Raw genomic sequence first — 52,725 nt, 5'->3', positions numbered from 1 at the left:
ACGAATGACCTCGGGACTGGTCTTGAAGTACTTGAATGGCGATTGTGTAATCATACGCGAAGGCTATGAGAGCACCCCGCCCGCCTCAAGCCAAGTTCTTCTGACAAGGCCCACTGAAGGTCGATTAAAGCACGCACCGAGACAGATATGTGTAGATGTGGTAATGCTTTAGCATCGTCCTAATACCCTCGAAATCAAATTGATTGGTCGGCAAGCAATTATGGCGCATTTGTTCAAAGTTATTCTTGGAATTGTCATCTGCGCAGTGGCATTGATCATTCTTTTCTTCTGGCTGTGGGCCGTACCCAGTGTCGAGAACCATCCGATCGCGACCGATGCTGAAACCATCTCGCGGGGGGAATATTTGACCGCTGCCGGCGATTGCACGTCTTGCCACACCACCGAGGGCGGAGCTGCGTTCGCGGGCGGGCTTAAGATTGATACCCCATTTGGTGGCATTTATTCCGCCAACATTACCCCGTCTGATGAGGGCATCAAAGGCATGAGCTCGGCCGAGTTTTACCAAATCCTCGCTTATGGCTCTTACAGGACTTTTCAGCCGCTCTATCCAGCAATGCCGTATCCATCATACCACTTGGTGACACGCCAAGATTCCGATGCGATGCTTGCGTATCTGATGACCCAGACGCCGGTCGACAAAAGCGTTCCAAAAAACGAATTACGCTTTCCCTTCAATATTCGACAGCTTGTGCTTTTTTGGAATGTACTCTTTGCGAAGCGGGGGACTTACGAACCGGATACGTCCCGAGGTGCGGTTTGGAACCGCGGCGCCTATCTGGTCGAAGGTCTGGGCCATTGCGGTGCCTGCCACACGCCACACAACGCCTTTGGCGCTGCTGAGCATAGCCGTGCGTTGGCCGGGGCACCGCTTGCAGATTATGAAGCGCCCGATATTCGGCCTGAGGCCCTGAAACAACGTGGCTGGACTGCTGAATATCTGACCGAATTCTTTAAAACAGGAAAAGGGCCCAAAGGAACCGCATTCAAAGAAATGTATCTGGTGGTGAAGAATTCATTGTCGCAGTTGACCGATGAAGATCGGATCGCCATGGCAACCTATCTTCTGGATCTGCCATCAGCCCCAAGGGTTAATGACAACGTCGTTTTGGCCGCCGTGGCTGGCGAGACTACAGCTTCGTTTCCCGAGGGGCGGGCATTGTATTTGAACAATTGTTCGATGTGCCATGGCCCGCGCGGCAAGGGGGTGAAAGATGGGGCGCCGCCATTGGCAGGCAACTCTACGCTTGCGCAGATTGGGGGCCGCAACATGCTTTACGCAATCGTTAACGGTTTTCCTGATCCCAGGTCCGTACCTAATTCTAGCCCGATGCCCGCCTTCAAGGACCGTATGACACCGACGCAGATCGCAGAGTTGGCCAATTTCCTACGGCACACTTTTGCGGCTGGAACACCAGACCTGCCCAAATTTACCGAGGCCGACATTGAGGCAATTCTGAAATAGGTGGCACCGCGCCAGATCGGAAAAAGTGGAATTTGACATGTGTGATGATCAAGACAAGCAGGCCAATAGCTACACCAACGTCACACGGCGCAGCGTGCTGACGGGCGGTGTCGGTGTGGCCACTGGCACGGCGGTCACATTGGTTGCCGGTCTCGGGGCTGAGGGCGCCGCGGCTGGTCCCTTGCAACGCCCCTGGGCGACCGAGCTGGGCGATCCGGTCGGTACAAATCCCTATGGTCACCCATCATCGTTCGAAAAAACAGTGATCCGTCGCCCCACCCCAACCGAGTTTTCGCCAAAGGGCTATGTTCCGCCAATGAACGAATCCTCCTGGACCGGAACACCGCTACAGGATCTGCGTGGGATCATCACTCCCAACGGGCTGTTTTATGAACGATCTCACGGTGGCTATGCGGACATGGACCCAGCAAAGCACAAAGTGGTCATTCACGGGCTTGTCGACCGCAACCTAGAACTCAGCATGGAGGATCTGCGCCGCTTTCCCACTGTCACCGCGTTCAGATTTCTTGAATGTTCCGGCAACAGCGATCTGATCTGGGGCAAAGCAACCTATGGCGGGCAGGAAACTTCACCATATTTGACTGCACAAGATATTCACGGTCTCCTCAGCTGTGCAGAATGGACCGGCGTTCGGCTGTCTGACCTTATGCTTGAGGCGGGGGCCGATATTGAAAGGGCCAAGTGGCTAATCGTCGAAGGCGCAGATTCCGGAGCATTAGCGCGTAGCCTTCCGATGGCGCGGGCGTTGGACGATTGCATCCTCGCTATTGCACAAAATGGCGAAATGCTGCGCCCGGAGCAAGGTTATCCGGTGAGGCTGCTCGTGCCGGGTTGCGAAGGCAATCTGAACATCAAATGGGTGCAGCGGATAGAGGTAACCGATCGGCCCCTTTTTGCAACGTTTGAAACAGGTCAATACACCGATCTGCTGAAGTCCGGTAAGGCGCGGATTTCTTCGCTGGTGATGGAAGCCAAGTCGATCATCACCTTCCCGTCGGGTGGTCAATCCCTGCCGGAAAAAGGGTTCTACCAAATCCGGGGCATCGCTTGGTCTGGGCGCGGTAAGATTTCACATGTGGATGTGTCACTTGATGGTGGGCGCAACTGGACCCAAGCGCAGCTGACAGAGCCGGTGATGTCAAAATGCCTGACCGAATTCACCATGCCCTGGAGATGGGACGGCAGCGAAACGCTGTTAATGAGCCGTGCCACTGACGAAACCGGCTATACGCAGCCTTTCGTTCAGCAACTCGTCGAAGCGCGCGGCAAGTTCTCATCCTACCACAATAATGGCATCCAGACGTGGCGGGTCGAAAGCAATGGCGAGGTATACAATGCGCAGGGGTAACCTGATTTTCTGTACCATTCTGCTGACAATGGCCTCTGGCCTGGTAGTAGCACAGACCGCAGACTGCAATGATCGCCCCCTGTGTCTTGGCCAAACAATCTCGGAGGCAGATCTAACGGTTTGGTCCCTTAACGTTTTCCCCGACGGAACCGGCCTTCCCGATGGAACGGGCAATGCTGAAGAGGGTCAGCAAATTTATAGGGATAAATGCGCGGCCTGCCACGGCGAAAAAGGCGTTGGTGTGAAGGTTCTGCTGGATCGCGGTGCATTTCCCACCCTTGTCGGTTCGACGCCACCCTTGACCGACACAGAACAACAGCCTGCGCAAACTGTGGGCAGCTATTGGCCGTATGCCACGACCTTCTTTGATTACGTCCGCCGTGCCATGCCCTTTGCAACGGCCCATTCACTAAGCAATGACGAAGTCTATGCCGTCACCGCGCATATCCTGGTGTTGAACGATATCCTACCTACAGGAGCCGACCTGGACCGAGACAGTCTGATGCAGGTGACAATGCCTAACGTCGATGGTTTCATTTGTGATGCCCGTCCAGACGTGTTTGCGCCCCGCTGCATGTCGAATTGTTCGCTACCCGGCGATGCTGGTATTTTGGTCGGATCGGGAGAGAATTATGGCAAACCAGTTCCTCTAACGGATTGCATGGTTCGATAGTGAATGCTGGTGGTGTTTTCGCAGGCGCGCAATACACGAAGCATATGGCCGGGATGGCGTTGCTTTGGGGTTATTAGAGCTTGGTACACTTAAATTTGAGCGTGTAGACTCGCGTATTCACTGGTGACAAATTTTGAGCCCCCGTGAAGCCCAGGCTCAAAATGGCATCAATTTAACAGGCCCCAAACTTTGGATTCGAAGACCTTATCCGGTGCTGTCAGACGAATTCGAACCAGTCTCAGTTTCCCGCGGATACCCGCCTCAACCCAAGTTCTTCTGACAGCACCAGGAACGACGGTACTCAATTTCTACCGAGATACGAGATTGAAATGGCTTAGAAATGTACTTCGAAAAGGAGTGCCATAGGCACAGAAGGAAACTTACCGGAGTAAAAAAACGTGACTTTGGTATGTCGTGATCGGCGAATTAATTCTGTGCTGGCGGGAGAGGTTTTTGAGCAACGTGGAACCAGCCCTTTGATCGGGGGTGCCAAGACGCCATTCAGCCCCTACCCACCTCGAGCATATTTTTTCCAGTAAGGTCTGAAGGTAAATCAATAAAGGCCAGCAACCTTTGCCCTCAGCTTTATGAGCGACGCTACAGTATCGATCGTAGGTGTTGCGATCCCAGTTAGACGCCCTAATTCCTGGACCGAAGTGACCAAGGCATCAATTTCCATAGGTCGATGCAACTCCAAGTCCTGCCACATCGAGGTCTTGTGCGCACCTACAGCTGCTCCGCCATCAATTCGTTTCTCAACATCAATCGGAAACCTAACCCCCAGTTTTTCAGCGATTTCCTGAGCCTCTAGCATCATTCCACGCGCCACAGATCGTGTACCCTTATCGGTACACAAGACATCAAGTGTTGAGTGGGTAAGAGCGGAAATCGGGTTGAACGACAAGTTGCCCCATAGCTTAAGCCAAATCTCGTCGCGAATTCTTGGTCTAACAGGCGCACGCAGCCCGGCGGTGGACAATGCGACCGAAAGGTTGGCGGCACGATCTGATTTAGAGCCATCGGGCTCGCCTAGTGAAAAACGATTGCCTTCGACATGCTTGATCGAACCCGGAGCAATAACTTCTGCGGCTGGGTAGACAACACATCCAAGCACTCGATCCGGTCCAAAACCGTTCCATTGCGCGTCTCCCGGGTCTACAGATGCCAACCGCGTCCCCTCGAAGGGGCCGCCCTGCTTGTGGAAGTACCACCAAGGCACCCCGTTCACTCCGCTCACTATAGTCGTTTCGTCCCCAATCAACGGCTGCATTGAGTCCACGACTACTGGAACAGAATGCGCCTTAAGTGTGATGAAGACATAGTCTTGTGGGCCGAGATCAGTAGCATTGTCCGAGGCTCGTATTGTCACGTTGATCGGGTCCCGCCCATCCTCAAAAAGGGTCAGCCCTTTTTCTTGCATTGCGGCCAGGTGGGATCCACGCGCGACAACACTAACGTCGACGTCAGTCTGCGCAAGCTTCGCGGCCACGTAACCTCCGATAGCTCCGGCACCAAAGATACAAATTTTCATGTGTCTAAGCCTTTGCCAGTCCCAATTTAGCGGCCAGCCCGATCCTTTGTATCTTACCAGTCGCGCCTTTTGGAATCTCTTCGAGAATAACCACTGAAGTCGGCACCTTGAACTTTGCGAGCCGCGCGCCCACAAAATCCCGGACTTCCTGACCAGCAATCGCGGCTCCTTCTGAGAGCACCACCGCCGCTGCGATGTCTTCGCCCAGTTTTTCGTGGGGAACGGCAAAACAAACTGCCTGAGCGACGTCCGGATGGCTCAGAAGCACGGCGTCAACTTCAAGTGGACTGATTTTTTCTCCACCACGATTGATAAGTTCCTTAAGGCGTCCGGTCAGACGCAGGTAATTCCCTTCGTCGAACGACCCTTGGTCACCGGTGCGAAACCAGAGTTTTCCATCCGCTTCAAAGAAATTGTCTGCATTTGCCTGCGGGTTGCTCTCGTATCCCGGTGTCACGTTCAGACCGCTGATAACGATTTCTCCGACGTCACGCGAAGCGACCAATACATTTTCCGTTTCATCTGCAATTCTGACTTCGGGGCCCGCTGCTAGTCCGACGAATCCGGGCTTTTGCCTTTGTGGAGGAAGCGGGTTGCAACACATTTGATGTGTTGCCTCAGTCATACCGTAAGCTTCAATGACAGGCGCATTAAAAGTCGCTACCAACTCTTCCATTACCGGCGCAGGCAGCGACGCGGAAGAAGACCGCAAGAAACGCAATCGTGATTGCTCAACGATCGATTGGTTACGCGCAGCCCGGGCGAGAATGGCTTGGTGCATTGTTGGAACTGCAGTGTACCAAGTCGGATCGACTTCGGCGAGTTGTGAAAAAAAGCTGAGAGCATTGAAGCCCTGAGTGCAACTAATTTGAGAGCCCGCGCCCAAGGACGCAGCGACGGCCGCGATCAACCCATGGATATGAAACAGGGGCATAATGCTCAGACAGCGATCGTCCGTCGTCAGCTTCAAAGACGAAGCCACGTTTTGCGCCGACGCGTAGATATTGGCCTGCGTCAAGGGAACGATCTTAGGGCGCGACGTTGTTCCTGATGTGTGGAGTATCAGGGCGACGTCATCTTCGCCCGGCGCCGATGTATCAGCCGCTCCAATTGGGTCACACGCTAGAACGGAGAACTGCCCGGCTGGGCGAGAACTATCAGCAGAAGCCCGCAAGATGGTTACACCCAGTTCCGTCGCCGCTTGCACGGCTGGGCCGTTTTCGTTTTCGCTTACAAGAAGTGCCTTGGCTTTCAGGTCTTTCAGATAGAAGACGTATTCTTCGTAAGTGTACGCTGGGTTTAAAGGTGCCGTCGTCGCAACCTGGGCGACGGATATGAATGCAGTCGCCATCTCTGGCCCGTTGGGCAACACAATTGCCACTCTGTCGCCGCGCCCTATTCCGATCTGATGCAGATCCTCTTTGACCTTCGCGCAATGCTCGCGCAAACCAAGGTAGCTCAACCAAGACCGGCCAGGCGCGCCAATGGCATTTGCAGTGTCTGCGTGGCGTGCGATCAATTCAGCGACTAAATGGGGCATCTGTTATCCGTCTACACAAGCGTCGGTTTGTTTCGCAGAGTAAGGTTTTTGCAGCAGGTCTTAAGTTACACGAATGGTCAGACTACCCAGCTTGTCGACGGCCAAGACCATAACATCCCCACGGTTGACGGGACCAACACCAGAAGGTGTCCCTGAAAGGATAACGTCACCGGCCGCAAGCTCGAAGTAGTCGCTCAGGTAAGAGATCATCTCGGGGACTTTCCAGATCATCTGGTTCAAGTCGCCTTCTTGCCGAACTTCACCATTCACCGTCAGAGTAATCGGACCTCTGTCGAGATGCCCGACCGCTGATGCCTTGTGAATTGGTCCGCATGGCGCCGAGCGCTCAAACGCTTTCCCAATTTCCCACGGGCGGCCCATCTTTTTCATCTGCCCTTGCAGGTCGCGACGGGTCATATCAAGCGAAAGACCGTACCCGAAGACATGATCCAATGCATCGTCTACCCCAATGTTCGTACCACCGGACTTTAGCGCGACGTACATTTCTGCTTCGTGATGCACATCGGAACTGTGTGGGGGGTAAGGGAATTCCCCTGAAGGATCCAAATTGTCTGGGTTCTTTTGAAAGAAAAACGGGGGTTCCCGGTTCGGGTCATGGCCCATTTCAATTGCATGTGCTGCATAGTTTCGCCCAATGCAGTAGACACGACGGACCGGGAACGTGCCGCCCCCCGCTACGTGTATTTCATGCACCTGCGGCGCGGGAATGACATAGTCGGACATCGCTTTCCTCCTGAACGATTGATTGCCAAAGATCGGATTTCCAAGCGGTCAGACACCCTCCGATCGATGCCACGCCAGATATGATCGGACGTGGTCGCTTACCGAGTCATCGCCAAAATTAGGGCTAGTTTGCAAGAGCTCCAGGCCCCTTTCGGCCCGACCATTTCTTGAATTGGTTGGGCATTGGTGCTGCTTCAGTCGTCAGACTGGATGCTCTTTGGCAGTACACGCGAATAAACCGATTTCAGGTGCTCCACCATAGTACTGGCCGCAAGTTCACCGTCGCCCTTTGCTATGGCAGACACGATCATATCATGCTCACGAAAACTGGAATAATCCTCCGCAGGCCTCAGCGTTTCGCGTGGCTGCCCCCAAACAATAGACCTACGAACCGAGTTCAAAGTTTCAAAAAAGTATAGAAAAAGCTGGTTACGAGTAGAGCGGGCAATAGCGTAATGCAAATTGTTGTCCCATGCTTCGTACGTGCGCCAATCCTCTGCGGTACGACATTTGTCCGCGCAAAGCCTCATTTGCTCACGATCGGAACGTGTGGAATGGAGCGCTGCGAGGCGGCTAAGCTGCGGCTCGATCGTAAATCTAACGGATACAACCTGCTCAGGTTTAATTTGGTTGCCCAAATAAGTTACATCGGTGAGGTTGAGAACCGGCCTGGAACCAACAAATGTTCCCCGCCCCACATGACGCCAGATCAGCCCCTGGGCCTCAAGCTCTGCCAACGCTCTTCGCAACTGATTGCGAGTGGTCCCAAGTTTTGAACACAGCTCACGTTCAGGTGGGAGCCTGTCGTTATGCCTGTATCCGGCATTGTTAATCAGGTCGCGTACACGGTGCGCGAGTTCGGTTGGTGCACTCATATCTCCACCCAATTTGGCGATTGGTTGATTGATTGAAACGCCAAGTCGGAAAAAACTCAAGGGCAAGAGGAAAGCAAGAAACGAGTCGCCGGACAGTATCCGTGACCACGTCTTGACATAAGCACGAGGGAGGAGTGCCGAGTGCGGTTAGCAACTGTTTCCGTAGAGGGCCACGCCGTTTGCGTGGCAATACTAAACGATGGCGGCAAGTTGGACGTTTTGCGCGCAGCGCAAGTGCTTGGCGAAGCGCTGGACGCGGGTTCAATGCAGCATCTGATCGCAGGCGGAAAAGATATGCTTGGCGTTTTGAAAACCCTCGTTTCATCGGCCGAAGCGGGTAATCTAAACGACGCACTGGTCCCGGATGACGCGCCGTTTCTGGCACCAATTCCTTCCCCGCGTAAGAACGTTTTCTGTGTCGGGCGCAATTATGCTGAACACATCGCCGAGGGCGAACGTGCCCAAAACCAAAAAATTGGCGTAACAGAGCATCCGGTCTTCTTCACAAAACCGCCGACATCGATTGTGGCGCCAGAGGCAGACATTCTGATATTCCCCTCGGTCTCACAAGCCATTGACTATGAAGTTGAACTGGCAGTTGTGATTGGAAAACCGGGGCGAAACATAGCCAAGGCTGACGCATACGACCATGTATACGGCTATACGATCCTCAATGACATCACCGCACGCGACATTCAACGCCGACATGGTGGGCAGTATTTCAAAGGCAAAGGTTTAGATGGGTCTTGCCCATTGGGCCCCTTCATAGTGACCGCTGATACAATCAGCGATCCGCACGCTCTATCAATCGGATTAACAGTCAACGGCGAACAGCGCCAAAACGGATCGACGTCGGACATGATTTTCGACATTCCAACGCTGATCGCATCCCTTTCAGAAGGCATGACCTTGGAACCTGGCGACGTAATCGCAACCGGCACGCCGTCTGGCGTCGGCTACGCGATGGACCCTCCACAGTTCCTGAAAGACGGGGACATCGTGGTTTGCGAAATTTCAGAAATCGGCACGCTCAGGAATACCGTGCGTGCTGTGTAAGTGGCTCCTGCATAGCTGAATCAGCGGGTTGCCAACCATGCAAGGGAGGAAGACTACAATGATGAACAGAAGGACTTTCACAGCGTCCTTGCTTTCGGCAGTTCCAGTGGCGGGAGCATTGGGAACAAAGGGTTTTGCACAAGATTTACGAGATATCACCTTCGTGCAACCAAGCCCATCGGCAATCAACTCATTTCCTGTATTCGTCGCCATTGGTGAAGGGTATTTTGCAGATGAAGGTCTGAACGTAACCGTCGAGGCGATCAATGGCTCAGGAGCCGTGCTTCAGGCGTTGTCTGCGGGACAAGCGCACTTTGGGCGTCCCGGACCCGGCCCCCTGATTGCGGCCCGGTCGCGGGATGTGGACGCCGTCCATATTTACAACGTTGCGGCACGCAGCAACTTCGGCATCGCCGTGCCAGAAGACTCCGACATCCAAAACGTTGAAGAGCTGCGGGGCAAAGTCATCGGAACAGGTACTGCCGATGGCGCGGAAGTGGGCTTTGCGCGCAATGTGATGACCGGGGCGGGTATGAAAGAGGGTGAAGACTTCACCTTCCTAACCGTCGGCGATGGTGGCCCGGCAACTGCGGCTTTCCTGAACGGTGAAATCGACGCGTATTCCGCATCGACAGCTGACACGGCAATTCTGAACCAGCGCGGAATGGCGGTGCGTGACATCACGCCTGCGGAGTTCGGGCGTTTCTTCGGTAACGGCATCGCCACAATGGCTGACACAATCGCCAACGACCGTGAATTGGTCGAAGCTTGGAGCCGCGCGTTCGCACGTGGTCATGCATTTGCACTGGATGATGCCAACCGTGAAGCTGTTTTGAAGCATTTGGCGGATGGTAACCCGCAGGAAGGCGAGGACAAGGAGTTCCAGTCAGCGCTGTTCGATGCCGTACGCTCAAAAACCATAGCAGCAGATCCAAGCAATGGCCTGGGGTGGTATCCCGCCGAAGTCTGGCAAGAATGGCAAGACGCACTGGTCGCAGGGGGCGAAATTCCGGGGCCACTTGATGACCTGAGCGCGGCCTGGACCAATGAATTTGCTGCAATCGGCAACGAGGCTGTCAGCAAATGAACGCTGTAGTCACACATGAGTTTTCCGGCGCGCCCTTGGGCACGCCGGTATATGAGTTGACCCACGTAAGCAAGACCTATGCACGCAATCTTGTTGTCGCTCTCGAGGACATTAATCTGACGCTTCGGAAAGGAAGCTTCACATCTGTCATTGGATCCAGTGGCTGCGGCAAGTCAACTCTGCTTAAAATCATGGCCGGTCTGATCCCGCCCACCAAAGGGCGTGTGATCCTTCAAGGGCAACCAGTGACAGGGACCCGCCGGGACATTGGTATGATGTTCCAGCAGGCGACGCTTTTCCCGTGGAAGACAGCTGTAGAAAACATCGTTTTGCCGATTGAGATCCGCGATGGAAAGGCAGCGGCCAAGCAGGCTATGGCCAAGGCCCACGAGCTTTTAGACATCGTGGGATTGCAAGGGTTCGAAAACGTATATCCGAACGAGTTGTCGGGCGGCATGGCGCAGCGCGCTTCGATCTGCCGGATGCTGATCACTGAGCCAGCTGTACTTTTGATGGACGAACCCTTCAGCGCCCTCGATGAATTGTCGCGCGACATGATGAACATGGAATTGCAGCGGATTTGCAGGGAACAGGATGCGACTGCTTTTCTTGTGACGCACTCCATTCAGGAAGCTGTTATTTTGTCTGACGAAATCGTCGTTTTGAAACCGCGCCCAGGCAGGATTGCTGAAATCGTTGAGGTCGACCTGCCACGCCCACGAACACTCGATATGATGACGACACCCAAATTCGGCGCTATCGTAGACTACATTCGCAGCCTCCTGGATAAGGGAGAAGAAATGTGAGCGAAGTTCAGAATTACTCACCTTCCGTAAAAGAAGCTGACTCCTCAGAAGACACTGTATGGGAGCAGAAAGTTCACTTTATCGACTCGGTCCCTCGCTGGCTGGCGATGACCTTTGTTTTCGTGGTCTTCGTTGGTACCTGGCAAATTGTGACAAGCCTCAAGCTGGTCTCTCCGATCATTCTGCCGACGCCGATGGAAACCCTCAAAGATATGATCTTCGTGGGGCAAAACCTTTTGACTGGCGGATACATGCTAGGGGCGCTGTGGATCACCATCAAAGAGGTCATCTATGGTTTTGCGCTGGCAATCGCGATCGGGTTTTCGCTGGGCGTTTTAGTTGGGGAAACGGCCTTTGGCGAGAAGGCCGTAATGCCCTACTTGGTGTCCATCGATACGATGCCAAAAGTCGCTTTCGCTCCTCTCTTCGTAGCTTGGCTGGGCTTCGGCATTGAATCCAAGGTCGCACTTGCGGCCTTTATCGCGACGTTTCCAATTGTGGTTGGTACCGCGGCCGGGCTTCACGCCGCCGACGAAAATGCTCGCATGCTTTTCAAGACGATGGGCGCGAGCCGGATGCAAACATTAATCAAGATGAAGCTGCCAACCGGCCTGCCGCAGATATTCACCGGCCTCAAGATCGGAGCAGTCGGAGTTATGGCGGGTGCGATCACAGGAGAATTCCTGGGCGGCGGAAAGGGATTTGGCGAGTTGATCCGTGTCGCGGCCTCTCAGCTCAATACTCCACGCGTTTTCTCGTTGATCCTGTATCTCAGCCTCGTCGGTCTGGCTGTGTTTGCAACAGTGGTTTGGACGCAGCGCAAATTGGTGTTCTGGCACAAAGAACAGGTTGGCAGAGATGACTTCTGAACCTGTGAAAATTAGCTGCCAGGCCTTGCATGAATTTGTGGCGAGCGCGCTCGGAACACGAGGTGTGCCAAAAATAGATGCGGATAAGGTGGCCTCGTTGATGGTAGAGGCTGATATCTTCGGATATGGCACGCACGGGGTCTTTCGCCTGCGCCAGTACCTTGCCAGGCTGGCAGGGGGCGGGTGCAATGCCACGCCAAACGTCACCATAGAGCATGAGACTGTTGCAACCGCTTTGATCGACGGAGATGACGGGCTTGGGCATTTAGCTATGTCGACGGCGCGAGATCTTGCAACAGAAAAGGCGAGAGAGGCCGGCATCGGATGGGTTGGTGTTCGACGCGGCAACCATGCAGGACCACTCGCGCTTTATGTGCGCCCACAAGCCGAAGCTGGCATGCTTGGCATGGCCGCGGCGGTGGGCAGTGCGAACCACGTTCCGCCCTATGGCGGAAGCGACTTACTTCTTGGAACCAATCCCATCGCTTTCTCTGCACCTGCCGATGGCCCCGACCCGTTTGTCTTTGATATGGCGACGACTGTTGCCGCGATGGGTAAGATCAAGACGCTGCTGCAACAAGGTGAGCCTATGCCCGAAGGTTGGATGGTCGGGCGCGATGGCAATCCGTTAACGGACCCTGCCCGCAAATCAGAAGGGTTTCTTTTGCCGATCGGCGGTCCAAAAGGATTCGGTCTTTCTGTAGCCATCGGGTTGATGGCCGGGGTCTTGAACGGTGCAGCCTTCGGCTCTGATGTTGTCAACTTCACCTCGGACACGACATCATCCACAAACACAGGGCAATTCGTAATGGCGCTTAATCCGGCAGCCTTTGGGATGGAAAAAGACTTTGCTTCAAACGCAGCCCGCGTCTTTTCCGAAATGCGTGCATCACCCCCCCTGCCCGATCATGAACCGGTACGGCTGCCCGGAGACGGCAAATCGGCCGCCGCTGAGGCCCGCCGAAAAGACGGTGTGAGGCTTAAACCCGCACTTTGTCGGGACCTTAACAGACTTGCCCAAGACTGTCGGCTGAAGCCCCCGTTTCCCGGTCTCAACGCTGACTAGCAGAGTATTCGAGGGAAGTTTCTAGGCGCTTTTGTCCAGAAGGTAGCGAAGCTAACACTCCTCCGCCTCCAGCGCTTTCACAAGAGCAGAAAGTTTGTTCATCATGTGAAGCTTCATGGTTTTACCAAGCCCATCTGCATCGCGAGCCTTAAGCATGTCCATCATGACTTCATGTTCGTCAATTGCCTGCGCCCAGCGCTCGTCCGACAAGTTGGCCATAAAACGCGCACGGCGAACGCGCGCGGCCAACAGTGTGTGATGGCTTTCCAAGACATCGTTCCGCGCCCCGCGTATCAGCGCCTGATGAATGTCCTGATTGGCCTTAAAATATGATTGTCGATCCCGTGACTGGTAGGCTTTCAGCATATCCCTGTGGTGTCTCTCGATCCGTTGAATTTCCGCGGTGTCCACGTGCTGGCACGCCAACTCCCCCGCCAGTTGCTCAAGCGTTGCGAGCACTGGAAACGTGTTCTCCAACTCCTCTCTCGTAACACTGGCGACGCGGGCACCGCGGTTGGCCTGAAGCACCACAAAGCCCTCTGATGCAAGAACTTTTAGGGCTTCTCGCAATGGTGTCCGTGAAACACCCAATGAGTCGCAAAGTTGTTTCTCGGGCACTTTTTCACCGGGCTTCAACACATCTTCTACAACAAGGTTGCGCAGGCGTTCGACCAGCTCTTCGTGTAGCGTAGTGCGTTTGATGCTATCCGTCAGATTCATAGCCACTTCCTAGTCATCAAGTACCATTTCCAGCAAGCGCGCGACGTGCATGGGCCGCCGCCGTGTGCCCTCAGTGATTTGGTGCCGGCATGATGTCCCGTCCGCCACAACAATTGCATCCGCCGGTGCCGCTTCTAAAGCCGGAAACAGGTCGAGCTTTGCCATCTTGATCGAGACATCGATAGTGTCGGGCGCGTATCCAAATGCCCCGGCCATACCGCAACAACTGCTTTCAATCATGTGAACCTGTGCTGCGGGAATACGCTTTAGTAAGGTGAGCATCGGGGTGACGGCATCGTGTGCCTTCTGATGGCAATGTCCATGCACATAGATCGGGCGATCTACTGATTTCAGAGGCAAGTCCGGCTGTTTGGCCAGATATTCTTCAAAGGTATGCGTGGCGTTCGATAAAGACTCCGCTTCCCGTCCCGGGCAAAGAGCCAAAAACTCGTCCCGGAACGTGAGGATAGAGGAAGGTTCAAGCCCGACTACTGGTATGCCTTGAGCAACCGCTTCTCGTGTCGCATCAATCACGCGCTGTGCCTCGTGGCGCGCTTCGTCCACGCAACCCACAGCTAAAAGAGTCCGCCCGCAATCCAGCGCCCTTCCGGTTTGGTCATCTCGCGCTACGGCAACCCGAAGCCCAGCCGCACGCAGAACCCGGACCGCGGCGCGCAGATTTTCCGGCTCGAAATACCGGTTGAACACATCTGCAAACAGAAGAACCTGCGGATCAGTGTCCTGGGCCTCAGCGTCACGGAACGGGTCAGAAGACCACACTGGCAGATCACGTCGTTCCGAAATTCCAGTCGGTTTCTCCAACAGCGCACGCAAGGGCTCAATTTTGTTCCGAGCATTCAATAACCACGCGACTTTTGCAGCTATTGGCGCATATCTCGGCAGATAAGCTATTAATTTATCAGCCAATGTCAGCCCATCTTTTTTATGCTTCGCTGAAAGCACTTCTATCTTCATTCGCGCCATGTCGACTCCAGTCGGACATTCCCGAGCGCAAGCTTTACAGGACACGCAGTACTTCATCGTGTCTCGCATTGCGTCTGAAGTTAAACCGCCCGGCAACTGCCCGCTGATGGCAAACCGCAATGTATTTGTCCGCCCACGCGTAGCATCGCGCTCGTTTCGGGTCGCGCGGAAGGAGGGGCACATAACGCCGCCCTTGAGCTTGCGGCATGCACCATTGTTGTTGCACATCTCAACGGCACCCTGAAATCCGCCTCCGGCATCTGGCCAAGCTGACCAGTCCAACGCTGTCTCAAATTCCGGCACTGAATAGTCCGGGCCGTAGCGGAATAGGCGGCGATCATCCATGGCAGGCGCGTGAACGATCTTGCCGGGGTTCATTAGCCCATCGGGATCGAACCGGTTTTTAACCTCTCCAAACGCGGAAACGATACGCTTGCCGAACATCTTGCCATGAAACTCTGATCGCACAATCCCATCGCCGTGTTCGCCTGAATGAGACCCCTTATATCTTTTGACTAGATCAAAGGTCTCTTCGGCAATCGCTCTCATTGTCCGGACGTCTTTATCCTGCCGCATGTTCAGGACAGGACGAACATGGAGACACCCGACTGAGGCATGCGCGTACCATGTCCCTTTTGTGCAGTGCCGGGTAAAAATTTCGGTCAGGCCAGCGGTATAATCGGCGAGATCAGGCAACGGGACGGCGCAATCTTCCACAAAAGAGATCGGCTTGCCGGCCTCCTTCATCGACATCATAACGTTCAACCCGGATTTTCGGTATTCGGCGATCGAGTTTTGCAGTTTGGTATCAGTAACTGATACAACCCCGCCCCAACGGTTTTCAGTCCCGCTGAAATCAAACCCGAGATCTCCCATCAGTTGCGATAGCTCGACTAGCTTTGCAGCATTGGCGTCAGCGCTACCCTCAGCAAATTCCACTAACAACAACGCTTCAGGGTTGCCTTCTACAAACGCCTCAATCGTACTGCGGAACAATGGGATATCTCTCCCCAACGCAATCATGGTGTCGTCGATCAATTCTACCGCCTGCGGCTTGAGCGTCACGAGGTGCTGTGTTGCCTCCATCGCAGCACGGAACGTCGGGAAATGACACACGCCGACAACTTTCTCGCCCGGCAAGTGAGCAAGGTTCAGTTCCAATTCAGTGAAATAGGCCAGAGTGCCTTCTGACCCCACCAGCAAATGAGACATGTTGACGTCGTTACCGACAAGCGCATCGATGTTATACCCGCCCACACGACGCTGGAGATTGGGAAACCGGGCGTCAATTTCCGCAGCCTCGCGACGCCCCAGAGCACGCATGTCCCCAACAAGATCGGCATAATCGCCAGATGCCGTCGTATCGGCGCTGAACCGTGCTTCCATACCATCGCTGAGGATTGCACTTATTGCACGGACGTTATCGCGCATGATCCCGTAGCGCAGGGATTTTCCACCAGAAGAGTTGTTGGCGGCCATTCCTCCAAGCGTGCAACGCGACGCGGTCGAGGGGTCTACGGGAAACCATAAGCCATATTGCTTTAGTGACTGGTTCAACTGATCCAGAACAACGCCGGGCTGAACACGCGCGACACGGTTCTCAACGTCCACGTCAAGAACACGATTCAAGTGCTTGGTGTTGTCTAAGACAACGCTTTGATTGACCGTTTGCCCACATTGCGATGTGCCGCCGCCGCGCGGAAGAACGGAGCATCCTTCGTCGCGCGCTACAGACATCACGGCCTGCACGTCCTCTTTGTTTCGGGGAATGACCACGGCGTCCGGCATCATCTGATAGATCGAAGCGTCAGTCGAGTATCGTGCGCGTGATGCCGGGTCAGCCATCACCTCGCCTTGGACGTCAGACATCAGTCGGCGGTGCAACGATCCATTCTCAAGCATCGGGTTCGCCTTTCCTTCCCAACTAGCCAATTAGAAGCTTCACTTCACCGTTGACTGAATAATGAATTCATAATTAACTTTTGCCAATAGGTAATTGCGCCACTGTTTCGGCGCCAGCGGAAGGATCAGTTCAGATGCGCCAGGCGGGCAAACATTTTTTGCAAATCCCAGGGCCAAGTGCCGTGCCGGAACGCATCCTGAAGGCCATAAGCATGCAGACCACCGATCACCGGGGGCCAGATTTTGCAGAAGTAGGCCACAAGGCCCTCGCTGGGATGAAAACAATTTTCAAGACAGAACAAAACGTCTTTATCTACCCTTCATCCGGTACAGGCGCGTGGGAAGCTGCGCTTGTGAACACAGTGTCGCCGGGCGGAAAAGTTCTCATGTACGAAACAGGACATTTCGCATTCATGTGGTGTAACTTGGCTGAAAAAATTGGGTTACAGCCAGAGTTGATTGAAGGGGATTGGCGTGGCGGTGCGGACCCCAATCAGATAGAAGACCGCTTGCGCGCGGACAGTCAGCACGAGATCAAGGCGGTATGCGTCGTCCACAATGAAACTTCTACCGGGTCAGTCTCGCCTATTGAGGAAGTGCGCAGGGCAATAGACGCGGCGAAACACCCTGCCCTTCTTTTGGTTGATTCAATCTCTGGCCTTGCATCGATCGATTTTAGGTTCGACGAATGGGGCGTAGATGTCTGTGTCTCCGGTTCGCAAAAAGGGATGATGCTACCGCCGGGTCTCAGCTTCAACGCTGTGAGCGATCGTGCTCTGGAACATTCAAAATCCGTGACCATGCCACGCAGCTATTGGAATTGGCAGGATATGGTCGAGCCAAACCAGAAAGGGTTCTTCCCTTATACCCCTGGCACCAATCTTATCTATGGATTGAATGAGGCCATCGATATGTTGCACGAGGAGGGGCTGGAGAACGTATTCGCTCGTCATGCCCGCCACGGAGCCGCGACTCGAGCTGCCGTGCAAGCATGGGGGCTTGAGGTATTGTGTGCCCGCCAAGGTCAGGAGTCAGGCGTACTGACCGCTGTCAAAGTGCCTGAGGGACATTCTGCTGATGCCTTTCGTGCGACGGCGCTGGAGCACTATGATATCTCACTCGGAAATGGTCTATCCAAAGTAGCCGACAAGGTATTCCGAATAGGTCACTTGGGCGATTTCAACGACCTGATGTTGATGGGCACACTCTCAGGCGTAGAAATGGGACTCGCCAAAAGCGGCGTGCCGCACACTACAGGCGGTACTCAGGCTGCATTGGAGTATCTCAAGGGTGCTGTCAGACGAATTCGAACCAGTCTCAGCTAGGCCAGTAGAGCTGCCCTTTATGCTGCACCTAGTTCGCGCCACTCGGCAAGAGCAGCGGTGCGGGTCAGCTTGAAGATGTCTCGGCTGGTGAGCGACCTTTCCTGATTGAAGTGGTTGTAGACGGAGGAATGGACGGTGGCGAATTTCTGCAAACTTCGCATCTGCCTGAAACGTTGCATCGCGCGTTCGCGTCGTCGGAAAGGAAGGTGTGAATTCTCGACGCGGTTGTTGAGCCACCTGCCCGTCTGTTGTTTTTCGAGCGCGCCCATTTCTCTGAGCGCAGCCTTGTAGGAAGCGAAGCGATCTGTGATGATCTCTTCGGCGCAACCGTGCCGCTTCATCAATTTCCTGAGGAATTTCAGTGCTGCAGCCTTGTTTCGGCGTTTTGTGACAACGGCTTCCAGCACCTCTCCTTCGTGATCAACGGCCCGCCAAAGATAATGCCGCTTGCCATTCACCTTCACGAAAACCTCATCCACGTGCCACTTCCATTTGGAGTATGCTCTCAATTGCTGAATACGCTTTCTTCGGATCTCAGCAGCAAACATTGGGCCAAACCTGTTCCACCAATACCGGACAGTTTCGTGACTCACGTCGATGCCTCGCTCGTGCAACAGATCCTCGACATTCCGAAGCGAGAGCGGGAAACGGATGTACAGCATCACGGCCAACCGGATGATCTCGGGGCTGGTTTTGAAATACTTGAAAGAAGCAGGATTGGTCATGGGCAAAAGCTACGCAACACCCCTGCCCGCCTCAAGGCAAGTTCTTCTGACAAGACCTCTGTGCCAATCCGCAATGAGCCATGTCTCTTCAATGATTGCGCATGGCGTTTTCGAATTCTGGCCTTCGCTCAAGTTCGTGGTCATTGAATGCGGGGTAGCGTGGGTTGCACCGCTGATGTGGCGATTGGATGCAGACTTCAAGGCGCTGCGCAAGGAAACGCCGTGGCTGAAGCGACTGCCATCGGAGTACATGAAATCCCATATCCGGTTCACGACCCAACCGCTGGAAGAACCCGAGAACCGTGATCATTTGTGGTCTATTCTCGATGCGATGGATGGGCGCAACACGCTCATGTTCGCGTCCGACTACCCCCATTGGGACTATGATGACATGAACCGCGTGCACATACCCGATGACTGGCGACCCAACGTTATGGGCCTGAACGCACTCGACACCTACACAAGATTGCCGCAAGAAAAGGCGACCGCATCATGAGCTACACACGTCTTTGTTCAACCGCCGAGGTGCCTGAGAACGAGGCGCTGATTGTGCCATATAAATCGCGCTCGCTCGGGGTGTTTCGCGTGAATGGTGAATTTCACGCTTTGCTCAATGTTTGTCCGCACAAAGGGGCGGCACTTTGCCGTGGTCCGATCACCGGAACGTCTGAATGTAGCGGCGACACTGGGATTACCTATGTCCGCTCCGGCGAACTCGTGCGATGCGCCTGGCACGGGTGGGAATTCGACATTCGAACTGGTGATTGCCTTGCCGATCCGAAAATCAAAGCCAAAAAAATCGAAATCCAAGTGAGAGATGGAGAGATTTTTGCTCGGGGAAGTTAGTGGCATTCCGACCTTGTCGGGCGAAAAAAGACAAGTGCCGGGAATGTCCCGCCCCCCTGCCGTTTGAAAATGTTTCACCCAACTTCTGCTTTGCGCATAAAGCCGACTTTGCAAACTCACGTTGGCCACGGCGGTGTAATATGTGCAATCGGCCTATTACCCACTTTCGACGGCAGGTGATAAGCTTGCGACATAGTATTTCAAAGCGGTCGTTCGCGGCTGGCATGCGATCCAATCCAAGCTGAGCTCGCGCGTGCCAAAGCGACGTTCAAAGGCCGCCACCTAATGCATGACCAGCGGATACTTCCTGCTTTGAAAATTTGACTGCGATGAACTTCGGCTACATTCCAGAAAGCCCAGCATTGGTATTCAATAGAAACTGGCGGAAAATTGGGCTGCTAGCCGCCCCAATGCCGCGAGCGTTTTCCCCAACCGCAGCGGCCTCAACGACCGGAGGAATCAAGCCGCGTTTGTCTTGGTTGACTAAGTAACGGCGAACCCTAGACACCAGTTCTTCCCGAACCTCAGGCGGGAACGCGCCATCGATGAAAATGGCCTCAAAGTCGATGACAGCACAGATTGAAAGAGCGGCCTTAGCTAATTCTTGCGCCGTGGTGCCAATCCACGGCTCGACATAGCGAGAAATGCTGCTCCAATCCTGCGGCTTCTCCCATAGAATCCCCGGGTCGACACCCGCTTCGATCAATCGGTCCTCGAGCAAAAACAGCGACGCCGTGTCGATCAGTTGTTGGCTTTCACCCAAAGGACCGGTCGTGCGCATGGCGCCCAATGCACCGGCATTGCCTTGGTTGCCTTCGAACACGGTGCCGTTCAATGCAACACCGCCGCCGATCATTGAGCCAATAAAAAAGTAGAAGTAGTCACGGTATTCTGCCCCACGCCCATAGAGATGCTCTGCGTGACAGGCGGCTGTCGCGTCGTTGACCACAAAAACCGGCAAATCGCTGAACTTGGCGACCTCGGAAAAGAAATTCACGTTTCTCCAAGACCGAAATTTTTTTGCAGCAAGCCCAGACAGATCGTGCCATTTCCAAAGTTCAAATGGAGTCCCGATCCCGATCCCACAAACACGATCACGAAGCCTCTGAGGCTCGTGGGACAGAAGCGTTTCCAAACCAGACTCCAAAAAACCGAAAATGACCTCTGGTAGCGGATAGTCATAAGTCGTGGAAAGTTGGCGGCGCGGCGTGCCAGTAAAGTCGATCAAGAGCAGATCGGCGCTGCGCCGCCCGATCTTCATCCCAACCGACAAGATGCCTTCCGGGTTTAATTCCATAGGGGTTGAGGGCTTTCCAACCTTACCGCGCAGTGGAGTACCACGCTTGAGAATCGCGTCCTTTTCAAGCTTGCGCAGAATGATTGATACAGTCTGAGGAGACAGGCCCGTTAATCGCGCGACGTCGGCGCCTGCGGCGGGCCCATGCCGTTGTAAAACTGTCAAAATCAGACGCTCGTTGTGATCGCGAACCCCGCTTTGACTTACCCCACCGGTCAGTGTGTTGAGCGCTTCTCTCTCCATAAGTCCGAACATAAACACCTTGTTTTCTTATGAAAAGGTACTCCGGTAAATTAATAAATAAACTTTATTTATTTATTGACAGAAAGGCTAGAATCACAGTTTCTTGAAGTAGACCTTCATTGGAGGATGAGGGCGAGTCTCGTTGGCCTGCCATGCGGGGCATCAACAATTTTCTGGGAGGACTACATGAAAAATCTATTCAAGATTGCCGCATCTGCTACCGCGCTTACGGTGGCTGCTGCATCTGCTCACGCAGCCGGAGAAACCGTTTGTCTGATCACGAAGACAGATACCAATCCATTCTTTGTAAAGATGAAGGAAGGCGCGACGGCCAAGGCCGAAGAGCTTGGCATGACCTTGAAGGCCTTTGCCGGTAAAATCGACGGCGACCATGAAACTCAAGTTCAGGCCATTGAAACTTGTATTCTCGACGGCGCAAAGGGAATTCTCCTGACGGCCTCGGACACAAGCTCGATTGTCCCCGCTGTTCAGCAGGCGCGTGACGCTGGCCTCTTGGTTATTGCTCTGGACACGCCGCTAAGCCCGATTGATTCCGCTGACGCAACCTTTGCGACAGACAACTACAAGGCTGGCCTGTTGATCGGACAATGGGCGAAGGCAACGATGGGCGACGCGGCGGCTGACGCCAAGATTGCGACGCTTGACCTGAACGTCAGTCAGCCAACCGTGGACGTTCTTCGCAATCAGGGCTTCCTCGACGGCTTCGGTGTGGACCTGGCAGACCCCAATGTCATCGGCGATGAAACTGATACGCGATTGGTCGGCAGTGACGTGACCGACGGCAACGAAGAAGGTGGGCGCCGCGCCATGGAGAACCTTCTGGCCAAGGACGCAACGATTAACGTTGTCCATACGATCAACGAACCGGCAGCGGCAGGTGCCTATGAGGCTCTGAAATCCATTGGACGTGAAAACGATGTGCTGATCGTTTCGGTCGACGGTGGCTGCCCCGGTGTACAAAATGTGCAGGCCGGAGTTATTGGAGCCACAAGCCAGCAGTATCCGCTTTTGATGGCTTCGCTTGGGGTCGAGGCCGTAAAGAAATGGGCCGACGAGGGTGTGAAGCCCGAAAACACTCCGGGAAAGGACTTCTTTGATACCGGCGTCGCGCTGATCACCGATCAACCTGTCGAAGGTGTGGACTCGATTTCAGTCGCTGAGGGCTTGGACCTTTGCTGGGGCTAAGTCCGACCAAGTGAGGCGCAACAGCGCCTCACCATTCCTTTCACCTGCAAACCGAAACTTCCTGTAAACTGGCCTCGTGGCCGCGATGCTCGCCACGGAAGGGGGAGATATGTCTGAAGCAAACCAAGGCGCCCAGGAATTTGAATCTGCTGCCAGTCGAACTGAAACAGTTGCAGAGTTCGAGGACCACCGGCGCGGTGTATTGGGGAAGTTACAGCACCTTCTCCACGTCAATCCATCCTTTGTGCCTCTTATCGTCTTAGTCGGTGCGATGTTGATATTTGGCCTTCTATTAGGCTCAAAGTTCTTCTCTCCGTTCGCAATGACTTTGATCCTTCAACAGGTCCAGATCGTCGGCATCGTGGCTGCCGCTCAAAGCCTTGTTATTCTGACGGCCGGCATTGACCTGAGCGTCGGTGCGATCATGGTTTTTTCTTCTGTCATCATGGGGCAGTTTACGTTTCGGTACGGTATTCCGGTACCAATTGCGGTCATGTGCGGCCTTGCAGTCGGAACTTTGATCGGGGCCCTCAACGGATGGCTTGTCAGCCGCGTTAAGCTCCCGCCGTTTATCGTCACGCTTGGAATGTGGCAGATCGTTCTGGCTACGAACTTCCTGTATTCCGCAAACGAAACCATTCGTAGTCAGGACATCGAAGCCAACGCCCCTTTCCTTCAATTCTTCGGAACCAAGTTCAGCATCAGTGGAGCGACCTTAACTGTTGGCGTCATTTTCATGCTCACCCTGATTTTTGTATTGGCATATGCGCTCAAACACACGGCCTGGGGACGGCATGTCTATGCGGTCGGTGACGATCCCGAGGCTGCCGAACTTTCCGGCGTGAACGTCCACAAAACCCTGATGTCCGTTTACATGCTGTCCGGTTTGATCTGTGCCTTTGCGGGCTGGGCTTTGATCGGGCGCATCGGATCGGTCTCGCCGACCTCCGGCCAATTGGCCAATATTGAGAGCATTACCGCTGTTGTGATCGGGGGTATCTCGTTGTTCGGCGGGCGAGGCTCCATTCTGGGATCGTTGTTCGGAGCTTTGATCGTCGGTGTGTTTACATTGGGTCTGAGGCTGCTGGGCGCAGATGCGCAGTGGACCTTCCTGCTCATCGGACTTCTCATCATCGCGGCGGTCGCCGTCGACCAGTGGATCAGAAAGGTATCGGGCTGATGTCAGACACAACTCCAGTCGTCCAGGGCCGCGGGATCGTGAAGCGCTATGGCCACGTCACCGCCATCGACCATTCCGACTTTGAACTGCGGCAAGGAGAAATCTTGGCGGTGATCGGGGATAACGGCGCGGGCAAATCTTCGATCGTCAAGGCGATCTGCGGCGCCACGATCCCGGATGAGGGCGAGATTCTGATCGAAGGGCAAAAGGTCAACTTCACTTCGCCGATCGACGCCCGGAACATGGGGATCGAAATCGTCTATCAGCAGCTTGCCATGTCCCCTGCCCTGTCGATTGCCGACAACATGTTCATGGGGCGCGAGATCCGCAAACAAGGGTTCATGGGCAAATACCTGCGCCAGCTCGACCGCCCCGCGATGGAGAAGTTCGCCCGTGAAAAACTGACCGAGCTTGGGCTGATGACTGTACAGTCGATCAATCAGGCGGTCGAAACTCTCTCTGGCGGCCAGCGCCAAGGCGTAGCCGTTGCGCGTGCTGCTGCATTTGCGACGAAGTTCATCATCATGGACGAACCCACGGCTGCTTTGGGGGTCAAGGAAAGCCGCAAAGTTCTTGAGCTTATCCAAGACGTGCGGGCGCGTGGTATTCCGATCATTCTGATTAGCCACAACATGCCGCATGTCTTCGAAGTCGCCGATCGCATCCACGTACATCGGTTGGGCAAACGCCTGTGCACGATCGACCCCAAGGATTACACGATGTCCGATGCGGTGGCCTTCATGACCGGCGCCAAGGAACCCCCAAAAGAGGACGCCGCGTGATTGATCAGGATGCAAAGTGCGTTTGTGACCTGATTTCCTCCCGGAGGCAGGTTGGGGTTCGGACGATTGTCGCAATCGCCGGCCCCCCTGCATCCGGAAAGTCGACTTTGGCAGAAACCGTCGTGCAATCGCTGAACGCGCAACAAAGCTCTGCGGTTCCTTTAGCCACGCTGGTGCCCATGGACGGTTATCATCTGGACAATCGCGTGCTGGAAACACGAGGCTTGTTGGCCCGCAAAGGCGCGCCGGAAACCTTCGACGCAGTTGGGTTCTGTGCTGCAATCAGAGTGCTGCAATCCGCGCAGCATGAATCCTTTCATCCTAAATTCGACCGCCAAATGGACTTGGCCATCGCCAATGCGATTGCGGTTCACCCTGAAACTCCGATTGTGGTTGTGGAAGGGAACTACCTTTTGATGAATAGCGACCCGTGGAGGACGTTGGCAGATGTTTACGCCGCAACGGTTTTTGTCAGCTCCACATTGGGGGAGCTCGAAAACCGGCTACAGCATCGCTGGATCAAGCATGGCTTTGACCCGCAAGCCGCGCTGCAACGCGCGAAAACGAACGATCTGCCAAACGCGGAACACGTCATCCGTGATAGCAGGAAAGCGGATCTCACACTGAACCAGAATTACACTGAATTCGGGATGCGCTACGCGTTCTGAATTTGCGCATTGGATTCACCCATCCGTTAAAGCAGCACCTCTAGGCGGGTTCAGGTGCAACCAAAATCACTCCATTCACGATGAGGAAACCTCATGAAGTTCTTTGTGGACACAGCAGAAGTAGACGAGATCAAAGACCTTATAGGCTTTGGATTAGTAGATGGTATCACCACCAATCCAAGCCTGATTGCCAAGTCCGACCGCAATTTCAAAGAAGTTATCGCCGAAATTTGCACCCTGACAGATACGCCCGTGTCGGCAGAAGTTGCAGCCCTGGATACTGCGGGAATGATTGCAGAGGGAGAGCATCTTGCAGCAATCGCCGACAACGTCGTTGTCAAACTGCCGTTGACACTGGATGGCCTCAGGGCCTGTGCTCATTTCAAAAAGGAAGGGATCAGCACAAACGTCACACTCTGTTTCTCAGCCAATCAGGCACTCTTGGCGGCAAAAGCGGGTGCGACCTATATATCGCCTTTCATTGGCAGATTGGACGACATCAATCTGAATGGGGTCGACCTCATTAGAGATATCCGGAGCATCTTCAACAATTATGACATTGAAACTGAAATCATTGCAGCATCCATCAGAAGCCCCAATCACATAACTGAGGCTGCATTGGCCGGATCAGACATTGCCACGATACCCCCGTCCGTCATCCGCAAGCTAGTCACGCATCCGCTGACGGACGCTGGCATTGAACAGTTTATTTTTGATTGGAAGTCTACAGGGCAATCGATTCTTTAATAAGCTTTCATTTTGATTGAAACGGGATGACCTGAACCAGACCTTGAACGGCTGAGTAGCAAGGCTATGTTTCGGGACTTAAAATTAAATGAGACGCTCCTTGATTTGACAAACAGGCCGAGTTTCGTGGGAAACTGTCAAAACTCCTCTTCAATAGCGGCATGAACACTGCGGCAACAGCAGACCGCTCCAACGTCCGCTTTGTTAAAGTGACTGGAGACTTTGGCGCGGTCGCAGCGACACGTCCGCTTCCCGCCCCGAGCGTCGGACTCAAACGTCCGCTATGGGCTGCGACCTGTCGCTTAGATGGAGGCTTGCGAGCCAGTTCGAACTTTGGGGTTCAATATAACAGTATCTATGACCAAGCTTGGTTGAAGGTGGATGTGCGAGAACCCCAAGCAAACTCAACTGTCATTAGATGACAATAGGTTCAAAGTCCGGGCTGCAATTCCGATCCGAACCTGTTGCCCCCAATCGAACTGTAGGAAGTCTTGTTCGACACCATCTGCGAATATCACACCACCTTCGTTGATCCGGGACGTCAGGAGCAGTTCATCAGACGACTGAACCAATCCGGAAGACAAACTGCATCCGCTGACTTGGCTGGGCCATGGTTCCCGCGAAAAATAGACCGCTTTTCTTTCGGTCGGGTTCAACTGATGGTGCTGGTGTGTGGCGGTCATAATTGATTTGGCCCAACCCGTCGCTCCTGTTCCAGTCGAAACGATAACACCTGACGAAGACTGGTATTCCTCGGCATCTCCATCAAAAATTATGTATCGGGCAGATTGATGGGACCGGTGACCAATGAACAATTCGTTCAGCGCAACCAGACCATCGCCGTTGCCAAGTCGCGCTTCAACCATAGTCCTTGGCTCCAGTGTGGCCAGCCCTGATGAAACCAGATCAAGCAAGTTCGAAACCTCGTCCGGCCGTCTCGTCGTAAGCACGCCCTCCGACATCTCGCTACCTGGCGTCACGCCAATCACAGGTTGGCTGGTGATGTACTTGGCCAGATTGGCGACAAGACCATCCTGCCCAACGGCCACGACAATGTCGTTGTCCGTGAACAAAAAACGATCAAGATCCGCTCGCTCAACCTGCGCAATAGACCAATCTGAAGGCACTGCACTTTTCGTTCGGGTTATGCCTTCCTGCAAAGCTGAATGAACAGCCTCTACTTTCTCAATGCTCTGATCGCGGCTACTCAAGAAGAAGCTTGCCTGCCCCCGTGTCCCGTGCTGCTCGATCAGCGTTTGGTACTCTGAAGCGCGGTGCACAACAACGACACGCGGGGACAGGCTACTCATCTCTTGCCCTTTCAATCGGCTACGACCGCCGGGGAGATAGCCGACTTCATCTGCGCCATGACACCAGACAACATGTCAGGAGTGACGGTCAGATTGTCGATGGTTTGAAGCTTGCCGGCGAACTCCTGCGCTGCCATTGCAAACAGCACGTTGGGCGGAAGGTCCGCATAAACAACCATGCGTTCCTTTTCCATATCCGCTTTGGCTTGGTCGACGGTGCGAATACGGTCCGCCTCAGCCTCGGCATCAATCTTCATTGCTGCGGCCTCGGCTTCTGCCTTGGAACGGGCGTTTTCATCTTCGCGGGCAATCAGTTGCTTGCGCTGGGTTTCCAACTCGATCCTGGTGCTGAGCTCGTTTTCGGCAATGGCTCGTTCTTTTTCGACCGCCAAAGCACGCCTACTGAACGTAGCTTCATCCGCCTGTTGCTGAAGGCTTTCAAAAGTTGGGGCCTGCAACGCTCGGGCAAGTTCGCTGCTGGGTGAGATATTGTCCACGCCAACACTCACGATCTCAACACCCATTTCGGTCATTGCACTCATCGATGCAAAGCCTTCACGCAAGGCGACCTGCACAGGACCAACACCGCTCTTCAGAATCTGCCGAATGTCGTTTTGGTTGACATAGGCGGAAATGAGACGTCTGCCCTGCCCGCCGATCAAATCATTGATCTGATCAACAGGTTGCCCAAGGAGTAGACCTGAATTGGGGTCCAAAGTGAAATCTACACGATCCCCCAAGGTCTCGGCATCTGTTACCCGCCAAACGATACTGCCTTGTACCGTAAGGTCCTGATAGTCGGCCGTTTGCGCCTTCAGCAAGAACGGCAACACGCGATCATCCATTGGAATTTCCGACAATGAGGTGCCCGCTGGTGCAAACCAGAATGACAAGCCTTTACCTGACCGCGCCCGCTGTCCCTTACGATACTGTTGAACATGGCTTGAGGCGTCAGCCCGCAGGTGTCGGATGAACGGGTATCTTGTGATCTGAGCCATAACGACAAGCTCCTTTCTTAAAGACGCGTGTAAAGTTCGGCGGGGCGAAATGCAGAGGCTTCCTCACGTCGCCCCGTCGCCTTGATCGTCTTGCGATCAAGGAGTTTCCGGCGGAACGCGGGCTTTGTCAGACCGCGCCCCAGAATTGCTTCGTAGACTTCCTGGGCCTGCCGAAGAGTGAAAAACTCGGGCAGCAGCTCCAATGCTATATTGGTATAGTCCAGCTTCCCGCGTAGTCGCTTGACGACGTCCCCGAGTATCTCTGCATGATCAAAAGCAAGACTAAAAGTGTTTCCATCATCGGATATCGCAGTAGCCACCCCCCCGGTTTCGCCATCCCAATTCGTTTGAACCGAAGCGAGCTGCAATGACTCGGATTTCAGAACAGCTTGAAAAAGATCAGAGGACGGCATCAGCGCAAAATGTGTAACGCTGACAACCCGTTCACGTGGGTCGCGATCCAAGGCGCCGTACGTAAACAACTGCTCAAGATAGGCTGATTTTAATCCAACTTTTTCGTTCAAGACCCGCTGAACCGTGTTGTCGATTTCCTCATCAACTCGGACATACCCTCCGGGCAATGCCCATTCGCCTCCGACCTTGTCAGCATCAGCACGCTTCATCATCAAGCACTTCAGTTCACCGTCTGCGACGGTGATCAGAGCCAAGTCGACGGCAAGTGATGGTTTTGTATGAGGCATGCGATTCTCCTTATATCCATAATAGTTATTACTAAATTGCATATAAGTAAATAGAATTAATTTTCCCTTCAGATATTTAGGCTTGCATAGACCTTGGGGCGATTGATTTTCAGATGTCTAGGTTTTGATAATTCGAGAACCGAGCGACTAGATGATTGATCCCCTTTGTCCGGTCGCGGCCGCTTTCTGGATCGCAGAACAGAGGGCAGAGGCTTATGCTACTTCAGCTCAGAGGGGCTACTAAGCGCCTAGCCGTTGTTGATCATACTCTAATCATTCGCTCATGCTGCAAATCACAAAACGCGCATAGCGGCCGCCCGGTGAATGGGGTGGCCGCACTCGTATCGTTTGTAAAAGGTCAGCGAGCCTATCCGCGGCTCAGGATTTCCTCTCCGAGGATTTGCATGATCTTTGGACCGGTCTCGCTGGCCCAATTGACAGCAAGCTCTGCCAGCAGCGCGCTGGTTGTGGTGAGCTCGACACCACCGCGCTCCATCTTCCGGAACGCCATCTCATCCGTCAGCGCGGTGGGGGAGCCAGAAGCATCGACCACAGCAGTCACGGCAAAGCCTTCGTCGGCGGCGCTGATTGCAGGAGGGGCAAGGCATACGTCGGTGGTGATGCCCGCCATGATGAAATGCTTGCGCCCGGTGTTTCGGCAGGCAAGGGAAACAACCTCTGTTACGCTCTCCTCCTCCAGCAATGCAGCCAGAACAGATGACCCGACCATGCCGGTTGCCCCAGTAAGCAGTACGCGCCCGAGAGCACGTGCGGTGGGTTCATCCGACATTACGGCGTCGCTCCGCTTCCGCCTTCAGGCCGCGATTAAATGCCTGATAACCCTTCAAATAAAGTTTCGCCAAACGCCCACCCATCAGGAAAGTCATGCCGCCGATGATCTCGTCCGATTGCACGAACCGGGTCTTTCCATCTCCGGCGGCCTCGACCCTGAAATGGTGGTTGTCACGGATACCGCCGGGGCCTCTTTCAGCCCAGTAGAACTCCTGGCCGTCTACCACAGTGATCGTGTGATCAATCCGCGTGAGCTTTTCTTTGTTGGGGTCCAGCTGGAAGGCAACATTGATGCTTTCACCGTCCGCGATCTGGCCCTCGATTCCCACAAGGAACGCAGCCCAGGAGCCGTAGTTGGCAGTATCGGTCAGAACCGACCAAACGGCTTCGGGCGCCGTGTTGATGATGATGTCGGTGTGGATTTTATGATGAGAGAAGCTGACTTTCTCAGTTCTACCAGTTTCCATGATCTTCCCTTTTTGAACGGTTCAAGCCTCTAGAGGCGCAGACCGGTGCGCCGTCTTAACGGTGATCCGCCCGAACCGCTCGCGCATGCGCTGTGCCCTGAAGAGGTAGACGGAAATAAGGGTGTAGTTGATGCACTCCACCACCAAGTTGCGGTAGCGATCTGGGTTTTGCAGCATGTCGAAGGTTTGGACCGCGCACATCGTGGCAAGTGCTGTGAACATCACAAGCATTGCGATGGGCGTGTAGCGCCAGCGCAAGGCGTAACCGGCAAGGAACGTGGCCCCCGACACAGTGATCAAAATCCAATGGAGGGTCTGCATGCCAATTGGGAATGTCTCGTTTTGCAGGGGCATCAGCGGGGCAAGTCCAGAGAAGTATTCCAGAAAGCCTAAGAGACCCCAACTGAGCATGATTAGGGCGGCGAGGACCAACAATGAACTGAAAATGTGTGAAAGTGCTTTTTGCATGATCTACCATCCCCGGAGACACGTCTCCCTAATGATCGATGTGACTTGGCATATTGCCAGGCGGGGCTTAGGCCCCCACCGCCGACGTCTCTAGAAAATTGCGGATGTCGTATTCGATGTCGCCTTCGTATCGCTGGGCGTAGGTGTCATAGGCGCGCGCGAGTTTTCCATAGCGGTCATCAATCCGAACCTTGTTGTAGGCATGGCTGACCGCGAAAAATTCACCGGCTTTCAGCTGATTAAGCACCCGCTTCACAAACTGGTCCGTCGGCATGCCGAAGCCTTGGCTCATCTCGGAAACCACCAAGCCGGGCATGATCAGGGCCACGTCCATGAAGTCCGGCGTCTCTTCGGCCAGAAGTTCCGTGATGGCTAAAAGGGCATGCTTGGACGAGACATAGGCATGTGAGGAAGGTACGGCCGTGAAGACACTGTTTTCGGAGCCAAGGTTGTAGATCGCGCGGGGTGTTCCACGGTCGAGCATTCTGCGCCCAAAGACCTGAATTCCATTGAGCGTTCCGAAGATGTTGATCTCATAAACACGCCGGAACACATCCAGATCCATGTCGATTAGCGGCGTGGGGTTCTGGCCAATGCCCGCATTGTTGATGAGCACATCAACCGAACCAAACTCAGCCTCGGCAAAGTCTGCCAGTGCATCAACCTGACTGCGCTCCGCAACATCACAGGCTGTTCCCGCCACTTTGATCCCCTCGGCTTTCAGTTCTGCCACTGCCTCTTGAACGCGGTCCAAACGGCGACCGCAGATTACAACCTTTGCGCCTTCCTGCCCCATCTGGAGGGCGAGTTCTTTACCGATCCCCGTCGCGGAGCCGGTGACGACAACGGTCTTGCTTTCGAAATCTTGCATGATCTTTCCTTTTGGGAGGTCTGCACTGTCGCTTCTGGAATGAATGGCGGGATCAGATTTTGAAGGATTGGCCGGTAAGCTCTTCGGACAGGGTCCATAGCCGGGTAGCAATCTCGATATTCGCTGTTATCGGATCGCGGGTGGCCACGCCGACCTCCCCGCTCATTTCCTGGGGGCCAGTGGGGCCGTAATAGTCGCCCCCTTGGACTTCCGTGGATAGTGCGGCGTACAACGTGGGTTTTGCGGCTTCTTCTGGAGAATGAAGGAACTGTTCAACTTGCGCCTTCATCTGCGCGAGCTGATCCGGGTTAACGTTATGGAACAGCCCCGACTCAGAACCGCCGGGATGGACGGACAGTGCTCTTAGCCTGCGACCGGAAGCCCGTAGACGACGGTCCAGCTCGTCCCCGAACAAAAGGTTCGCGAGTTTCGACTGACCATAAGCAATGCCGCCATCCTGGCCACAGGTCAGATCATCGAACTGAATGGTTGCGCCCTTGTGCCCGAGGCTTGAAAGCGCAACGATCCGGGATGCCGGATCGTCTGGCACGAGGTTGATCAGCAGCGCCGTCAAAAGAAAATGACCAAGGTGATTGGTCGCGAATTGCAGTTCGATCCCATCGCCATTTGTCTCAGCGGTGTAAAGCAGGATGCCCGCATTGTTGATCAGCACGTCGAGCTTCGAATAACGCGCGCGGAACGCCTCGGCAAAGCTCCTGACAGAGGCAAAATCGCCCAGGTCTAGCGGCATCACATCAAGCGAGGCTGACGGCACGCGTGCCAGCACGTCGTCCCGAGCGGTTTTTGCCTTTTCGAGATTGCGGCAGGCCATCACTACATGGAACCCGGCCTCGGCCATGCCGATTGTTGTTTCAAATCCGATGCCATTGTTGGCTCCGGTGACGATGGCAATTTTATGAGAAGTGGCGATCATGAAGGGCTCCACAAAGTTTACACTTGATGACTGATTGTAAATATTGACAGTCATCCACCTAATGTCAATATGCTCTTTATGAAAAATCGCGACGCTCACATCCTCGACGCAGCAGTCCGCCTCTTTCTTCGGTTCGGGGTTAAACGGACAAGCATGAACGACATTGCGGAAGAAGCAGGGTTATCACGACAAACGCTCTACAAGGCATTCGCCAATAAAGACGCAGTGTTACAGGCCACGATCCGCTCCATGGCGGACAAGGTTGTCGTCGACATTGAGGCCGGGCTAGCGAAGACGACGGGACTCAGTGCGCAATTGGATGTGATCTTCCAGCACACCGTGATCGAGCACTATGATGTCCTTCAATCCTCGCCGAATGCCGAAGACATCATTGCGGGCGTAACCGCTTCTTCACAGGAGGAGCTTGAAGCAGGTGCTCAGCGGAACACTGAGATTATTGCCCGAATTCTAGAGCCTTTCTCGGATGACCTTAGGGCTGCGGATCTGTCGGTGGCCCAATATGCAGACTTTATCCAACGCACTGCGACGGCGGCAAAATACACGGCGAAAAACAGAAAGCACTTGATGCAATTGCTTGAAGCACTCCGCGTCTCTGTGCTGAAGGTAGTTAACGCGAACTAGTTTAAGGAATGACCAATGCGGAATTCGATGCGCGCAGCAGCATCGGGCAAAATGGGCTCGTAGTCGACCTTCGCTACCTCTCGCATAATTGGCTGGAGGCAGCCCAAAGCGGACATCCACAATTGGGGTTTTCAGTTTCGTAGAAGCGCAACTAAACGGTCCTTTTGCTTCATTCTGAGTGGCAGTCAAACGCTCGTGGCTGCCATTCGATTCATGGATTTCGCGCCCTATGCATACATCGTGTAAGAGGCGAAGAACTTCTGAAAAGTTTGTCGGCCGCCCTGTGAATGGGGCGGCCGCACTCGTATCGTTTGTAAAGTTTAAGCGAGCCTATCCGCGGCTCAGAATTTCCTCACCAAGGATCTGCATGATTTTCTGGCCGGTCTCGCCAGCCCAATTGACAGCAAGCTCTGCCAGCAGCGCGCTGGTTGTGGTGAGCTCGACACCACCGCGCTCCATCTTCCGGAACGCCATCTCATCCGTCAGCGCGGTGGGGGAGCCGGAAGCATCGACCACAGCAGTCACGGCAAAGCCTTCGTCGGCGGCGCTGATTGCAGGAGGGGCAAGGCATACGTCGGTGGTGATGCCCGCCATGATGAAATGCTTGCGCCCGGTGTTGCGGCAGGCATCTGCAAAGGCGCCGTCATCCCAGCAGTTCACTACGCCGGGACGCTTAATCCGCGCGGCGAATGCATCTGGTGCGATCTCTTCCAGCGCGGGCATCAGCGGCCCCTGCATGTTGTCTTCCATACTGGAAGTCAGCACCAGCGGCATGCCAAGCGCGGTCGCCGTCCGCGCCAGGGCGCGGGTGTTGGCTTCTATTAGTTCGCGGTCAACGGATTTAGCCCAGTTCATTGTGCCGACCTGATGGTCTATCAGAATGATGGCTGCGTTGTCGGGGGTCACTTTTTTGGAGGTCATATTGATGTCCTTTCCTGGTTAAGAGATTTCGGAAGTGGGCAGATCGAAGATCAGGATTTCGGCTTTAGCTGAGACCGAAATCTCCAGGTTTCCGGAGCGGAGCAGTCCCAGCCCATCTCCTTTGCCAAGGGGGAGATCAGCAACAGTTGCCTCGCCTTCGATCATAAAAATGTAGAGGCTGCGTTCGGGGCTGGACGGGCTGAAACTCAGCACGCCGTGGCGGTCGAATTTGGCGTAACTGAGACGCACTTCCTGCTGAACAACGAGGGAGCCATCGGCACCGTCGGCCGACAGCACCAGCTGGAACCGATTGGTGTGGTCCGCGGTTTCCAGCTCCTTGCTTGAATAGGCCGGCGCCAACCCTTTGGCCCGCGGCTCAAGCCAGATTTGCAGCGCCCGCATCGGCATCGTCCGCGAGTTGTTCACTTCGTTGTGGAGGATGCCGGTGCCAGCGGTGATCACCTGAAGGCCCTTCGCTTTTACAGTGCCGTTGTGAACGGGCACCACCGGATCGATATGCGATACCTCTCCGTCTACCATGAAGGTAACGACCTCGACATCCTGATGCGGATGCAGGCCAAAACCCTGGGCGCCTGGGGCCAGTGTCCCGTCGTCGATTGTAATCAGCGGGCCCAACCTGCGCCGCCCTGCTTCCAGATGCGGCTTGAACGACAAATGCGCCTGCATGAAGCCGAAGTCCTTAAACTCACGGGTTGCAGCGGGGTGGTAGACGATCTCTGTCTGCATTGCTCATCTCCTGACCAGTTCGCTGGGACAAAATTTAGGGATCTCCTTCGTTCTAGAAAATGATCCTTTTGTTAACTATCGTTCGTAATAATGAACGATAGATTCTATTCCTGCGCCAAGGCCCTGGTTGCGACTGTTCGTGCCGGGTCGATGAGTGCGGCAGCGGCGGAGCTGAACACCACGAAATCAGCAATCAGCCAAAAGCTTGCACTGTTCGAAGCTGAATTGGGGTTGGTATTGCTGGACCGGTCAGGTCGGGCGGTGACCCCGACCTCAGCCGGGCGCAGAATATTTGAGATCTGCGCTGGTCCTGTTGACGCAGCGCTTGAGGCCGAGGCAGAGCTTGGCTTTGCCAGAAGCGGGAAGATTGCTGGTCGAGTTTCAGTCTCGGGGCCAAACAGCCTGCTTGGCACCGTGTTTGTCCCTCTCCTGGCCGGGCTTCAATCCCGTTATCCGAGTGTCGAATTGGAGCTTCATGCAGACGATTCCAGGTCTGATTTTGCGGCAGATGACATCGATTTGGCGTTCAGGACTGGTTCCGCCGACAAAGGGCGGTTCATCTCGGCAACCTTACCGCCAGCCCGGCGTGCACCTTACGCCAGCCCAACCCTATTGGAGCATGTGCAAGACGTTGTCCGGCCCGCTGATTTATTGTCGCTTCAATGTGTCGTACGAACTCAGGAGCCCAGCAAATGGGTGTTCAAGAACGACGACGGTCGACAAGAGGTTGTCACGCCGCCCATTGGGTTGCGGGTTAACACGATGGAGCTTGCCTATTCGGCAGTTTTGAGAGGGCATGCAGTTGCCATGCTGCCCACATTGCTGGCGCAACAGGATGAACGCGCCGGAAACCTCGTGCGCCTACTTCCTGACTGGTCTACCGAACCAGTTCCCCTGACTTTGCTTTGCCGCCCTGAACGTTTGGCCGCTCCGCAGGTCGCTGCGGTTCGGAAATTTATTTTGGAGGCATGTAAACCCGCACAGTCGTTGTAGAGAGCCAATCACGCCTGAGCTGAATGACGGTATGTGGAATCCACGTGGCTCAAATCAACAAGCCGCTAAAAATATGTTTTTGCGGAACCTCCCGGCTGACGCATTGATGCGCAGTACAGTTGTCAATTACAGTTCCGCTTCCCGGGACGATCCACTCATCCGATAGTGCCAGCTTAGCCCACATCAAACCAGTTCGTGAGCCATCTGGCATTTGGTTGATTGGCCTAGTGTCGCCGTTCGCTACCTTTTTGCATAGTGACTGAAGGCAGCCCAAACCGGACCTTTATCGTCGGGCTTCGCAAACTCCGAAATGCGGACAGACCTGCCATTAGCCGTCCAAATGTCAACGACCGCTTCCGTATTGAGCAAGTCATCAATAAAACCGACTTTTGTGGCGACGATAATCACAGCCCTCATTTCTTGACATGCGACGGTTAGCTCGCTTGTTTATCATCATTGCCTCTTAACCCAGCGTATAGGAGCTTGAAAGTTGAAACGCATTCTTATTGCTGCCGCTTGTTTTCCGCTGGCTGTATCTGCCGAACAACAGCGCTCATTGGGCGCTCATGAGCATGGTGCCGGAACTCTGGGGATTGCGGTTTCCGGCTCCGAGGTCGCTATGTCTCTGGAAGCACCGGGCGCTGATATCGTTGGGTTTGAACACGAAGCTGCCAACGCCGAAGATCGCGCTGCAGTGGCAACCGCTGTTTCAGAACTGGCACGCCCGTTGGAGTTGTTCGTCATTCCTGAAAGTGCTGGGTGCTCTGTAACGGCGGCCAATGTTTCCTTGATAGGCGACCATCTTGATGAGCATGCCGAAGACGATCATAGCACCGAGGAACACGCCGAAGAAGAAGGCGCGGAGCACACGGAATTTCGGGCCGAGTACACCCTGACCTGCGCGGCACCGCAAAAAATCGATCGTATCGAATTCGCCTATTTCGAACGTTTCCCGAACGCCCACGAACTGGATGTGCAAGTCGTAACGGACAAGGGAGCGCAGACCTACGAAGTTGAGCGGGAAGCGCCCGCGCTTGAGTTGAAGGGCATGTTCTGACCATGAAGAACGGTGCCGATGCAGAGGAACCTGCCGATTGCGCCGTTTGTCTGAAGGATGTCGCGTTCTCCTGGCCCAAATATACGTTTTCCATGTCCGTGGAAAACTTCCGTGTTGAAACAGCGGAAAAGATCCTGCTGCTGGGGGAAAGTGGCGCCGGAAAATCCACTCTTCTCAGCCTGATATGCGGCGTGATACAGCCGCAGAAAGGTACCGTTCGAATTGCAGATCATGATCTGACATCAATGAATTCGTCTCAGCGAGACCGCGTCAGGGCCGATCGGATCGGCATCATTTTTCAGATGTTCAATCTGCTGCCATATGCCAGCGCGCTGGATAATGTACTGGTCCCCCTTCGGTTCTCTCCCAAGCGGCGGCAAAGATGTGCTCATGCACGCGAGGAAGCTACGACCCTATGCTCGGCTTTGGGGCTTCCCGGGGAGCTTATTTCAAAAATGCCAGCCTCCGCCTTATCAGTGGGGCAGCAGCAGCGTGTTGCAGTGGCACGGGCAATGATCGGCCATCCTGAAATTATCATTGCGGACGAGCCGACTTCGGCCCTGGACGCCGGATCGCAGGACGAGTTTCTGAGTTTACTTTTTGCTCAGTTGTCGCAGTCCGGCAGCACCCTGATCATGGTCAGTCACGACGAAAGATTGGCGGAACGGTTTGATCGGATAGTCCGGCTGGAAGATGTGGCAGCGACCAAAAGGATGGCTGATTCATGACGCTGATTAGATTGGCCTTTCTGTCGTTGAAAAGTCGGGCTTTGACCGTCAGCTTGACGGTCTTTGCCATCGCTTTGTCCGTCGTTTTGTTCCTTGGAGTGGAAAAGCTGCGAACCGGGGCGCGGGCAAGTTTCGCCGATACAATTTCGGGTACTGATCTGATTATGGGCGCGCGTTCGGGCGGTGTTCAATTGCTGCTGTACTCGGTCTTTCGCATCGGCAATGCCACCAACAATGTGACCTGGGAAAGCTATCAGGATATCGCCTCGCGCCCTGAAATTGCCTGGTCGGTGCCGATTTCGCTGGGGGACAGTCATCGCCAATTCCGCGTCATGGGAACGACGCCAGAGTATTTCGAGCGTTATAGATACCGGGGCGACCGCGCCCTTGCTTTTGACCAGGGCGAGCAAATGAACAATTTGTTCGACTCCGTCATCGGCACAGACGTAGCCACGCAGTTGGGTTACGGGGTGGGCGACCCGATCGTCGTTGCACATGGGGTCGCGTCATTCAGCAAACACGAGGATACGCCCTTTCGGATATCGGGTATTCTGGAAAAAACCGGCACTCCGGTAGATCGCACCGTGATTGTCAGCTTAGAAGCCATCGAAGCCATCCATGTTGACTGGCAGGGCGGCGGACAAAAATCGGGCAGCCCAACCCCGGTGGAGGTGATCCGGGAAATGGACTTGCAGCCAAAAGCAATTACGGCCGCCATGCTTGGCGTGAATTCGAAACTTCAGATTTTCTCGGTTCAGCGCGCTATTAACGAGTATCCGGAAGAACCGCTGCTTGCCATCCTGCCGGGCATAGCGCTTCAGGAACTGTGGGGCATAGTAGGCATAGCCGAGCGCGCGCTGATTGGCGTGTCTGCGATGGTTGTCGTTACCGCTTTACTGGGGATGTCCGTAATGGTCCTTTCCGGTCTGAACGCGCGCCGTCGCGAAATGGCAATTTTGCGGGCAATGGGGGCTGGCCCTAAGATTGTGATGGGTTTGCTGATGATCGAAGCCGTTCTGATGGCCTGTCTGGGGACTGCTCTGGGGGTGTTGCTGCTTTATCTGGGGCTTGCTGTTTTGCAGCCCTGGCTAGACAGCGCTTTTGGCCTGTTTATACCGATCACCTTCTTGTCTCCCCGCGAGGTATTGATTTTGGGCGCCGTCGTTGTTGCTTCCGCCGTGGTTAGCCTTCTGCCAGCGATACGCGCCTATCAAATGTCCCTGGCTGACGGCATGACCGTTAGAATGTGATTTGTTGGTAGCCCGAAAACAGCTAGATTGGTCATATGTCTCGCTTGGCTGGAGTAATCGCCGCAATTATGGCCGGGGCCGCCTCAGGTGCCGGTGCCTGCGGATTCCATAATTATACCCCCCAACCCACATTGGTTGATCGGTTGATCGAAAGCGAGCATGTCGTGCTCGCGCGCCAGCATCCGGACAATCCGTTTCGATACAAGGTGGCCAAGGCGCTAGAAGGAAGTGCCGAGGGTGTCGAACTACCCTATCTGGTGGATAGCGTCAGCCGAAGACGGCTTAAGACCGATCCCAACGCACGGGTTCTTTTTGCTCGCGAGGGCGCATATGGACCCTGGCTGCGGGTTGCACTTGTCGATGACGACATGCGCCCCGTTCTCAATGCTGTCGTGACTCATTTGCTCGAGTGGAAACAAGGTGAGGACCTGAGCAGGTTTCAGACCTTTGCCGCCTATCTCAACCATCCGGACGACAGCGTTCGGATGGTTGCGCTGCGAGAGCTAGACAGGGCGGACTACGGGTTTCTGGTGTCCGGGACATTACAGATCGACACGGCCCGGATACTGTCCGAATTTAACAACCCCGCGCAAAGGAATCTTCGGGCCATCCGAATTCTGCTTTTGGGTCTGGGTGGAGGAGAAGGTGTTCATGAACAACTGGTGGCTGGATTGTACCGGGTCGCACAATTCGAAAGCAATCTGACAGGCGCGTATGCAACGGCGTTGATCGAAATGGGGGGGGCTGGATCAGGTGAAATCGCTGGTGCGGGCCTATCTGACCGATCCGGGACTCCCAGAGGCTTCGAAGGAAGCGGTGGTGGAGGCGTTGGCCCTGCACAGCCAGTATGGTGATCCGCTGATGCGCAAAACTATCACCGATGCGATCGGGGATGTGTTGCATCAGTCTCCACAGCTTGCTCCGGCGGTCGCACGGCAGTTCGGTGCCCGCAGAGTTTGGTCCCAACGAGACTCTCTCTCGGGCCTTGTGCGGGCTGGGTTATTGGTATCCCCACTGGATGTTCTGGCCGTCAGCCAATACATTGCCATGGCAGATGATTTGCCCGGGTCATTGAACTCAATCGATAGTGAAAAAGCGGATACCGGAGTTTCCAGATGATACAAACACGAAGGTATTTCCTGTACCAGGCAGCGGCAGTTGCAGGATTTCTGTCGGTCCTGTCGACCACGATACACGCAGAAACTACGCCAATCGAACTGGGTTGGGACGACCTTGTACCTGACTCAGGTGGCGCGACAATGGAAAGGTTGCGCAAGCAGGGCATAGTTCAACACGGTGAATTAAGCACCCCCTTTGATCAGGAGACAGCCGCCGAGCTGACCACAGAATACAACAGCAAGCTCGTGCGGATCCCCGGCTACCTTGTTCCACTTGAAGTTGAAGAGCGAGTGATGAAGTCGGCGCTTTTGGTGCCTTACGTTGGGGCTTGCATTCACGTACCGCCACCGCCGCCTAACCAGCTAATTTTCATCACCACCGCAACTCCGTATGAATACCGATCTATGTTTGAACCAGTTTGGGTTGTCGGTACGTTTGGAACGGCGGCCACCAGCACACAACTCGCTGAGGTAGGCTACACGCTGGTTGCTGAGAAGATCGACCCATATTCGTAAATTGCTTGGTGAACTGTCCAAATAGAGGCAAGAATTATGAGGGTTCGTCGTGTGGCTTGCGAACTCAGATTGGAGGCGATGTACTGCAGGTCGTTATCGTGTGTCCGCCAGCGATGTGGCCTTTTCGTACTCGCCCAGCAAAGGTTGCATCATTTTTGGATCATGTATCACCTTTTCCAGCCACCGTCGGAGCGGAAAGGTCTCGCCTTCGGCGATCATGGCCGCAAGGCTTTCAAGAATTTCCGATTCTTGGTCGAATTGTTCGAGCGCGGCGTTGCCCGCGGCCTGATAGGCCATCATATGTGGACCGAACGGCCCGCCGAGGTCCAGATTCTCCTGTATCGTGTCCAGGCTCTCGCGATAGTGTCCGGCGTGGAATAACGAAACACCCAGCATATTTCTGTAGGGCCGCCGGATACTTAGGGGGTCGAGGCTTAGCGACCGTTTCAGCGGCGTGATTGCCTGATCCGGCTTCCCGGCGTACAAAAAAAACATTCCCAGATAGCCATGAGCCAAGCTGGAACTCGGTTCCTGCTCGACCGCTCGTTCACCAAAATCAATCGCCGGTTGCGGGTTGCCCATCAAGATTTCAAGAATACCCAACGTCAAGAGGGCACGAACGTTCGCCGGGTCCTTTTCCAGCGCGATTTCGGCATTTTGCCTGATTACGTCGCGTGTTTCATCCGTGTTCGGAGCCAAGCCAAACCAGGCTCGGTGCGAAATCGCGAACCCCAGCCCCGCATGACCATGAGGCGCGTCCGGTTCCAGGTCCACCACACGCTGCAGCAAGGCGTGCGCTGCGTCAAACCGGGCCGGATCGCTTGGGGGGTGAATGATGTCCAGCGCCTGTTGATACAGGATTCTGGCGTCACGGCGCGTCCAGCGCGCATCCTCGATCCGCGAAGTCAGTTCCGGGAACAGCTCGATTGAGAAGGTGGCGCTGATCTCTCGCGAAATCTCGGTCTGCGTATCGAACCGGTCCGTCGTTTTGTAGTCGAACCGCTTGGCCCAGATTTCGCTGCGGCTGTCCACGTCGACGAGACCGATGTTGAGACGATAGCCATCTGTCATCGTCTGTAGACTGCCCCGCAAAACATGCGTGGCACCCAGCTGTCGCCCCTGATCTATCCGGTCAACCGCTTCGTCAGACAGTTCGGCGGTTGACGCGTATGAGATCACTCGCAGGCCCTGTACACGCGCCAGATCGGTCGTGATGTCTTCGGCAATCCCTCGGGCAGCGACGGAGGCAACCGCGCTGCTGCCCAACGGGTTGAACGGCATCACGGCCACGATCGGCAAATCTCCCCACAGGTTCGGATTGGTTGTGGCCTGATCTCTGGGCGGGTTGTCCGGTTCAAGGCTTTCGACCAGCAAGAAGCCTGACACGGCGACCAACAACACCAACAAAAGCAGCAAGAGCCAATTTGGCGCGCGCCAGCTAGCTTTGCCTGATCTCCTTGTTCGTTCTGCGGAAATGGGCGTTGCCGACGTTTGATCCCGGAAATCGAACGAAGGCACATATGACCCTTTGGGAATGGTAATCACCAAAGGATCATTGCTGCCGTCCGTCAGATAGTAATGCTCCAGTTCGCGTCTAAGGCGACGTGCTTCCAAGCGCACAACCGGATCGGACGTCGCGTCGAAGTCTTCGGAACGTCCCAGAACGGAAACGCCGATCGAATATCCCTTCAGCCGGTCAGCGCGTCCCGCCAGTGTTTCATCGACAATGTACTTGAGGAACGCGCGTCGGCGATCATTGGCCCCAAACTGAGAACTCTCGAACATACGCGCGAGCTGTTCGTCTATTGCCGCCTGTTCGGGCGATGGCAGTGACTCACGCTCGGAAAACTGACTTTCCATCGAAGTGTCTGTCGGTTGTTTACGTTCCATCCACTCGGTTCAAACAGTAACTGACTGAGTCGCGTTGCGTCCAGTATTACATTCAAATCAAAGAATTTTTAATGTTTTTTACATGTTCCAAACATGTTCTGTACCCCAAACCCCTGTTCTCAGCTGCTAGTCTGGCACCTCCACGGAATGTCCGTGCGATGTTTCGCTGGAAAGAGTTTCTCACTGATGGCCTTTGGCTTTTACGGGGGGAGCAAATGGAAAACTATCTTACTGCCGGGTGTTCCGAACTGGTGAGCCAGTCGCCCAGCGATGAGTTCACAATCATGTCCTTGTCGCGGAGCGATCCAAAGTTCCAGGCTATTTGCCGCGATTTCGGCGAAGCGGTGACTGCGCTGCACAGATTTGAGGAACAGGGAGAGAGAGGTCAGGCCCGAGCGGCTGAATTTCGACAGATCTCTGAGGATCTGAGGCTCGAACTGATGGAATACGTCAAGCAGGCGACGACACGCTCCAAGGCGCAGGGGCACAGATAAAGCAATGGGTGGTCGGCTGAACAGATAGGTTGTCCGACACGATGACCAAGGGTCACACACGCAAGGAGACGGGAATGGTTAAACGATTTCGCAAAGCGCTATTCATCGCGTTTCCCATCATGTTCGGTCTCATGTCCGTCGCTTACGCACAGGACAGCAGTAGCGAAGAATGCAAGGCGCTGTTTGTGCACAATGCCGGTTCGGTTTCGATGGCCGGTGACACGATAACCATGGAAGATGTCAGCCCGATCATCACATTCTTTTGCGATCGTCCAGTTCGCTATGCGGGTGTGCTGAGCATAGAAGGCTTTTTGGACATGGTGTCCGAAGGCGATGACAGCTTTGCCGTAGACCCGCCCAACGCTTTGCTGACCATCGTCGCCGACGGCGCGCAGCCCGTAGACGTTGTTGTCGAACTGTCGCAACGCCCGCTGAGTGGGGCGGGAACGATGACGTATTCCGGTGTCAAGGTGATCACCGGGGATATTCCGCAAACCACAGGTCCGGGCACATTGTTCATCGACCATTTCGGTCACCCCATGTCGCCAGGCTCCGTGGCGGGCGTACATCGCCGGCACGAGCGTCGCGCGGTACGCAATTGTGAAGCCACCGACGCGGACGATCTTTGTAATTGCGGACCTGGCCTTGCCTGCAACTGAAACGCGAAGGGCAAATCAGGAATTCTGAAGGGAGGCTTGCATCAGGGATTCCGAATTCTCTGATCATACGCAAAACAGCAATAGTTAGGGAGGAAGTTATGTTTTCAATTCTTGGCAACTACCGGGGAAAACTGGTCCGGGGAACCGCGGCCGCCTTCGCCGCCAGCGCCGCGTTGTGTACGGCCGTCTGGTCTCAGTCCTATGAGGAAAATCTTGCTGCGGGTGCTGCGGAAACGGAACAGAATTATCTGAACGTTCCCTTCGTAAAACCCGAAAATTATAAGACACCCTATACAAGTCCAAATTATTGGCCGACCAATTACCCACGTGGCCCGATTGACCGGTCGCCAGCGGATTCCTCAACCAAAGTGATCACCCTTGGAACCGGCGACCCGCCACCCAACCCCTACCGTTTTGGTCCTGCTCATGCGGTGATTGTAAACGGTTTTCCATATTTTGTTGACGCCGGCGAAGGCTGGTTCAGGTCACTTGGAAAGGCGGTCCTTTCTCAGGGCGCAATGGATCTGGCAACCGTTTTTGATCTACAGAACATCAAGTACATGTTTCTGACCCATTTGCACGAAGATCACACAGTGGGATTGCCATCCTTTATATCGGGTCCGTTCAAGTTTGGCCCCGGTCCCGACAAGAAGATTTACGGACCTATGGGCGTGGACGAGATGATTGCCAATATCAACGCCGCTTGGCGACTCGACAGGAACGAAATGTTCCAGGGCTCGACAACCCAGAAGGCCGACGGGGCAACCGCGATCGGCGTGCCGGTCTGGCCGACGACAGATCCGAAAGGGCGGTTAATTTACGAGGACGACAACGTAACGGTCGAAGCATTCCCGACAAAGCACGGTTTTCTTCAACATACCTACGCTTATCGGTTCACGGCCAAGCCGGACGGGCGCGTTATCGCGTTTGGCGGTGACGGGCACTATTCTGAAGGTCTTGTCAACGCGGCAAAAGACGCTGACGTTCTGGTCATTGAAAGCATTACCCGAGAGAACATCATGTTCGTGGTCTGGGGTGGCGACACGGAAGACGAAAAAGTGAAGATCATTGGTGCCTATCACATGTTTCCAGAAGACATGAAAAAGGTTCAGGACGACAGTGGCGTCAAACAGATCGTCATGACGCATGTCCAAAACTACAACGACCCCGAGCATTTCGACCGTCTGAGCGTGTTGAAGGAAATGCAGGATGCCGGCGTCACGAACATCCTCATGGCCGAAGACGGCGACATCTACTGAACGGGTGGCCAGTCCAAGGGAAAGCCCTGCCGGGCTTTTCTGCCAAAAGTACCGGAATGAAACCTCTGATCACGGACGTGATCTTTGCACCCGGCAATGTTCCAAGCCTACGCCGGTTTAGACCGGCGTAATCTTATGCGATACACCAAACTTCGCAAAGTCCGGTTTTGCGCAATTTCGGCCATTCAAGCATTTTGCAGCATCAGTTAAGTGGGCTCGCTCCTACCTTTCTCTGCGCTATCGATGAGAGGCGGATCCAGCCCCAAGCCGGACGTTGGCGCCAAAGTTTTGCAATTCCTGAAATCCAGACAAGTTGACCAACAATCATTTCAACTGAGATGTTCAATGAACTTGCCACAGCCGCACACGAAAGAGTTCATGTTGGACGGATTTTCGTCCTAACTTATCGGGATAGGACAGCGGCCCAAAATGCCATTAGACTAAGTTTGCAACGGGTTGGAGGTGTCTTTGTCAAATGAGATTAGACGACTTTCCGCAATAGTGGCTTTCGACATGGTTGGCTACAGCCGACTAATGGAGTTGGACGAGTCCGGAACCCTCGCGCGGCAAAGAACTGTCCTGGATAAGATCATTAACCCAAAGGTGATCGAGTTTGACGGTCGAGTAGTGAAGACCATGGGAGACGGAGCACTGATTGAGTTTGCCAGTGCCGTAAACGCGGTTTCATGGGCGGCTTCGGTACAACGCGCGATGATCATTCACGAACGTGATCAGGATGCGGATAAACGAATCTCTTATCGTATTGGGATCAATCTCGGTGACGTTCTCGTCGAGGGAGACGACATTTTTGGGGAAGGGGTGAACGTCGCTTCCCGCCTGGAAGGATTGGCTGAGCCCAACGGGATTAAGATCTCGGATACGGTATTCAAAAGCGTGAAAGGCAAACTGGATCTTGGCTTTGCCGACGTCGGGCTCAACAAGGTCAAGAACCTTTCGGAGCCAATACAAGCATTCAAAGTGCTTCTTGACCCAGGTGATGCCGGCAAAATTCTTGCCGATGCAAACCCGATCTCAAGCCGGATCGGAAAACCTATGGTTGCCGCAGCGGTTGTTCTTTTGGTGGGTTTGAGTGTCCTCATCGGTTCAATCTGGACTCCGAGCTTCGGTGACCCCGACGATGGAATATTGATCGTCCCGTTTACGGCCGAAACAAGCTCTGACAAGGTCTCAGCGGATGTCGTGACAGAGTTGTTTCTTCGATCATACGGCAGGCTCAGGCAGTTGCCTTCTGCTTCGTACAGTACATCGATGCGGTACAAAGGTATCGCCGTCACGTTAGCGGACCTGAAACGGGACATTGATGTCAGGTATGTTCTCGATGGGTCAGTCAGAACACACGAAAACGAAATCGAAATCCGTGCGCGTCTCAGAGATGCAACAGAAAGCGGCGACGGCGTCATCTGGCAGCAAGTTGTAGAAGGGGAAAAAGATCGGCTGTTCGACTTTGTCAGCGACCTGAAATTTAAAGCAGCTGGCGCGCTGAAGCTCAAACTCAACCCGGTCGAGCGCCGTTTTTTTGAAGAGACGCCCACAACTGACCAAAACGCATTTCTTGCCTATGCAAACGCCGATAGGTTGCTGCACAGCAAGGATTTCACGGATATCGGTAAAGCCCTGCCGTTATACGAGGAAGCAATCTCGCTAGACCCAAACTTTGTTGCGGCAAAACTTGGATATGCAGAAGCCAACTTTCAAATCTGGGAAGGAAGCTACAACACAATACGTTTCACGCTGGACGCACTGGATGAAGCAAAGACTATTGTCCGAGATGTGCTCAGCGCCGATCCCTCAAATTCAGTCGCTATTGGATTGCAGGTCAGATTGCTATTGCAGCAACTCCAAAGGGACCGCGCTTTGTCTATGGCGAGAGCCGCAGTTTTCAACAGCCCAAGCGAACCAGGCCTTAGGCTTGTGCACGGGCTCACTTTGAATGCGGTTGGCGATTACGAACAGGCCATTGAGGCGTTCAATCAGTACGAGGCGCTGTCTGCGCGCCTCAGTTCGGGCGACAAAGGGGACCTGGCTTGGAATTTACTCCGGGCGGGCAACAGCCAGAAGGCGCTTTCGTTGTTGCTTAGCATTCCGGAGAACGAACTGCGCGAACAGCATTTTAGATTTCTGGCGGAAGCTTTTTTCCGCGAAGGCGACAGCGAAAAGGCTCGTGAATATATCCAGCGTTTTCTGACCAATAACGTATGGCTGAATGTGATGTGGATGAAGCCATGGTTCGAAATTTATGATGATCCTAATGTATTCATAATCTATTCCGAAGCAATGTTGGCGTCTGGATTGCCTGAATGGCCTTATAGTTACGACAAGGGGCGCGAAGGGGACCGCATCGGGCACGATGAGCTACTTGAATTGTACTCCGATCAGTTCGAAGAACAGTTCACGACAGGCCCATTTGGATCGCCATATTCAGAAGAACGAAGAGCTGACGGAACGGTCGAAATGGAATTTGGTTGGATGAATGGTATCCCTCTCAATGGGACTTGGAGTATCAAAGACGATGCTATTTGTCAGAGGCTTCCTTCGGTCCATCAGGGGAGAGAACAATGCCATTTCCTGTATCGTGACGCGGATAGGTCGACCGAGACCAATAGGCATGTGTCAGCAGTCTTGTCCTTCGGTGTGATCGATTCAGAATTCATACGTGTCAAAGAGTATTGAATGCCGCGCATTGCATACCTCAATGAATTCTGCGGATGCCAGATTGGTGTTTTAGAAGGCGACATAAGCACTTCTTTTAAAGACCACCTGTGAGAACTAATCGAATTTTGCAAAGTCTGCTTTCTGCGCATTGCAGACATTGGTCTACGACCCAGCCTTGCGAACGTTGATCTGAGTTCTTGAACGCCTGCTTGTGCCAATCCAGCATGGAACCCTCGCGGATGCAGCGCACGTCGGCTTTTCACCCTTCTCTTACCCCGTACAAATCCGTTTCCTCAACATTCCGTGGCTTGTGGGCCCCCTCTCCGTCTTGTCTTGGGAAGGGTACTTAGGGCGGCACCTAATCAGATCCCGTCCCTAGTCTGGTTCATATAGCTACCGCCGTCTTATCCGCTCACGATTTCGCTCCCGACGTTCGATGTTGATATGGTGATCGCGACCCAGCGCCCGGTAGAATCCCAGTCCCTTGGACCAGTTCAAAAAGTGGGCAAAGCTGTCGACCTGATCGTCGTTGCGTCCGCGTGGAAAAGACTGAAGCTCCCGTTTGAACGCTGCCAGCCAAGGCGCATCTGCAGGCAGAAACACTTTGCCCTCTTCGACGGGACTGCAAGCTGATTGGAACCGGGTTTCCTTGTCCTTATCAGGTTTGACGCAGTCGTACCGCCGGCGGTCATCACGAAACAGCTCGTCCAGAAGCGGTTTGCCGGAAGCGGCATCTTCGATCAGAACTCGATCCGGATCCCAACGGCCGACAAGCTGCAGCGCCTTGGCTTTCAGGTCTGGGTAGTCTACCTGCCCACGCCAGACATCGAGAAGGTACCACATATTTTCGCGGAACCCCCAGGTTGTACAGGCCGAGAAGTCTGACCGGGGATCCGCAGACATGCCAGTATCCCAGCTTTGAACGACCAGTTAGAACCAGCGACGATCTTCGATGGTCTCATAGGTGCCAAACCACTCCCAGCGCAAGGGCGACCCGTCTGGCGCAATGGGGTTTTGCTGATACTGGCAATTGAACACGGCCGCGCCCATTTCGCGACGCTTCGTATCCAACGTTTGCTGATCCAGGCGCGTCGGACACAGAAGATCACCCGGTTTGCGGCGCATGACCCTTCCACGCCCAAGAGGAACCGTCTCATGGTCTTCGGCGATGGCAGGCAGGTTCAGATGCCGATAGGTTCCGCGTTCAAGCAGGTAGCCCGGCGGATCCATCTCGTGCAACCGCTGTGCAACCATGACAACGCGCCCCTCGGCCGGGTTGTCAAAGCGCGACAGCAAGGTCCCTTCAATGAACTCCTGCGCCTTGACCAGCTCGGCCTCGGATCCCGCATCACCCGCTTTCAGCAAATCGTCGATGATAATGTAATCGGCACCATGGCCAGTGACAGAACTGCCGATGGAGACAGCCTTACGGCTGCCTCCCTTTGTGGTGCGGATTTCTTCTGAGGTGTTGCCTTTACGGGCCAGAACAGTTCCGGGAAAGATCTCCCGGTACCAGCGCGCAGACATGATCCGACGACAATCCTCGGAGTGTTTGCGCGCCAGATCCAGCCCGTAGCTGGCAACAATGATCTTGGCGCTGGGGTTATGCCCGAGAAGATAGGCGCCATAGGCAACAGCCACGGTGACCGACTTCAGGCACCGGGGCGGAATGTCGATGATCAACCGCTTGTTTTCGCCTTGGCGAACATTGTCCAATTCGTGGCACATGGCGCGCACATGCCAGGCCGGGTCAAAGCTGCGGTCAGTGCCCTGGTGCAGCGTGTTAAACACACGCCACACGAAGGAAAAGAAATTGTTCCGGCAAACCTCGCGTGCGGCTTGCCGGACCATTTTGGGATCAGGAGCTGACATCATCCACCTCCCCATCTTCAGGACCGCCGTCACTGTCCAGTTGGCTGGAAAAGAAATCCCGTAGGATGTCATAGTCGACCTTGTCCGGCCCTTCCAAAGCAGCGCTGGCCTGTTCGCTCCCATCATCTGTCCCGCCGAACAGATCGGCGTCGACCTTGAGCAAGGCCATCATTAATTTCGTGTCGCCCTTCAACGCGCCAGCCGTGAATCGCTTGGCTATTGCCTCCGCCTTGGAAATCCGGGCTTCGTGGGTGCCTTCGCGGACGGTGATCTTGGCTTCCAGTTCCCGTTTCAGGTTGGCATTCACCCCTTTAGCACCTTTCGGGCGCCCTTTCGGATTGCCGGAGCGGCCTTTCTTGAACTGGGTTGCTTTGGGCGGTTTGCCGTAGCCAACCTCATAGTCCTTCGTATCTTCAGACATGATCCGCCTCCTGCTCTGAGGTGGTATCGGTTGCTACAGAATGTGCATCGAACATCTGGCCTGTGACCGCATGCACAACGCTTTCGCCAGTCATCTCCTGCCAACGGCGGATGGCGACATCGACATAGGCCGGATCGAGCTCAATCATGCGCGCCTGGCGTCCTGTTTTCTCAGCGGCCAGCAGAGTCGCTCCAGACCCACCAAAAGTATCCAGCACAACATCGCCGCGACAGCTCACATCCATGATGGCGTCTGCCACCAGTGCCGTTGGCTTCACCGTAGGGTGGTTCGCGAGATCCGCCTCACGCCCTGCCCCAAAGCTGTTCACACCGGCGCAATCCCAGACATTGGTGCGGTTGCGCCCGTGTTTGCCCAATTCGACATTGTTGATATGCGCAGCACCTGGCTTTTTGAAGACCGCAACCAGCTCGTGCTTGGAACGATAAAGGCTGCCCATCCCTCCGTTGGTTTTATTCCAGACGCAGAGATTGATGAGATCAAAGCCACCTGCCTTGCCGGACGCAATCAGCTCTTCAATATGACGCCAGTCCATGCAGATCATCGCGATACCCCCGTCTGGCAGACGGCCAAACAACTGGGTGATCACGCCTGAAAGAAAGCCGCGGAACTCGCTATCCGACATTTCACCCGACGCCATGGCAAACTCGCGGTGATCGGAACTGCCACCACAGCGGACATGCCCATTGACCGGCACGTTATAAGGCGGATCGGTGAAGACCATATGCGGGCTCTCGCCATCCAGCAAGGTGTCGTAGCTATGCGCTTGCAAGGCATCCCCGCAGAAGATGCGGTGATCTCCGAGAACCCAGAGGTCGCCCGGCTGCGTGATGACAGGTGCCGCAGGGTCCGGGGCCTCTACAGTTTCCGCTTCAGTCTCCGTGGCCTCGTCCGCACTATCGATGATGATGTCAATCTCCGGTGCCTCGAACCCGGTGATATCCAGATCAAAGTCCAGTTCACCATCAAGGCTGAGGTCCGTCAGCTCCGCAAATTCGATCTGCAGCGCCGCTTCGTTCCAGTCCGACAGCTCCGCCAGCTTGTTATCCGCGATGCGCAAAGCACGAACTTCTGCATCTGACAGGTGACCCGCGACAACAGTCGGAACGGACATCAACCCCAGGGCCTTGGCGGCCTCATAGCGGCCATGGCCCGCGATGATTGTGCCCGAACCATCCAACAGGATCGGGGTGACAAACCCAAACTGGGCCACCGAAGCTTTCAGCTTGTCAATATTCTTGGCCGCGTGCACGCGGTTGTTGTTGGCGTAGGGCTTGATCTGGCTGATCTGGGATTGGATAACTTTTTCCGCCATCCAGATCGGCGCATTGGACGCCGTGGCGTCGCTCTGTGGTTTCTTGGCAGGCATGTTCGCCTCCTTTTGCTTGGCGCCATGTGGACGCCGAGATGGAGGGATCGCGTTGGAAAATCGGAGAGAGCACAAACCGCAACTCCCCGGACCAATCAATCCGAGACGTTGCTCCTTTGAATGCTCTCTGCGGAAACCTGTGTTTCCAATGAGTGCTGCCTGCGGGAGCAGTTTCCCGTCCTGATAGTCCGGGCGATTGCGTTGAATGTAGGCGCCATCAATACGAGACGCAACCCCCAAACCAAAAGTAACTAGTTAAGATTGTTGACGAATAATCGGGGGTACGGCAGCAACGCCCCGCAATACACACCCCTCTTGGGATTGCCCCATAAAGAGCTGGACTGTTGCTGTGAACTACGCATCACTAAACCCACGCCCGAGCTATTCGGGCGCTCCTCGGTACCAGGGTTCGGCATCTCGCTGACCCAAGATCAGAGGAGACAGTTCATGTCCAAGCGGAAGCAAACCAAAATTGACAAGGTACAAGCCTTGTTGCGCCGCCCGAGTGGCGCCAGCCTGGAAGCGCTCTGCAAAACAACAGGGTGGCAATCTCATTCGGTCCGAGCGGCTCTGAGCGGTCTGCGGAAGAAAGGCGTCACAATTGAACGACGCGCATCCGACAAACCAGATGGTTCTTCCACCTATCACCTGACGGTGGGAACAAGAGAAGAGTCATGACCAAGACTAGCGATGTCGCCGATCTCGCCGCCATGGGTCGATCGGATCTGGTCACGATTTGGCAACAACTGTTTGATCAACCCGCCCCCACCATGCTCAGCCAACCCTTCCTGCGCCGATTTATTGCCTTTGAGATGCAGTCCCGCAATCGTGGCGGGCTGTCGCGGCAGGTGAAAGCCACGCTGGAAAAAGGTTCTGAGAAGAAACCCCGACCTACCTGCCCTGCCCTTAAACCCGGCGGGCGTCTGCTGCGCGAGTGGAACGGCGTGACCCATGTGGTCGATGTGACAGGGGACGGATTTGTGTGGAACGGACGATCTTACCGTTCGCTCTCGGCCATAGCTCGGGAAATTACCGGCGCGCATTGGTCGGGACCGCGCTTCTTCGGGCTCAACGGAAAGGTGGCAAAATGAGCCCGCGACGCAAAATCCGATGCGCGATTTACACGCGCAAGTCATCTGACGAGGGGCTGGATCAGGACTTCAATTCCTTGGATGCGCAATATGAGGCCTGCGCGGCCTATGTCGCCAGTCAGCGACACGAAGGTTGGACCCTTTTGCCAGATCGCTACGACGATGGAGGCCTGTCCGGCGGCACGCTGCAACGACCCGCTCTTCAACACCTGCTTGAAGAGATCGATGCCGGGCGCATCGACATGGTAGTGATTTACAAGATTGACCGGCTGACCCGCTCGCTTGCCGATTTCTCCAAGCTGGTCGAACGGTTGGAGCAGGCGAACTGTTCCTTTGTCTCGGTTACACAGGCCTTCAATACCTCCTCCTCCATGGGTCGGCTGACCCTCAATGTGCTGTTGTCCTTTGCTCAGTTTGAACGGGAGGTCACCGCAGAACGTATTCGCGACAAGATTGCTGCGTCGAAGAAAAAGGGGCTTTGGATGGGTGGTAACCTGCCTTTGGGTTATGATCGCCAACCCGATCCAAAAGCACGAACGCTTGTGGTGAATGAAGATGAGGCCAGAACCGTCCGGCTTCTCTTTGGTCTTTATGAGGAACTGGGGTGCCTGCGCAAAGTAGAAGAACGGGCAACAGCAGAAGGGTTGCGGTCAAAACGGGTAGTTCGGGCGGATGGCAGCGTGAAGGGGGATTGTCCGCTGTCACGCGGCCAGATCTACTATCTGCTGCGCAACCCGGTCTA

Annotated in this window: 54 protein-coding genes (1 of these 54 only partly in view); 31 read left to right on the top strand and 23 right to left on the bottom strand. The window is 54.6% G+C overall.

The window, feature by feature from the left end; all coding sequences use genetic code 11:
• The first annotated feature begins 220 nt into the window (after positions 1-220).
• Genes ABLN94_RS05590 through ABLN94_RS05580 form a run of 3 tightly spaced genes read left to right on the top strand, consistent with a single transcriptional unit; the run spans position 221 to position 3,525 of the window.
• A complete protein-coding gene (locus ABLN94_RS05590) occupies positions 221-1,483 on the top strand; it encodes a cytochrome c (protein ID WP_352990145.1) in 1,263 nt (420 codons plus the stop codon).
• A 37-nt stretch (positions 1,484-1,520) separates the two neighbouring features.
• Entirely contained in the window at positions 1,521-2,852 is a 1,332-nt protein-coding gene (soxC, locus tag ABLN94_RS05585; RefSeq protein WP_352990142.1) for a sulfite dehydrogenase, read from the top strand.
• Entirely contained in the window at positions 2,839-3,525 is a 687-nt protein-coding gene (locus ABLN94_RS05580; RefSeq protein ID WP_352990140.1) for a c-type cytochrome, read from the top strand. Before soxC ends, ABLN94_RS05580 begins: the two co-directional genes overlap by 14 nt.
• A 553-nt stretch (positions 3,526-4,078) precedes the next feature.
• Here the strand turns inward: ABLN94_RS05580 and ABLN94_RS05575 are convergent.
• The 4 genes from ABLN94_RS05575 to ABLN94_RS05560 form a co-directional block, all read right to left on the bottom strand.
• Complete coding sequence (locus ABLN94_RS05575; RefSeq protein WP_352990138.1) at positions 4,079-5,056, bottom strand: 2-dehydropantoate 2-reductase; 978 nt, start codon at positions 5,054-5,056, stop codon at positions 4,079-4,081.
• A 4-nt stretch (positions 5,057-5,060) separates the two neighbouring features.
• Positions 5,061-6,596, bottom strand: coding sequence for an acyl--CoA ligase (locus ABLN94_RS05570; RefSeq protein WP_352990135.1), 1,536 nt, complete (start codon positions 6,594-6,596; stop codon positions 5,061-5,063).
• Between the two features lie 60 nt (positions 6,597-6,656).
• Positions 6,657-7,340 (bottom strand): fumarylacetoacetate hydrolase family protein, encoded by a 684-nt coding sequence (locus ABLN94_RS05565; RefSeq protein WP_352990132.1) that lies wholly within the window; start codon positions 7,338-7,340, stop codon positions 6,657-6,659.
• A gap of 194 nt (positions 7,341-7,534) precedes the next feature.
• A complete protein-coding gene (locus ABLN94_RS05560) occupies positions 7,535-8,215 on the bottom strand; it encodes a FadR/GntR family transcriptional regulator (RefSeq protein WP_352990130.1) in 681 nt (226 codons plus the stop codon).
• A 141-nt stretch (positions 8,216-8,356) separates the two neighbouring features.
• Here ABLN94_RS05560 and ABLN94_RS05555 point away from each other — a divergent pair, with 141 nt between their 5' ends.
• From ABLN94_RS05555 to ABLN94_RS05535, 5 genes are read left to right on the top strand one after another with little or no spacing between them, the layout of a single operon-like run.
• Entirely contained in the window at positions 8,357-9,271 is a 915-nt protein-coding gene (locus ABLN94_RS05555) for a fumarylacetoacetate hydrolase family protein (protein ID WP_352990127.1), read from the top strand.
• 58 nt (positions 9,272-9,329) lie between these two features.
• Entirely contained in the window at positions 9,330-10,358 is a 1,029-nt protein-coding gene (locus ABLN94_RS05550) for an ABC transporter substrate-binding protein (RefSeq protein ID WP_170486686.1), read from the top strand.
• A complete protein-coding gene (locus ABLN94_RS05545; RefSeq protein ID WP_170336353.1) occupies positions 10,355-11,164 on the top strand; it encodes an ABC transporter ATP-binding protein in 810 nt (269 codons plus the stop codon). The genes ABLN94_RS05550 and ABLN94_RS05545 overlap by 4 nt, the downstream gene beginning before the upstream one ends.
• A complete protein-coding gene (locus ABLN94_RS05540; protein WP_170336355.1) occupies positions 11,161-12,033 on the top strand; it encodes an ABC transporter permease in 873 nt (290 codons plus the stop codon). The genes ABLN94_RS05545 and ABLN94_RS05540 overlap by 4 nt, the downstream gene beginning before the upstream one ends.
• The gene (locus ABLN94_RS05535; protein ID WP_352990122.1) at positions 12,023-13,099 is read left to right on the top strand and encodes an Ldh family oxidoreductase; all 1,077 of its coding nucleotides are present in this window, start codon (positions 12,023-12,025) and stop codon (positions 13,097-13,099) included. The genes ABLN94_RS05540 and ABLN94_RS05535 overlap by 11 nt, the downstream gene beginning before the upstream one ends.
• 51 nt (positions 13,100-13,150) lie before the next feature.
• Here the strand turns inward: ABLN94_RS05535 and ABLN94_RS05530 are convergent, their stop codons facing one another.
• Positions 13,151-13,819: a GntR family transcriptional regulator gene (locus ABLN94_RS05530; RefSeq protein ID WP_352990119.1), complete on the bottom strand. Its 669-nt coding sequence runs from the start codon at positions 13,817-13,819 to the stop codon at positions 13,151-13,153.
• Between the two features lie 9 nt (positions 13,820-13,828).
• Positions 13,829-16,705: an FAD-binding and (Fe-S)-binding domain-containing protein gene (locus tag ABLN94_RS05525; protein ID WP_352990117.1), complete on the bottom strand. Its 2,877-nt coding sequence runs from the start codon at positions 16,703-16,705 to the stop codon at positions 13,829-13,831.
• Positions 16,706-16,839: 134 nt separating this feature from the next.
• Here ABLN94_RS05525 and ABLN94_RS05520 point away from each other — a divergent pair, with 134 nt between their 5' ends.
• The gene (locus tag ABLN94_RS05520) at positions 16,840-18,030 is read left to right on the top strand and encodes a pyridoxal-phosphate-dependent aminotransferase family protein (protein ID WP_352990114.1); all 1,191 of its coding nucleotides are present in this window, start codon (positions 16,840-16,842) and stop codon (positions 18,028-18,030) included.
• Between the two features lie 17 nt (positions 18,031-18,047).
• Here the strand turns inward: ABLN94_RS05520 and ABLN94_RS05515 are convergent, their stop codons facing one another.
• Positions 18,048-18,755 (bottom strand): IS6 family transposase, encoded by a 708-nt coding sequence (locus ABLN94_RS05515; RefSeq protein ID WP_352990111.1) that lies wholly within the window; start codon positions 18,753-18,755, stop codon positions 18,048-18,050.
• Here ABLN94_RS05515 and ABLN94_RS05510 point away from each other — a divergent pair.
• Both ABLN94_RS05510 and ABLN94_RS05505 read left to right on the top strand, forming a co-directional pair.
• A complete protein-coding gene (locus ABLN94_RS05510; RefSeq protein WP_352990108.1) occupies positions 18,682-19,251 on the top strand; it encodes an amidohydrolase family protein in 570 nt (189 codons plus the stop codon). The genes ABLN94_RS05515 and ABLN94_RS05510 overlap by 74 nt on opposite strands.
• Positions 19,248-19,601 (top strand): Rieske (2Fe-2S) protein, encoded by a 354-nt coding sequence (locus tag ABLN94_RS05505; RefSeq protein WP_352990105.1) that lies wholly within the window; start codon positions 19,248-19,250, stop codon positions 19,599-19,601. Before ABLN94_RS05510 ends, ABLN94_RS05505 begins: the two co-directional genes overlap by 4 nt.
• A gap of 340 nt (positions 19,602-19,941) precedes the next feature.
• Here ABLN94_RS05505 and ABLN94_RS05500 read toward each other — a convergent pair whose 3' ends face one another.
• Positions 19,942-21,141 carry an ROK family transcriptional regulator gene (locus ABLN94_RS05500; protein ID WP_170490590.1) on the bottom strand — a complete coding sequence of 400 codons (1,200 nt, stop codon included), beginning with the start codon at positions 21,139-21,141 and terminating at the stop codon, positions 19,942-19,944.
• Positions 21,142-21,327: 186 nt separating this feature from the next.
• Between ABLN94_RS05500 and ABLN94_RS05495 the strand changes: the two genes are divergently transcribed.
• The 5 genes from ABLN94_RS05495 to fsa all read left to right on the top strand — a co-directional run bounded on the left by ABLN94_RS05495 (position 21,328) and on the right by fsa (position 25,724).
• Positions 21,328-22,347, top strand: coding sequence for a sugar ABC transporter substrate-binding protein (locus tag ABLN94_RS05495; RefSeq protein WP_352990102.1), 1,020 nt, complete (start codon positions 21,328-21,330; stop codon positions 22,345-22,347).
• Positions 22,348-22,456: 109 nt separating this feature from the next.
• Positions 22,457-23,527, top strand: a complete 1,071-nt coding sequence (locus tag ABLN94_RS05490) for an ABC transporter permease (RefSeq protein ID WP_352990099.1) — start codon at positions 22,457-22,459, stop codon at positions 23,525-23,527.
• Entirely contained in the window at positions 23,527-24,309 is a 783-nt protein-coding gene (locus ABLN94_RS05485) for an ATP-binding cassette domain-containing protein (RefSeq protein WP_352990097.1), read from the top strand. Before ABLN94_RS05490 ends, ABLN94_RS05485 begins: the two co-directional genes overlap by 1 nt.
• Before the next feature lie 107 nt (positions 24,310-24,416).
• Entirely contained in the window at positions 24,417-24,977 is a 561-nt protein-coding gene (locus tag ABLN94_RS05480) for a hypothetical protein (RefSeq protein ID WP_352990094.1), read from the top strand.
• Positions 24,978-25,070: 93 nt separating this feature from the next.
• Positions 25,071-25,724, top strand: coding sequence for a fructose-6-phosphate aldolase (fsa, locus tag ABLN94_RS05475; RefSeq protein ID WP_352990091.1), 654 nt, complete (start codon positions 25,071-25,073; stop codon positions 25,722-25,724).
• Between the two features lie 404 nt (positions 25,725-26,128).
• On the opposite strand, the gene ABLN94_RS05470 is transcribed toward fsa, so the two are convergent.
• The 8 genes from ABLN94_RS05470 to ABLN94_RS05435 all read right to left on the bottom strand — a co-directional run bounded on the left by ABLN94_RS05470 (position 26,129) and on the right by ABLN94_RS05435 (position 32,265).
• Positions 26,129-27,034, bottom strand: a complete 906-nt coding sequence (locus tag ABLN94_RS05470; RefSeq protein WP_352990088.1) for a hypothetical protein — start codon at positions 27,032-27,034, stop codon at positions 26,129-26,131.
• A gap of 11 nt (positions 27,035-27,045) precedes the next feature.
• Entirely contained in the window at positions 27,046-28,032 is a 987-nt protein-coding gene (locus ABLN94_RS05465) for an SPFH domain-containing protein (protein ID WP_352990085.1), read from the bottom strand.
• 17 nt (positions 28,033-28,049) lie between these two features.
• Positions 28,050-28,733 (bottom strand): NUDIX hydrolase, encoded by a 684-nt coding sequence (locus ABLN94_RS05460; protein WP_352990082.1) that lies wholly within the window; start codon positions 28,731-28,733, stop codon positions 28,050-28,052.
• Between the two features lie 367 nt (positions 28,734-29,100).
• Positions 29,101-29,523 carry an isochorismatase family protein gene (locus ABLN94_RS05455; RefSeq protein ID WP_352990080.1) on the bottom strand — a complete coding sequence of 141 codons (423 nt, stop codon included), beginning with the start codon at positions 29,521-29,523 and terminating at the stop codon, positions 29,101-29,103.
• Positions 29,513-29,992, bottom strand: a complete 480-nt coding sequence (locus ABLN94_RS05450; RefSeq protein ID WP_352990078.1) for an SRPBCC domain-containing protein — start codon at positions 29,990-29,992, stop codon at positions 29,513-29,515. Before ABLN94_RS05450 ends, ABLN94_RS05455 begins: the two co-directional genes overlap by 11 nt.
• Positions 29,993-30,013: 21 nt before the next feature.
• Positions 30,014-30,460, bottom strand: coding sequence for a hypothetical protein (locus tag ABLN94_RS05445; protein ID WP_352990075.1), 447 nt, complete (start codon positions 30,458-30,460; stop codon positions 30,014-30,016).
• 67 nt (positions 30,461-30,527) lie between these two features.
• On the bottom strand, positions 30,528-31,331 hold the full coding sequence (locus tag ABLN94_RS05440; RefSeq protein ID WP_352990073.1) for an SDR family NAD(P)-dependent oxidoreductase: 804 nt from the start codon (positions 31,329-31,331) through the stop codon (positions 30,528-30,530).
• Between the two features lie 52 nt (positions 31,332-31,383).
• Complete coding sequence (locus ABLN94_RS05435) at positions 31,384-32,265, bottom strand: oxidoreductase (protein ID WP_352990070.1); 882 nt, start codon at positions 32,263-32,265, stop codon at positions 31,384-31,386.
• 69 nt (positions 32,266-32,334) lie between these two features.
• Between ABLN94_RS05435 and ABLN94_RS05430 the strand changes: the two genes are divergently transcribed.
• Positions 32,335-32,907 carry a TetR/AcrR family transcriptional regulator gene (locus ABLN94_RS05430; protein ID WP_352990067.1) on the top strand — a complete coding sequence of 191 codons (573 nt, stop codon included), beginning with the start codon at positions 32,335-32,337 and terminating at the stop codon, positions 32,905-32,907.
• Positions 32,908-33,237: 330 nt separating this feature from the next.
• On the opposite strand, the gene ABLN94_RS05425 is transcribed toward ABLN94_RS05430, so the two are convergent.
• Both ABLN94_RS05425 and ABLN94_RS05420 read right to left on the bottom strand, forming a co-directional pair.
• Complete coding sequence (locus ABLN94_RS05425) at positions 33,238-33,828, bottom strand: isochorismatase family protein (RefSeq protein ID WP_352990065.1); 591 nt, start codon at positions 33,826-33,828, stop codon at positions 33,238-33,240.
• An 18-nt stretch (positions 33,829-33,846) separates the two neighbouring features.
• Entirely contained in the window at positions 33,847-34,575 is a 729-nt protein-coding gene (locus ABLN94_RS05420; RefSeq protein WP_352990063.1) for a pirin family protein, read from the bottom strand.
• Between the two features lie 90 nt (positions 34,576-34,665).
• Between ABLN94_RS05420 and ABLN94_RS05415 the strand changes: the two genes are divergently transcribed.
• The 7 genes from ABLN94_RS05415 to ABLN94_RS05385 all read left to right on the top strand — a co-directional run bounded on the left by ABLN94_RS05415 (position 34,666) and on the right by ABLN94_RS05385 (position 40,237).
• On the top strand, positions 34,666-35,568 hold the full coding sequence (locus ABLN94_RS05415; RefSeq protein WP_352990060.1) for a LysR family transcriptional regulator: 903 nt from the start codon (positions 34,666-34,668) through the stop codon (positions 35,566-35,568).
• 490 nt (positions 35,569-36,058) lie between these two features.
• Positions 36,059-36,625, top strand: coding sequence for a DUF2796 domain-containing protein (locus ABLN94_RS05410; RefSeq protein WP_352990057.1), 567 nt, complete (start codon positions 36,059-36,061; stop codon positions 36,623-36,625).
• Between the two features lie 2 nt (positions 36,626-36,627).
• Positions 36,628-37,353, top strand: a complete 726-nt coding sequence (locus ABLN94_RS05405; protein ID WP_352990055.1) for an ABC transporter ATP-binding protein — start codon at positions 36,628-36,630, stop codon at positions 37,351-37,353.
• Positions 37,350-38,603, top strand: a complete 1,254-nt coding sequence (locus ABLN94_RS05400) for an ABC transporter permease (RefSeq protein WP_352990052.1) — start codon at positions 37,350-37,352, stop codon at positions 38,601-38,603. Before ABLN94_RS05405 ends, ABLN94_RS05400 begins: the two co-directional genes overlap by 4 nt.
• A 35-nt stretch (positions 38,604-38,638) precedes the next feature.
• Positions 38,639-39,457, top strand: coding sequence for a hypothetical protein (locus ABLN94_RS05395; RefSeq protein WP_352990049.1), 819 nt, complete (start codon positions 38,639-38,641; stop codon positions 39,455-39,457).
• A 7-nt stretch (positions 39,458-39,464) separates the two neighbouring features.
• Complete coding sequence (locus ABLN94_RS05390; RefSeq protein ID WP_352990046.1) at positions 39,465-39,722, top strand: hypothetical protein; 258 nt, start codon at positions 39,465-39,467, stop codon at positions 39,720-39,722.
• On the top strand, positions 39,719-40,237 hold the full coding sequence (locus ABLN94_RS05385; protein ID WP_352990043.1) for a DUF3299 domain-containing protein: 519 nt from the start codon (positions 39,719-39,721) through the stop codon (positions 40,235-40,237). The genes ABLN94_RS05390 and ABLN94_RS05385 overlap by 4 nt, the downstream gene beginning before the upstream one ends.
• A gap of 93 nt (positions 40,238-40,330) precedes the next feature.
• Here the strand turns inward: ABLN94_RS05385 and ABLN94_RS05380 are convergent, their stop codons facing one another.
• The gene (locus ABLN94_RS05380) at positions 40,331-42,127 is read right to left on the bottom strand and encodes a tetratricopeptide repeat protein (RefSeq protein ID WP_352990041.1); all 1,797 of its coding nucleotides are present in this window, start codon (positions 42,125-42,127) and stop codon (positions 40,331-40,333) included.
• Positions 42,128-42,342: 215 nt separating this feature from the next.
• Between ABLN94_RS05380 and ABLN94_RS05375 the strand changes: the two genes are divergently transcribed.
• The 4 genes from ABLN94_RS05375 to ABLN94_RS05360 all read left to right on the top strand — a co-directional run bounded on the left by ABLN94_RS05375 (position 42,343) and on the right by ABLN94_RS05360 (position 47,230).
• Positions 42,343-42,621 (top strand): hypothetical protein, encoded by a 279-nt coding sequence (locus ABLN94_RS05375; RefSeq protein ID WP_352990039.1) that lies wholly within the window; start codon positions 42,343-42,345, stop codon positions 42,619-42,621.
• Positions 42,622-42,695: 74 nt separating this feature from the next.
• Positions 42,696-43,280 carry a hypothetical protein gene (locus ABLN94_RS05370; RefSeq protein WP_352990036.1) on the top strand — a complete coding sequence of 195 codons (585 nt, stop codon included), beginning with the start codon at positions 42,696-42,698 and terminating at the stop codon, positions 43,278-43,280.
• Positions 43,281-43,378: 98 nt separating this feature from the next.
• The gene (locus ABLN94_RS05365; protein ID WP_352990035.1) at positions 43,379-44,539 is read left to right on the top strand and encodes an MBL fold metallo-hydrolase; all 1,161 of its coding nucleotides are present in this window, start codon (positions 43,379-43,381) and stop codon (positions 44,537-44,539) included.
• A gap of 468 nt (positions 44,540-45,007) precedes the next feature.
• Entirely contained in the window at positions 45,008-47,230 is a 2,223-nt protein-coding gene (locus tag ABLN94_RS05360; protein ID WP_352990033.1) for a tetratricopeptide repeat protein, read from the top strand.
• A gap of 375 nt (positions 47,231-47,605) precedes the next feature.
• On the opposite strand, the gene terL is transcribed toward ABLN94_RS05360, so the two are convergent.
• Genes terL through ABLN94_RS05340 form a run of 4 tightly spaced genes read right to left on the bottom strand, consistent with a single transcriptional unit; the run spans position 47,606 to position 50,892 of the window.
• Positions 47,606-48,142 (bottom strand): phage terminase large subunit, encoded by a 537-nt coding sequence (terL, locus tag ABLN94_RS05355; RefSeq protein ID WP_352990167.1) that lies wholly within the window; start codon positions 48,140-48,142, stop codon positions 47,606-47,608.
• The gene (locus ABLN94_RS05350) at positions 48,143-49,084 is read right to left on the bottom strand and encodes a hypothetical protein (RefSeq protein ID WP_352990031.1); all 942 of its coding nucleotides are present in this window, start codon (positions 49,082-49,084) and stop codon (positions 48,143-48,145) included. It abuts the gene before it with no gap.
• Positions 49,071-49,505, bottom strand: coding sequence for a DUF5681 domain-containing protein (locus ABLN94_RS05345; protein ID WP_352990028.1), 435 nt, complete (start codon positions 49,503-49,505; stop codon positions 49,071-49,073). Before ABLN94_RS05345 ends, ABLN94_RS05350 begins: the two co-directional genes overlap by 14 nt.
• Positions 49,498-50,892, bottom strand: coding sequence for a site-specific DNA-methyltransferase (locus ABLN94_RS05340; protein WP_352990025.1), 1,395 nt, complete (start codon positions 50,890-50,892; stop codon positions 49,498-49,500). The genes ABLN94_RS05345 and ABLN94_RS05340 overlap by 8 nt, the downstream gene beginning before the upstream one ends.
• Positions 50,893-51,339: 447 nt before the next feature.
• On the opposite strand from ABLN94_RS05340, the gene ABLN94_RS05335 reads away from it, so the two are divergent.
• The 3 genes in view from ABLN94_RS05335 to ABLN94_RS05325 are tightly spaced (each overlapping or abutting the next) and all read left to right on the top strand, a layout consistent with a single transcriptional unit that may run on beyond the window.
• Positions 51,340-51,570 (top strand): DUF3489 domain-containing protein, encoded by a 231-nt coding sequence (locus ABLN94_RS05335; RefSeq protein ID WP_352990022.1) that lies wholly within the window; start codon positions 51,340-51,342, stop codon positions 51,568-51,570.
• Positions 51,567-51,983 (top strand): DUF2924 domain-containing protein, encoded by a 417-nt coding sequence (locus ABLN94_RS05330; RefSeq protein WP_352990019.1) that lies wholly within the window; start codon positions 51,567-51,569, stop codon positions 51,981-51,983. Before ABLN94_RS05335 ends, ABLN94_RS05330 begins: the two co-directional genes overlap by 4 nt.
• Positions 51,980-52,725, top strand: the 5' portion of a protein-coding gene (locus ABLN94_RS05325; protein ID WP_352990016.1) for a recombinase family protein. It continues 826 nt past the right edge of the window; only the first 746 of its 1,572 coding nucleotides appear in the window; it begins with the start codon at positions 51,980-51,982; its stop codon lies off the right edge, out of view. Before ABLN94_RS05330 ends, ABLN94_RS05325 begins: the two co-directional genes overlap by 4 nt.

The sequence above is a fragment of the Ruegeria sp. SCP11 genome, from assembly GCF_040329455.1.
Classification (GTDB): domain Bacteria; phylum Pseudomonadota; class Alphaproteobacteria; order Rhodobacterales; family Rhodobacteraceae; genus Ruegeria; species Ruegeria atlantica_E.
This window is presented reverse-complemented; position numbering and strand designations above follow the sequence as displayed.

What these genes read in the sequence shown, in the direction of transcription:
- ABLN94_RS05590 (WP_352990145.1), top strand. Translation starts at nt 221, where the DNA reads ATGGCGCATTTGTTCAAAGTTATTCTTGGAATTGTCATCTGCGCAGTG.
- soxC (WP_352990142.1), top strand. Translation starts at nt 1,521, where the DNA reads ATGTGTGATGATCAAGACAAGCAGGCCAATAGCTACACCAACGTCACA.
- ABLN94_RS05580 (WP_352990140.1), top strand. Translation starts at nt 2,839, where the DNA reads ATGCGCAGGGGTAACCTGATTTTCTGTACCATTCTGCTGACAATGGCC.
- ABLN94_RS05575 (WP_352990138.1), bottom strand. Translation starts at nt 5,056, where the DNA reads ATGAAAATTTGTATCTTTGGTGCCGGAGCTATCGGAGGTTACGTGGCC.
- ABLN94_RS05570 (WP_352990135.1), bottom strand. Translation starts at nt 6,596, where the DNA reads ATGCCCCATTTAGTCGCTGAATTGATCGCACGCCACGCAGACACTGCA.
- ABLN94_RS05565 (WP_352990132.1), bottom strand. Translation starts at nt 7,340, where the DNA reads ATGTCCGACTATGTCATTCCCGCGCCGCAGGTGCATGAAATACACGTA.
- ABLN94_RS05560 (WP_352990130.1), bottom strand. Translation starts at nt 8,215, where the DNA reads ATGAGTGCACCAACCGAACTCGCGCACCGTGTACGCGACCTGATTAAC.
- ABLN94_RS05550 (WP_170486686.1), top strand. Translation starts at nt 9,330, where the DNA reads ATGATGAACAGAAGGACTTTCACAGCGTCCTTGCTTTCGGCAGTTCCA.
- ABLN94_RS05545 (WP_170336353.1), top strand. Translation starts at nt 10,355, where the DNA reads ATGAACGCTGTAGTCACACATGAGTTTTCCGGCGCGCCCTTGGGCACG.
- ABLN94_RS05535 (WP_352990122.1), top strand. Translation starts at nt 12,023, where the DNA reads ATGACTTCTGAACCTGTGAAAATTAGCTGCCAGGCCTTGCATGAATTT.
- ABLN94_RS05530 (WP_352990119.1), bottom strand. Translation starts at nt 13,819, where the DNA reads ATGAATCTGACGGATAGCATCAAACGCACTACGCTACACGAAGAGCTG.
- ABLN94_RS05525 (WP_352990117.1), bottom strand. Translation starts at nt 16,705, where the DNA reads ATGCTTGAGAATGGATCGTTGCACCGCCGACTGATGTCTGACGTCCAA.
- ABLN94_RS05520 (WP_352990114.1), top strand. Translation starts at nt 16,840, where the DNA reads ATGCGCCAGGCGGGCAAACATTTTTTGCAAATCCCAGGGCCAAGTGCC.
- ABLN94_RS05510 (WP_352990108.1), top strand. Translation starts at nt 18,682, where the DNA reads ATGTACAGCATCACGGCCAACCGGATGATCTCGGGGCTGGTTTTGAAA.
- ABLN94_RS05515 (WP_352990111.1), bottom strand. Translation starts at nt 18,755, where the DNA reads ATGACCAATCCTGCTTCTTTCAAGTATTTCAAAACCAGCCCCGAGATC.
- ABLN94_RS05505 (WP_352990105.1), top strand. Translation starts at nt 19,248, where the DNA reads ATGAGCTACACACGTCTTTGTTCAACCGCCGAGGTGCCTGAGAACGAG.
- ABLN94_RS05500 (WP_170490590.1), bottom strand. Translation starts at nt 21,141, where the DNA reads ATGGAGAGAGAAGCGCTCAACACACTGACCGGTGGGGTAAGTCAAAGC.
- ABLN94_RS05495 (WP_352990102.1), top strand. Translation starts at nt 21,328, where the DNA reads ATGAAAAATCTATTCAAGATTGCCGCATCTGCTACCGCGCTTACGGTG.
- ABLN94_RS05490 (WP_352990099.1), top strand. Translation starts at nt 22,457, where the DNA reads ATGTCTGAAGCAAACCAAGGCGCCCAGGAATTTGAATCTGCTGCCAGT.
- ABLN94_RS05485 (WP_352990097.1), top strand. Translation starts at nt 23,527, where the DNA reads ATGTCAGACACAACTCCAGTCGTCCAGGGCCGCGGGATCGTGAAGCGC.
- fsa (WP_352990091.1), top strand. Translation starts at nt 25,071, where the DNA reads ATGAAGTTCTTTGTGGACACAGCAGAAGTAGACGAGATCAAAGACCTT.
- ABLN94_RS05470 (WP_352990088.1), bottom strand. Translation starts at nt 27,034, where the DNA reads ATGAGTAGCCTGTCCCCGCGTGTCGTTGTTGTGCACCGCGCTTCAGAG.
- ABLN94_RS05465 (WP_352990085.1), bottom strand. Translation starts at nt 28,032, where the DNA reads ATGGCTCAGATCACAAGATACCCGTTCATCCGACACCTGCGGGCTGAC.
- ABLN94_RS05460 (WP_352990082.1), bottom strand. Translation starts at nt 28,733, where the DNA reads ATGCCTCATACAAAACCATCACTTGCCGTCGACTTGGCTCTGATCACC.
- ABLN94_RS05455 (WP_352990080.1), bottom strand. Translation starts at nt 29,523, where the DNA reads ATGTCGGATGAACCCACCGCACGTGCTCTCGGGCGCGTACTGCTTACT.
- ABLN94_RS05450 (WP_352990078.1), bottom strand. Translation starts at nt 29,992, where the DNA reads ATGGAAACTGGTAGAACTGAGAAAGTCAGCTTCTCTCATCATAAAATC.
- ABLN94_RS05445 (WP_352990075.1), bottom strand. Translation starts at nt 30,460, where the DNA reads ATGCAAAAAGCACTTTCACACATTTTCAGTTCATTGTTGGTCCTCGCC.
- ABLN94_RS05440 (WP_352990073.1), bottom strand. Translation starts at nt 31,331, where the DNA reads ATGCAAGATTTCGAAAGCAAGACCGTTGTCGTCACCGGCTCCGCGACG.
- ABLN94_RS05435 (WP_352990070.1), bottom strand. Translation starts at nt 32,265, where the DNA reads ATGATCGCCACTTCTCATAAAATTGCCATCGTCACCGGAGCCAACAAT.
- ABLN94_RS05430 (WP_352990067.1), top strand. Translation starts at nt 32,335, where the DNA reads ATGCTCTTTATGAAAAATCGCGACGCTCACATCCTCGACGCAGCAGTC.
- ABLN94_RS05425 (WP_352990065.1), bottom strand. Translation starts at nt 33,828, where the DNA reads ATGACCTCCAAAAAAGTGACCCCCGACAACGCAGCCATCATTCTGATA.
- ABLN94_RS05420 (WP_352990063.1), bottom strand. Translation starts at nt 34,575, where the DNA reads ATGCAGACAGAGATCGTCTACCACCCCGCTGCAACCCGTGAGTTTAAG.
- ABLN94_RS05415 (WP_352990060.1), top strand. Translation starts at nt 34,666, where the DNA reads ATGAACGATAGATTCTATTCCTGCGCCAAGGCCCTGGTTGCGACTGTT.
- ABLN94_RS05405 (WP_352990055.1), top strand. Translation starts at nt 36,628, where the DNA reads ATGAAGAACGGTGCCGATGCAGAGGAACCTGCCGATTGCGCCGTTTGT.
- ABLN94_RS05400 (WP_352990052.1), top strand. Translation starts at nt 37,350, where the DNA reads ATGACGCTGATTAGATTGGCCTTTCTGTCGTTGAAAAGTCGGGCTTTG.
- ABLN94_RS05395 (WP_352990049.1), top strand. Translation starts at nt 38,639, where the DNA reads ATGTCTCGCTTGGCTGGAGTAATCGCCGCAATTATGGCCGGGGCCGCC.
- ABLN94_RS05390 (WP_352990046.1), top strand. Translation starts at nt 39,465, where the DNA reads ATGCGCAAAACTATCACCGATGCGATCGGGGATGTGTTGCATCAGTCT.
- ABLN94_RS05385 (WP_352990043.1), top strand. Translation starts at nt 39,719, where the DNA reads ATGATACAAACACGAAGGTATTTCCTGTACCAGGCAGCGGCAGTTGCA.
- ABLN94_RS05380 (WP_352990041.1), bottom strand. Translation starts at nt 42,127, where the DNA reads ATGGAACGTAAACAACCGACAGACACTTCGATGGAAAGTCAGTTTTCC.
- ABLN94_RS05375 (WP_352990039.1), top strand. Translation starts at nt 42,343, where the DNA reads ATGGAAAACTATCTTACTGCCGGGTGTTCCGAACTGGTGAGCCAGTCG.
- ABLN94_RS05370 (WP_352990036.1), top strand. Translation starts at nt 42,696, where the DNA reads ATGGTTAAACGATTTCGCAAAGCGCTATTCATCGCGTTTCCCATCATG.
- ABLN94_RS05365 (WP_352990035.1), top strand. Translation starts at nt 43,379, where the DNA reads ATGTTTTCAATTCTTGGCAACTACCGGGGAAAACTGGTCCGGGGAACC.
- ABLN94_RS05350 (WP_352990031.1), bottom strand. Translation starts at nt 49,084, where the DNA reads ATGTCAGCTCCTGATCCCAAAATGGTCCGGCAAGCCGCACGCGAGGTT.
- ABLN94_RS05345 (WP_352990028.1), bottom strand. Translation starts at nt 49,505, where the DNA reads ATGTCTGAAGATACGAAGGACTATGAGGTTGGCTACGGCAAACCGCCC.
- ABLN94_RS05340 (WP_352990025.1), bottom strand. Translation starts at nt 50,892, where the DNA reads ATGCCTGCCAAGAAACCACAGAGCGACGCCACGGCGTCCAATGCGCCG.
- ABLN94_RS05335 (WP_352990022.1), top strand. Translation starts at nt 51,340, where the DNA reads ATGTCCAAGCGGAAGCAAACCAAAATTGACAAGGTACAAGCCTTGTTG.
- ABLN94_RS05330 (WP_352990019.1), top strand. Translation starts at nt 51,567, where the DNA reads ATGACCAAGACTAGCGATGTCGCCGATCTCGCCGCCATGGGTCGATCG.